The organism is Paraburkholderia sp. CI3 (assembly GCF_050436505.1).
Lineage (GTDB): Bacteria > Pseudomonadota > Gammaproteobacteria > Burkholderiales > Burkholderiaceae > Paraburkholderia > Paraburkholderia tuberum.
Map to the genome: position 1 here is coordinate 3,734,932 of NZ_JBNDMI010000004.1, position 57,039 is coordinate 3,791,970.

Annotated in this window: 53 protein-coding genes (1 of these 53 only partly in view); 38 read left to right on the forward strand and 15 right to left on the reverse strand. The window is 62.8% G+C overall.

What is annotated here, in order from left to right:
- Both OKW29_RS38630 and OKW29_RS38635 read right to left on the reverse strand, forming a co-directional pair.
- Nucleotides 1-599, reverse strand: the 5' end (the start) of a protein-coding gene (locus tag OKW29_RS38630; protein ID WP_429294588.1) for a hypothetical protein. It extends 835 nt beyond the left edge of the window; 599 of the gene's 1,434 nt are visible here — the first part of the coding sequence; it begins with the start codon at nt 597-599; its stop codon lies off the left edge, out of view.
- 83 nt (nt 600-682) lie between these two features.
- Nucleotides 683-1,306 (reverse strand): hypothetical protein, encoded by a 624-nt coding sequence (locus OKW29_RS38635; RefSeq protein WP_429294589.1) that lies wholly within the window; start codon nt 1,304-1,306, stop codon nt 683-685.
- Between the two features lie 349 nt (nt 1,307-1,655).
- Between OKW29_RS38635 and OKW29_RS38640 the strand changes: the two genes are divergently transcribed.
- Both OKW29_RS38640 and OKW29_RS38645 read left to right on the forward strand, forming a co-directional pair.
- Entirely contained in the window at nt 1,656-2,045 is a 390-nt protein-coding gene (locus tag OKW29_RS38640; protein WP_429294590.1) for a hypothetical protein, read from the forward strand.
- A gap of 322 nt (nt 2,046-2,367) precedes the next feature.
- Nucleotides 2,368-3,078: an FkbM family methyltransferase gene (locus OKW29_RS38645; protein ID WP_429294591.1), complete on the forward strand. Its 711-nt coding sequence runs from the start codon at nt 2,368-2,370 to the stop codon at nt 3,076-3,078.
- A gap of 397 nt (nt 3,079-3,475) precedes the next feature.
- Here the strand turns inward: OKW29_RS38645 and OKW29_RS38650 are convergent, their stop codons facing one another.
- Nucleotides 3,476-3,847 carry a type II toxin-antitoxin system VapC family toxin gene (locus tag OKW29_RS38650; protein WP_429294592.1) on the reverse strand — a complete coding sequence of 124 codons (372 nt, stop codon included), beginning with the start codon at nt 3,845-3,847 and terminating at the stop codon, nt 3,476-3,478.
- Entirely contained in the window at nt 3,844-4,041 is a 198-nt protein-coding gene (locus OKW29_RS38655) for a type II toxin-antitoxin system VapB family antitoxin (RefSeq protein WP_429294593.1), read from the reverse strand. The genes OKW29_RS38650 and OKW29_RS38655 overlap by 4 nt, the downstream gene beginning before the upstream one ends.
- 326 nt (nt 4,042-4,367) lie before the next feature.
- Here OKW29_RS38655 and OKW29_RS38660 point away from each other — a divergent pair, with 326 nt between their 5' ends.
- The 4 genes from OKW29_RS38660 to groL all read left to right on the forward strand — a co-directional run bounded on the left by OKW29_RS38660 (nt 4,368) and on the right by groL (nt 8,015).
- The gene (locus OKW29_RS38660) at nt 4,368-4,649 is read left to right on the forward strand and encodes a hypothetical protein (RefSeq protein ID WP_187627382.1); all 282 of its coding nucleotides are present in this window, start codon (nt 4,368-4,370) and stop codon (nt 4,647-4,649) included.
- Nucleotides 4,650-4,687: 38 nt separating this feature from the next.
- On the forward strand, nt 4,688-5,092 hold the full coding sequence (locus OKW29_RS38665) for a DUF2471 domain-containing protein (RefSeq protein ID WP_429294594.1): 405 nt from the start codon (nt 4,688-4,690) through the stop codon (nt 5,090-5,092).
- Nucleotides 5,093-6,030: 938 nt separating this feature from the next.
- A complete protein-coding gene (gene groES, locus OKW29_RS38670; RefSeq protein WP_008923887.1) occupies nt 6,031-6,321 on the forward strand; it encodes a co-chaperone GroES in 291 nt (96 codons plus the stop codon).
- A gap of 53 nt (nt 6,322-6,374) precedes the next feature.
- Nucleotides 6,375-8,015 (forward strand): chaperonin GroEL, encoded by a 1,641-nt coding sequence (gene groL, locus OKW29_RS38675; protein ID WP_429294595.1) that lies wholly within the window; start codon nt 6,375-6,377, stop codon nt 8,013-8,015.
- Nucleotides 8,016-8,219: 204 nt separating this feature from the next.
- Here the strand turns inward: groL and cysC are convergent, their stop codons facing one another.
- Both cysC and OKW29_RS38685 read right to left on the reverse strand, forming a co-directional pair.
- Nucleotides 8,220-8,858, reverse strand: a complete 639-nt coding sequence (gene cysC, locus OKW29_RS38680; RefSeq protein ID WP_429294596.1) for an adenylyl-sulfate kinase — start codon at nt 8,856-8,858, stop codon at nt 8,220-8,222.
- Between the two features lie 26 nt (nt 8,859-8,884).
- On the reverse strand, nt 8,885-9,904 hold the full coding sequence (locus tag OKW29_RS38685) for a chondroitin 4-O-sulfotransferase (RefSeq protein WP_429294597.1): 1,020 nt from the start codon (nt 9,902-9,904) through the stop codon (nt 8,885-8,887).
- Here OKW29_RS38685 and OKW29_RS38690 point away from each other — a divergent pair.
- Nucleotides 9,893-10,093, forward strand: a complete 201-nt coding sequence (locus OKW29_RS38690; RefSeq protein WP_429294598.1) for a hypothetical protein — start codon at nt 9,893-9,895, stop codon at nt 10,091-10,093. The genes OKW29_RS38685 and OKW29_RS38690 overlap by 12 nt on opposite strands.
- 308 nt (nt 10,094-10,401) lie before the next feature.
- Here the strand turns inward: OKW29_RS38690 and OKW29_RS38695 are convergent, their stop codons facing one another.
- Nucleotides 10,402-11,265, reverse strand: coding sequence for a hydroxymethylpyrimidine/phosphomethylpyrimidine kinase (locus tag OKW29_RS38695; protein WP_429294599.1), 864 nt, complete (start codon nt 11,263-11,265; stop codon nt 10,402-10,404).
- 383 nt (nt 11,266-11,648) lie between these two features.
- Between OKW29_RS38695 and OKW29_RS38700 the strand changes: the two genes are divergently transcribed.
- The 8 genes from OKW29_RS38700 to OKW29_RS38735 all read left to right on the forward strand — a co-directional run bounded on the left by OKW29_RS38700 (nt 11,649) and on the right by OKW29_RS38735 (nt 18,795).
- Nucleotides 11,649-11,819: a rubredoxin gene (locus OKW29_RS38700; RefSeq protein ID WP_006047743.1), complete on the forward strand. Its 171-nt coding sequence runs from the start codon at nt 11,649-11,651 to the stop codon at nt 11,817-11,819.
- A gap of 374 nt (nt 11,820-12,193) precedes the next feature.
- Nucleotides 12,194-13,600, forward strand: coding sequence for a hypothetical protein (locus tag OKW29_RS38705; RefSeq protein WP_429294600.1), 1,407 nt, complete (start codon nt 12,194-12,196; stop codon nt 13,598-13,600).
- A 308-nt stretch (nt 13,601-13,908) separates the two neighbouring features.
- Nucleotides 13,909-14,487, forward strand: a complete 579-nt coding sequence (locus OKW29_RS38710; protein WP_090803272.1) for a YqgE/AlgH family protein — start codon at nt 13,909-13,911, stop codon at nt 14,485-14,487.
- A 10-nt stretch (nt 14,488-14,497) separates the two neighbouring features.
- The gene (gene ruvX / locus OKW29_RS38715) at nt 14,498-14,938 is read left to right on the forward strand and encodes a Holliday junction resolvase RuvX (RefSeq protein WP_184038467.1); all 441 of its coding nucleotides are present in this window, start codon (nt 14,498-14,500) and stop codon (nt 14,936-14,938) included.
- Nucleotides 14,925-15,464: a bifunctional pyr operon transcriptional regulator/uracil phosphoribosyltransferase PyrR gene (gene pyrR, locus OKW29_RS38720; protein WP_429294601.1), complete on the forward strand. Its 540-nt coding sequence runs from the start codon at nt 14,925-14,927 to the stop codon at nt 15,462-15,464. Before ruvX ends, pyrR begins: the two co-directional genes overlap by 14 nt.
- Nucleotides 15,465-15,532: 68 nt before the next feature.
- Nucleotides 15,533-16,558 carry an aspartate carbamoyltransferase catalytic subunit gene (locus tag OKW29_RS38725; protein ID WP_429294602.1) on the forward strand — a complete coding sequence of 342 codons (1,026 nt, stop codon included), beginning with the start codon at nt 15,533-15,535 and terminating at the stop codon, nt 16,556-16,558.
- A gap of 60 nt (nt 16,559-16,618) precedes the next feature.
- Nucleotides 16,619-17,899 (forward strand): dihydroorotase, encoded by a 1,281-nt coding sequence (locus tag OKW29_RS38730; RefSeq protein ID WP_429294603.1) that lies wholly within the window; start codon nt 16,619-16,621, stop codon nt 17,897-17,899.
- A 38-nt stretch (nt 17,900-17,937) separates the two neighbouring features.
- Nucleotides 17,938-18,795 carry a lysophospholipid acyltransferase family protein gene (locus OKW29_RS38735; protein WP_187615921.1) on the forward strand — a complete coding sequence of 286 codons (858 nt, stop codon included), beginning with the start codon at nt 17,938-17,940 and terminating at the stop codon, nt 18,793-18,795.
- Nucleotides 18,796-18,831: 36 nt separating this feature from the next.
- On the opposite strand, the gene OKW29_RS38740 is transcribed toward OKW29_RS38735, so the two are convergent.
- Nucleotides 18,832-19,704 carry a symmetrical bis(5'-nucleosyl)-tetraphosphatase gene (locus OKW29_RS38740; RefSeq protein WP_429294604.1) on the reverse strand — a complete coding sequence of 291 codons (873 nt, stop codon included), beginning with the start codon at nt 19,702-19,704 and terminating at the stop codon, nt 18,832-18,834.
- 229 nt (nt 19,705-19,933) lie between these two features.
- On the opposite strand from OKW29_RS38740, the gene OKW29_RS38745 reads away from it, so the two are divergent.
- The 19 genes from OKW29_RS38745 (at nt 19,934) to OKW29_RS38835 (ending at nt 41,858) form a co-directional block, all read left to right on the forward strand.
- Complete coding sequence (locus OKW29_RS38745) at nt 19,934-20,845, forward strand: GDP-mannose 4,6-dehydratase (protein WP_429294605.1); 912 nt, start codon at nt 19,934-19,936, stop codon at nt 20,843-20,845.
- A gap of 397 nt (nt 20,846-21,242) precedes the next feature.
- Entirely contained in the window at nt 21,243-22,304 is a 1,062-nt protein-coding gene (gene rfbB / locus OKW29_RS38750; protein WP_429294606.1) for a dTDP-glucose 4,6-dehydratase, read from the forward strand.
- Between the two features lie 10 nt (nt 22,305-22,314).
- The gene (rfbA, locus tag OKW29_RS38755; protein WP_184065112.1) at nt 22,315-23,208 is read left to right on the forward strand and encodes a glucose-1-phosphate thymidylyltransferase RfbA; all 894 of its coding nucleotides are present in this window, start codon (nt 22,315-22,317) and stop codon (nt 23,206-23,208) included.
- A complete protein-coding gene (gene rfbC / locus OKW29_RS38760) occupies nt 23,193-23,744 on the forward strand; it encodes a dTDP-4-dehydrorhamnose 3,5-epimerase (RefSeq protein ID WP_429294607.1) in 552 nt (183 codons plus the stop codon). Before rfbA ends, rfbC begins: the two co-directional genes overlap by 16 nt.
- Before the next feature lie 9 nt (nt 23,745-23,753).
- Nucleotides 23,754-24,680, forward strand: coding sequence for a dTDP-4-dehydrorhamnose reductase (gene rfbD / locus OKW29_RS38765; protein ID WP_429294608.1), 927 nt, complete (start codon nt 23,754-23,756; stop codon nt 24,678-24,680).
- A 287-nt stretch (nt 24,681-24,967) separates the two neighbouring features.
- Entirely contained in the window at nt 24,968-26,383 is a 1,416-nt protein-coding gene (locus OKW29_RS38770; protein ID WP_429294609.1) for a mannose-1-phosphate guanylyltransferase/mannose-6-phosphate isomerase, read from the forward strand.
- 1 nt (nt 26,384) lies between these two features.
- Nucleotides 26,385-27,203 (forward strand): ABC transporter permease, encoded by an 819-nt coding sequence (locus OKW29_RS38775; RefSeq protein ID WP_184065123.1) that lies wholly within the window; start codon nt 26,385-26,387, stop codon nt 27,201-27,203.
- Between the two features lie 4 nt (nt 27,204-27,207).
- Nucleotides 27,208-27,984 carry an ABC transporter ATP-binding protein gene (locus OKW29_RS38780; protein WP_429294610.1) on the forward strand — a complete coding sequence of 259 codons (777 nt, stop codon included), beginning with the start codon at nt 27,208-27,210 and terminating at the stop codon, nt 27,982-27,984.
- A 191-nt stretch (nt 27,985-28,175) separates the two neighbouring features.
- Nucleotides 28,176-29,558 (forward strand): phenylacetate--CoA ligase family protein, encoded by a 1,383-nt coding sequence (locus OKW29_RS38785; protein ID WP_184045401.1) that lies wholly within the window; start codon nt 28,176-28,178, stop codon nt 29,556-29,558.
- Entirely contained in the window at nt 29,555-31,132 is a 1,578-nt protein-coding gene (locus tag OKW29_RS38790) for a polysaccharide deacetylase (protein WP_429294611.1), read from the forward strand. The genes OKW29_RS38785 and OKW29_RS38790 overlap by 4 nt, the downstream gene beginning before the upstream one ends.
- Nucleotides 31,129-32,250: a non-hydrolyzing UDP-N-acetylglucosamine 2-epimerase gene (gene wecB, locus OKW29_RS38795; protein WP_184038499.1), complete on the forward strand. Its 1,122-nt coding sequence runs from the start codon at nt 31,129-31,131 to the stop codon at nt 32,248-32,250. Before OKW29_RS38790 ends, wecB begins: the two co-directional genes overlap by 4 nt.
- Nucleotides 32,243-33,496 carry a glycosyltransferase gene (locus OKW29_RS38800; protein WP_429294612.1) on the forward strand — a complete coding sequence of 418 codons (1,254 nt, stop codon included), beginning with the start codon at nt 32,243-32,245 and terminating at the stop codon, nt 33,494-33,496. The genes wecB and OKW29_RS38800 overlap by 8 nt, the downstream gene beginning before the upstream one ends.
- Complete coding sequence (locus tag OKW29_RS38805; protein WP_429294613.1) at nt 33,493-34,626, forward strand: glycosyltransferase; 1,134 nt, start codon at nt 33,493-33,495, stop codon at nt 34,624-34,626. Before OKW29_RS38800 ends, OKW29_RS38805 begins: the two co-directional genes overlap by 4 nt.
- Nucleotides 34,627-34,993: 367 nt before the next feature.
- Nucleotides 34,994-36,418: a UbiA family prenyltransferase gene (locus tag OKW29_RS38810; protein WP_429294614.1), complete on the forward strand. Its 1,425-nt coding sequence runs from the start codon at nt 34,994-34,996 to the stop codon at nt 36,416-36,418.
- 2 nt (nt 36,419-36,420) lie between these two features.
- Complete coding sequence (locus OKW29_RS38815; RefSeq protein WP_429294615.1) at nt 36,421-37,737, forward strand: FAD-binding oxidoreductase; 1,317 nt, start codon at nt 36,421-36,423, stop codon at nt 37,735-37,737.
- The gene (locus OKW29_RS38820; protein ID WP_429294616.1) at nt 37,734-38,474 is read left to right on the forward strand and encodes an SDR family oxidoreductase; all 741 of its coding nucleotides are present in this window, start codon (nt 37,734-37,736) and stop codon (nt 38,472-38,474) included. The genes OKW29_RS38815 and OKW29_RS38820 overlap by 4 nt, the downstream gene beginning before the upstream one ends.
- Before the next feature lie 133 nt (nt 38,475-38,607).
- On the forward strand, nt 38,608-39,006 hold the full coding sequence (locus OKW29_RS38825; RefSeq protein WP_184065146.1) for a GtrA family protein: 399 nt from the start codon (nt 38,608-38,610) through the stop codon (nt 39,004-39,006).
- Between the two features lie 71 nt (nt 39,007-39,077).
- Complete coding sequence (locus OKW29_RS38830; protein WP_244144936.1) at nt 39,078-40,544, forward strand: hypothetical protein; 1,467 nt, start codon at nt 39,078-39,080, stop codon at nt 40,542-40,544.
- Nucleotides 40,545-40,730: 186 nt separating this feature from the next.
- A complete protein-coding gene (locus OKW29_RS38835; protein ID WP_429294617.1) occupies nt 40,731-41,858 on the forward strand; it encodes a hypothetical protein in 1,128 nt (375 codons plus the stop codon).
- Nucleotides 41,859-41,886: 28 nt separating this feature from the next.
- On the opposite strand, the gene OKW29_RS38840 is transcribed toward OKW29_RS38835, so the two are convergent.
- The 3 genes from OKW29_RS38840 to OKW29_RS38850 all read right to left on the reverse strand — a co-directional run bounded on the left by OKW29_RS38840 (nt 41,887) and on the right by OKW29_RS38850 (nt 45,197).
- Nucleotides 41,887-43,047: a methyltransferase domain-containing protein gene (locus OKW29_RS38840; RefSeq protein WP_429294618.1), complete on the reverse strand. Its 1,161-nt coding sequence runs from the start codon at nt 43,045-43,047 to the stop codon at nt 41,887-41,889.
- Nucleotides 43,048-43,124: 77 nt separating this feature from the next.
- Nucleotides 43,125-44,198 (reverse strand): zinc-dependent alcohol dehydrogenase, encoded by a 1,074-nt coding sequence (locus tag OKW29_RS38845; RefSeq protein ID WP_429294619.1) that lies wholly within the window; start codon nt 44,196-44,198, stop codon nt 43,125-43,127.
- Nucleotides 44,199-44,240: 42 nt separating this feature from the next.
- Nucleotides 44,241-45,197, reverse strand: a complete 957-nt coding sequence (locus OKW29_RS38850) for a class I SAM-dependent methyltransferase (RefSeq protein ID WP_429294620.1) — start codon at nt 45,195-45,197, stop codon at nt 44,241-44,243.
- A 514-nt stretch (nt 45,198-45,711) separates the two neighbouring features.
- Between OKW29_RS38850 and OKW29_RS38855 the strand changes: the two genes are divergently transcribed.
- From OKW29_RS38855 to OKW29_RS38870, 4 genes are read left to right on the forward strand one after another with little or no spacing between them, the layout of a single operon-like run.
- On the forward strand, nt 45,712-46,701 hold the full coding sequence (locus OKW29_RS38855; protein ID WP_184038540.1) for a glycosyltransferase family 4 protein: 990 nt from the start codon (nt 45,712-45,714) through the stop codon (nt 46,699-46,701).
- A 49-nt stretch (nt 46,702-46,750) separates the two neighbouring features.
- The gene (locus OKW29_RS38860) at nt 46,751-47,752 is read left to right on the forward strand and encodes a glycosyltransferase (RefSeq protein ID WP_260330647.1); all 1,002 of its coding nucleotides are present in this window, start codon (nt 46,751-46,753) and stop codon (nt 47,750-47,752) included.
- Between the two features lie 14 nt (nt 47,753-47,766).
- Nucleotides 47,767-48,357 carry a histidine phosphatase family protein gene (locus OKW29_RS38865; protein ID WP_429294621.1) on the forward strand — a complete coding sequence of 197 codons (591 nt, stop codon included), beginning with the start codon at nt 47,767-47,769 and terminating at the stop codon, nt 48,355-48,357.
- A complete protein-coding gene (locus OKW29_RS38870) occupies nt 48,354-49,259 on the forward strand; it encodes a hypothetical protein (RefSeq protein WP_187615944.1) in 906 nt (301 codons plus the stop codon). Before OKW29_RS38865 ends, OKW29_RS38870 begins: the two co-directional genes overlap by 4 nt.
- A 65-nt stretch (nt 49,260-49,324) precedes the next feature.
- On the opposite strand, the gene OKW29_RS38875 is transcribed toward OKW29_RS38870, so the two are convergent.
- From OKW29_RS38875 to OKW29_RS38890, 4 genes are read right to left on the reverse strand one after another with little or no spacing between them, the layout of a single operon-like run.
- Nucleotides 49,325-50,443 carry a glycosyltransferase gene (locus OKW29_RS38875; RefSeq protein ID WP_429294622.1) on the reverse strand — a complete coding sequence of 373 codons (1,119 nt, stop codon included), beginning with the start codon at nt 50,441-50,443 and terminating at the stop codon, nt 49,325-49,327.
- Nucleotides 50,440-53,676, reverse strand: a complete 3,237-nt coding sequence (locus OKW29_RS38880) for a glycosyltransferase family 4 protein (protein WP_429294623.1) — start codon at nt 53,674-53,676, stop codon at nt 50,440-50,442. Before OKW29_RS38880 ends, OKW29_RS38875 begins: the two co-directional genes overlap by 4 nt.
- Nucleotides 53,669-55,876, reverse strand: a complete 2,208-nt coding sequence (locus tag OKW29_RS38885; RefSeq protein ID WP_429294624.1) for a glycosyltransferase — start codon at nt 55,874-55,876, stop codon at nt 53,669-53,671. Before OKW29_RS38885 ends, OKW29_RS38880 begins: the two co-directional genes overlap by 8 nt.
- Complete coding sequence (locus OKW29_RS38890) at nt 55,873-56,844, reverse strand: glycosyltransferase (RefSeq protein ID WP_429294625.1); 972 nt, start codon at nt 56,842-56,844, stop codon at nt 55,873-55,875. Before OKW29_RS38890 ends, OKW29_RS38885 begins: the two co-directional genes overlap by 4 nt.
- Nucleotides 56,845-57,039: the final 195 nt, after the last annotated feature.

Sequence of the window (57,039 nt, forward strand, 5' to 3'; positions counted from 1 at the left end):
GGCGCGACGGGGGCCGCGTGCACGTTCGCCGGTTGCTGCCGCGCGACGACAACGGGACGCGGCCGTTGCGCGACGATCGACGCCGGCTTCGGCGCCGCGGCAACCGCCGGCGCCGCATTCTGCGCAACGTTCTGTGCAGGGGCTTGCCCAGGGTTGTCCGGGCGCACCGTGCCGAAGACCGTGACCGGCGTGTCGACGCTCGCATCGTCGTCGTTGAGTAGAACGAAGCCGACGTACACGACGCCGAGCGTCGCGAGCGCGGCTGCGGCAAGCGCGAGCGGATGCCGCCGTCGACGCCCGCCCGGCTCGAACGTCGCTTCGTCGATCAGATCGTAGGGGCTCATCTTCGTTTGCGCGGAGCGTCGCGACGAACGGTCCGCGGGCAAGCTCGCGGCCGCTGGCAGCGGTTCGAGTTGCGTGCGCGATGCGCTCGGCGCCCGGGATCGCACGGAGCGCTCGCCGGGCTTGTCGTCCGTATCGAACGAATCGATCGGCAGCGCATGGCATGCGGGACACGGCGAAAAGCGGCCCGGCAGCGGCACGCCGCAGTATGCGCAGTGATGGAAAAACGGCTGGTCGGAGGTCGTGTCGCGCGGCATGGCCGTGTCGCTCCACTGGCGCCGAAGGGCGGCGCCATCAAAAAGAATGAATGCAACGACGCCCGCAAGCGGCGTCGGCCGGACTACTGGACGACGTAACCGCGCGCCTGCATGCACGCGCCGTAGGCGGCCCAATAGCGGGTCATCGGCGGCTCGGGCGCGGGCAGCGGCGGCAGCTTCACGTTCGACGCCGCGTTGGCCTGCAGCGAAGCGGCCGCCCCATCCGACGCGCCTGGTGCCGCGGTCGCACTGGGGCCCGTTGCCGCTGCCGATGCGTTCGGCGGTGCATTCGCCGCCGCGGTGGCTGGCGCGCCTGGCGCGCTGGCGCCGGCCGCGGCTTCGTTCACCGGTTTCGCCGACGATGCGCCGCCAGGCGCTTGCGCGCCAGCCAACGGCGCGCTCGCGGCTTCGGGCGCGCTCGCGCTCCACGGCAGCGGCGTGGCTGAGAAGGAACTAGGCGGAAGCGGCGGTTTCGACGGTACGCCGGTCGACGCACCTTTGGCCGCGGGCGGCTGACGCGGCGGAATCTGCGACTCGTGGGCCATGTTGACCCCGGTCACGCGGTTTGCCTCGGCGTAGCACATCGCGTTGTCGATGCTGCGCTCGTAAGGGCTCTGACTTCGGATCGGATAGGTGACAGGCCGCCACGCGAACGCGGCAGTGCTCGTCACCAACAGCGTCAGTACGGTATATGTTCTAAATGCCATCGCAGTCACTCCCGCAGCGATGTCTCGCCTTTTTGTGTTTGATTTCGTGTCGTGCTTTCGTTCTGTGCTCGTTGCGCGTCGTGTTCGAGCTCGTTCTCATGCCTGGCGCTCGTGCTTCTGTCGCGGCCTGCCGATAGGCCGTGGCGTTGCGGTGCTTGCGCCACGGCTCCCCGGAGCGGGCACGTCGCGAATGCCGCTTTAACGAGCGTAGCACCGCGGTTTGGCCACGCGATGCATCGGATAGCGCGCGAAAACGCCATCGTGCAGTGCAATCAGGACACAATCGGCGAGGCGGCGTTGAAGATCGGGACAATCCCTGGTCGCCACGAAGGATCGTCAGGAGTCGAAGATGAAAAACCTATCGTATCGCTATCGGCCGCTTTGCGCAGCGTTCTGTCTGTCGGTGCTGTCGCTCGCCGCGCCGCTCGCGAGCGGTGCGAGCGACGCCGACATGAGCGCGGAGACGGCGGGCGAGCGCGCAAGCTTCGCGCAGGCGTTTTGCGACGTGTCGCCCGAGCGGATCGGCGCCTATAAGGAGCGGCTCCGAAAGGTCCTGACCGGTGCGACCGATTTCGATCAGCACTGGGACACGGGCTGGCACCGCGCCGACATCACCAATAGCCAGATGAACGCACTGCGCGAGCGAGATCCGAAGGAATTCGCGGCGCGCATCAAGGTCAATTGCGAACGGCTCAAGTGGATGGCGGGTAATGCGTTGCACCGGCCTGCGCAGAAGTGAAGTGAAACGAGCGCGCTGTTGGGCGACCGAAACTGGCGGATCGTGGCCTCATGCAGAAGGCTTCGCCGGTCTGAATCTCGCGCGGTTGTATTCCGCGACATGCGAAGCGACTGGAACCGGAAGCTTTTTGCATCACTCGACGGTTTCGGCCAAAAATACACATTATTATGACTTTCGCCTAATGTTCGGCTAACCGTCGAGTAGTCTGCAGATGTAACTCTCAATGGCTAACGTAATGCCGGACCGACCTTCTGCTCGGCAAGCTTCCAGATCAAACGCTGTTTGACCTTTTGCCGTTATCGTTTCGAAGTGAGGAGCGATTATGTTGAACCCGAGGACGTTCGGACACTTCCTTTGGCTCGTCCGCAAGACGTGGATAACACGCGGGCCGCGTTTGTACTACTCGCAGTTTGGAGAGGACGCGGTGTTGCGCGAGATAATCAGTCCCCGGTGCAATAAGGGTGTTTATGTCGACGTTGGTGCATACCACCCTGTCAAGTTCTCGAACACACATGCGCTTTACAAGCGTGGTTGGCGCGGCATCAACATAGACATGGATCCAGTGAAAATTGAAACGTTTTCTCTTGCGCGGTCTGGTGATGTCAATGTATGTGCGGCCGTCTCGAACGAGAAACAGCTCAAGGAAGTCTATAATTTTTCAAATTATGGGTTGACTTCGACCATAGATCCCGTAGTGGCTGCGGCCGAAGTCCAGAAGCCTATCTCTGTCCGGACCGTTGAAACCACCACATTGAACGACGTTCTCGCGCACACCCCGTACGCCGGTCAGGAAATCGATCTGCTTTCCATCGACGTGGAAGGTCACGATTACGAAGTCTTGCGATCGATTGATATCAGCACGTATAAACCAAAGATCATTATTGTGGAGTCTACACTGACTTCGATAAGGGAAGTAATAGATTCCGCCATATTTCGCTATCTGGAGGAGCGCAATTACCGACTGGTCAGTTGGACATATTTGTCGCTGATCTTCAGAGTGGAAAGATCTCAAATCTTTCGAACTCAGTTATAGCGCTACGGCTCTGCAAGTATCGTCCTTGCAGCTGCTATCAATTTCACAATCCCACTATCAACGGCCGCTGCAACGGTCCAGATATACCTGGACCGACTGGTGCCTCAGCCGTGAAGCACATTCACGAGTCCCCTCGACTTGCCTGAAGGCTGACTATCGTAACGGCCCGCGCTTATGGGGGATTTCCCTGGGTTTGACGTTTCGAGCGGGCGCTCCGCTCCCAAGTCGCTGCCTCGTCATGGCTCAACTTTGAACTTTCTGGAGCGCATCCGGAACTATAACGGCCAACGGCTGATACCCTTCATGTTTTTCCGTTGAGTCAAACGGCCTGCGTTGCCGCCGAACCGATCCTGTCGCTCTAATGTGCCGGTCTCCCACACAAGTCCTTTTCCGTTATCTAATGCGCGAGCACCGCACCCAAGTCGAGTTCATCGGCAACTTTCTTCAATCGCTTGTCGCGCGTCCAGATGGTGACGCCGGGTTGCAGGCGCGCCGACGCCAACAGTGACGTGTCGACATATCCGATGCCACGATTGAACAAACTCTCGCATTGGATCAGATAAAACGTCTCCTCGGGCGTTGCAACCGACGCACGCGGCAGATCGAGCAACGCGCCAAGCACGACGTCACGGTCACGCAGACTACCCAGCGAAATCTCGCCAATCACATAGGGATGAGCCAACACACGCTCCTCGGCAAGCAGGCCGATCAACATAGGATCAGCAGCGTTGATGTGGTCGATCCAGACTGACGTGTCGACAAGAATCATTCGGCGTCCTGCCGGCGTCGCGACACTCCCTTGATGCCCGGTTGGCTGCCGCCAAGATTTGCGAGCCGTTTGGCGGCTTCACGCTGGATCAAGGCCCTGAGCGCTTCGCGCACAAGCGCCGTTTTTTCCTCCACACCCGTATAGGCTTGGGCCTTGGCGATCAAATCGTCATCGAGCGCAATGGTCGTACGCATGGGTACCTCCATAAATGTACGCATCAATTATAGCATCTTTTGATGCCTATAACCGTGTCTTTTGTTTGTCGTAACAAGTCCGTTTTGACGCGACGTTCCGATACAGTTTGTACACAAGAACAGCGAACCGGCCTGTCGGAGGCGACGCAACGTCTCGTTGACCGCCGTAACGAGCTTCGCATGCCTCTGCATGCTCGACGATCGGTGTGCATCGACCTTGATCGCCATCTTCTCTTTCCGACGTGTCCAACATCCTGCGAATTGACTTGCATCTCCGTCAAATACTGTATAGATTAACAGTACTGTTTTTATATACAGGATCGGTCATGAACCAACTCATCCGCATCTTGAACAACGGTGACCGCGAAATGCTTGAGTGGCTGCGCAAGCATGTCGGAGACGTGCGTGTGGCTGCTGCTGCGCGACATCTGGGAGGCAACGGCAAACCCTACCTGTCCGCTGTGTGCCGCTATCTCGGCGTACGTCCACCAACGCTTCATCAACATAGCCGGCCTGTTGAAGACTGTACGGTCGGTGATAGCTATCTGGCCCAGATCCGTCAGTTGTTGGCACAGCGAAACCAAGCGTTGTTGAAGCGTCAACTTTGATGCTGCGAGTTGTCGCGCGTCCTCCGGGAAATAGCAGCATGATTAACGATTCTGCTCTTGATATGGATATCCAAGACATCAATCCTGTCGCCCTCGAACGCGCACTCCGCAGCGCGTCGCTTGACCTCCAGCAGATCATTGCAACGGTCGCAGGCCGTTACCTCGACAATGGTCGTCACCGATACTCAAATGGCGCGCGATTGCCGACGTGGCGCACGCTGCTGACAATCGACGAGCAGGTCTTTGAGAATCGGGGCTTCCAAGCGAGGCACAACGAGACTGTACGCTCGACGTTTGTCCGGTTTGAGGACAGTCGTTTGTCCGGGATGGATCTTGACGAACCTGTCGACTGGCGACGTGACGACGACAACTTGCCAGCCGTTTACCTGCTCGTGCGCGCACTGGTACAGGCCGCCGCTACCGATGTGGCCACTCAGGACTAATGTGCCGATATGAGTCGTCTTCCAATAGTTCGAGTCGCTGAGCGCGCCGGCCGGGCAAAGATGGACATTGGCTCGTGCCGTCGAGCCGTTGTTCGCAGATCCGGTCTTCAACAACCAAAGACATACACTAAGATTGCTTGAGTATGTGAATGTCATTGACGAGCGCACTCTTAAACGAGAATCGCCGAAATAGCGGACTGGCCGCCAGACATAGCCGTTGTGACTGATGGGATAAGCTGCACAATGATGTCAACGACATGTTGATGCATTGCAGTTAACGGAGGGGTGTGACATACAGGACCGGGTTGCAGGCTGTATTGCCAAAGACGCGATCGTTCATCGCCCTTGAAGCGACCACACATTTCGCTAGTCAACGAAACTCTCAATTGGTGTTCTAGACAGGTTGTGACCACCATTCACTACTTCGCAACCTCCAGTTCTGGCGGCTTCCCACGGCGGCGTTCCTTTTTGGAGCGTTTGGATCGATGGTGTCCTTCGTTGCTGTAGACCTACGACCTCGTTCCTGAACTACATTCGAGCGATTTATGTTAGCGACAGGATGATAGGGATTTCCCTGGGATTGGGAACACCGCGGTCACGTGCGCCCAAGTAGCGGTTGGAAAGGTTGCAGTGGCCGGCTCCCAAGCACGCGCCTCAGCAAGTGATGATCCGAACGCAAGCTCTTGTTTTTGTTATGAATAATCTGCGGTGGTCGCGTTCCGCTGCGGCAGCGAGTTCAAACTTAAGTGAACAAAGTTCAATGTTGAGTGAATCTCGACAGTGAGTGAACTTCGACCGCGTTCCCCGCTTCTTGAATTTGTCACTGCCCGTCCATATAATTAGCACTCGCTGCACGAGAGTGCTAACAACATCTCCGGTTGGCTCGGCCAGCCGGGTTTTTCTCAGCGTTCTTCAGTCTCAATCAGAGAGGAGTATGTATGAACCTTCGTCCTTTGCATGATCGCGTGATCGTCAAACGTCTGGATCAGGAAACCAAGACCGCGTCGGGCATCGTGATCCCCGAAGCCGCAGCGGAAAAGCCGGATCAAGGTGAAATCCTCGCAGTCGGCCCGGGCAAGCGCGACGACAAGGGCGCAGCCATTGCGCTCGACGTGAAGGTCGGCGACCGCGTCCTGTTCGGCAAGTACGCAGGCCAGACCGTCAAGGTCGACGGCAACGAACTGCTCGTGATGCGCGAAGAAGACATCATGGCCGTGGTGCAGAAGTAAGCGCAAGGTCGCTACTTCACCGGTTATATCCAAAGTATTCAAGGAGTTAGAAGATGGCAGCTAAAGACGTCGTATTCGGTGATTCCGCCCGTGCCAAGATGGTCGAAGGCGTGAATATTCTCGCCAACGCCGTGAAGGTCACGCTGGGTCCGAAGGGCCGCAACGTGGTTCTCGAGCGCAGCTTCGGCGGCCCGACGGTCACCAAGGACGGTGTGTCGGTCGCGAAAGAGATCGAACTGAAAGACAAGCTCCAGAACATGGGCGCGCAAATGGTCAAGGAAGTCGCTTCCAAGACCAGCGACAACGCAGGCGACGGCACGACGACCGCTACGGTTCTCGCGCAATCGATCGTCCGCGAAGGCATGAAGTACGTCGCATCGGGCATGAACCCGATGGACCTGAAGCGCGGTATCGACAAGGCTGTTGCAGCCGCAATCGAAGAACTGCGCAAGATCAGCAAGCCGTGCACGACCAACAAGGAAATCGCCCAGGTTGGCGCGATCTCGGCGAACAGCGATTCGTCGATCGGCGAGCGCATCGCTGAAGCAATGGACAAGGTCGGCAAGGAAGGCGTGATCACCGTCGAAGACGGCAAGTCGCTGCAAGACGAGCTGGACGTCGTCGAAGGTATGCAATTCGACCGCGGCTACCTGTCGCCGTATTTCATCAACAACCCGGACAAGCAAGTCGCCGTGCTCGAGAACCCGTTCGTGCTGCTGCACGACAAGAAGGTGTCGAACATCCGTGACCTGCTGCCGGTGCTCGAGCAAGTCGCGAAGGCTGGCCGTCCGCTGCTGATCATCGCTGAAGACGTCGAAGGCGAAGCGCTCGCAACGCTGGTCGTCAACAACATCCGCGGCATCCTGAAGACCGTTGCCGTCAAGGCTCCGGGCTTCGGCGATCGTCGTAAGGCGATGCTGGAAGACATCGCGATCCTGACCGGCGGTCAGGTCATCGCTGAAGAAACCGGCCTCACGCTCGAGAAGGCAACGCTGGCTGAACTGGGCCAGGCGAAGCGCATCGAAGTGGGCAAGGAAAACACCACGATCATCGACGGCGCTGGCGAAGCAGCGAACATCGAAGCTCGCGTCAAGCAAGTGCGCACGCAGATCGAAGAAGCGACCTCGGACTACGACCGTGAAAAGCTGCAAGAGCGCGTCGCCAAGCTGGCAGGCGGTGTTGCAGTGATCAAGGTCGGTGCTGCGACCGAAGTCGAAATGAAGGAAAAGAAGGCACGTGTCGAAGACGCACTGCACGCAACGCGCGCGGCTGTGGAAGAAGGCATCGTGGCGGGTGGCGGCGTCGCGCTGATCCGTGCACGTACGGCAATCGCTGGCCTGAAGGGCACTAACGCCGATCAGGACGCAGGTATCAAGATCGTTCTGCGCGCCATGGAAGAGCCGCTGCGCCAGATCGTCGCCAACGGTGGCGAAGAAGCGAGTGTCGTCGTGGCAGCGGTTGCTGCTGGCAAGGGCAACTACGGCTACAACGCAGCGACCGGCGAGTACGTCGACCTGGTCGACGCAGGTGTCGTGGACCCGACGAAGGTGACGCGCACGGCGCTGCAAAACGCAGCTTCGGTTGCTGGCCTGCTGCTGACGACCGACGCAGCTGTCTGCGAACTGCCGAAGGAAGATGCTCCGATGTCTGGCGGCATGCCCGGCGGCATGGGCGGCATGGGCATGGACATGTAATTCCGCTCGGGCCTCGTGGTCCGGCCGCGTGGTTGAACTGCCGCGCGTCTGGATCACGGCCGAGGCCCGGCTGGAAGTCCATGTGGGGAGTGCGCCGCGAGGCGTTTCCCCAAACGAAAAAACCCGCTTATGCGGGTTTTTTTCGTTTGGGGCCGGCGTTGATGTGCTTGCTGGCGAGCGCTTCCGGACGCCCTTTTGTCCGGATCAGGCGCCCGCGGCGTGAGCCGAGCGATGAGAGGACCTTCCGAGGCACTTTTCGCGCAGGTAGTGGAAGATCTGCGCGACGCTTTGCGCGGGGCTCAGCGTTCCCGTGTCGACGTGCAGGTCGGGATCGATCGGCGCTTCATAGGGCGCAGATACGCCGGTGAACGAGCTGATCTCGCCAGACCTCGCTTTCGCGTAAAGACCTTTGGGATCGCGGCTCGCGCACGTGGCGAGCGAGGCGGACACATAGGTTTCGACGAACTTGTCGGCTCCGATGATCGCGCGCGCCATTGCCCGATCTTCGCGTAGCGGCGAAATCAGCGCGGAAATCACGATCAGACCCGCGTCATTCATCAAGTGGGCGACGTGCGCGACCCGGCGGATGTTTTCGCGCCGGTCGTCGGGCTCGAATCCAAGGTCGCTCGCCAGACCGTGGCGGATGTTGTCGCCGTCGAGCACATAGCAGGCGTGACCGAGCGCGATCAGCTGCTCCTCGAGCGCGAACGCGAGCGTCGATTTGCCGGCGCCGGACAGGCCGGTCAGCCAGATCGTGGCGGGCATCTGATCGAACATGCGTATGCGGTCCTGCACCGCGATCTTGCCGTGGAAGCGTTGCACGAACTGGGGCGGCTCTTTCATGGATAGGTTCTCTTGGCTCTTCTGGCTCATTCGCAGTGCCAGCCTTGCCGCCACGTGCCGGCGTTGTGCAGGCTTTCGGTGGAATTGGCAATGGTAACGCGAAAGCCTTCCGGAATATCGTTCGGCAGTGGAATCGAAAATCCGCTGTATGCGCTCGGATAGCCGGCGCTCACCACATCGGGCCGCGGCTCGCCGCTGCAGCCGGTCGCGACGATCTGCGTGCCGACCCGCACCTCGAGCGGTACCTGCCGCTGCGGCTCGCTCAGGTTGACGGCCCAGCCGCACACTACGCCGTCGCGCACCGTGTCGACAAAACCGTCGAACAGGTCGACCGGCGGACGCTGCCGGCTTCGCGCGAACTCCAGATAGGTGTCGATCGGCGCGAGATCGAAGCGGCGGATCACCTCATGCACGCGCGACAGGAATGAGCCATCGATGCCGAAAACCGTCGCGCTATAGACGTGCGGATTCTCGAGCTGATTTATTTCGGACTGAATCACGCGGACCAATTCGAGCGCATTCGAAAAGACGCTGCCCGTTTCATTCGCATAGGCTTCGACGATTCGATTCGCGTCGCGGAACAGTTCGTAATCGAGGCTATTGTCGTCGATGAACTTTTGTCTGGCTGCTTCGCTGATGTGAGCTTTGCCTTTCGGCGCACCATTGGTGCGATTCGCTTCGAAACAGAACGGTAATTTCATCCCTGTCGCACCGCACAGCCGCAATAAGAATTCGCTCATGTCCTCGCAGACGCCGACGGTACCGATCTGTTCGCGCAAATGGATTTGCGCGACGGCGAGGCTCGCTTCGTTGACCGCCGGCTCGCCGCTCAGCATCTGCACGAACAGGTTCCTGCCGCCGAGCGATTCGCTGACCCACTCGTCGAGCGACAGTACGCCTTGCAGCGCCAGAGCCTCGGTCGCCGACACGCTGACGCCGCGCGTGATCTGGCCGTTCTTGCCGTTCGCCGCATACCAGTAGTGCGAGATCTGGCGCGCGAGCGGCTCGCGCAGGATCGTGCAGTAGTTGACCGGATGTTTGATCATCCGATGAATGCCATACGGGAGATGACCGCCGCCTACCTGCGTCTCGAGCAGCTTCGCGCGACAGTTTCCCCAGCCATCCTGATCCCAGACAAAGCTAATGAATTGGTCATTACCTTTATTCAAATCAAAAAACGAAATAACGGTCGAACCGCCGCATTTCGGTGGATGGATGAAAAAGGTGGGAAATGACATGTGGGGACATATGACTGATCGTGATGCGTAAAGTCTAGACAAAAGATGTCATTGGCGTTGTAACGTTTAATTACGCGGTATAACGTGTGGTTGCATCGCCGACAGCAAGATTCATGCGGCTATGCACAATAAATTGACTAAGATGCCCACGAGACGAACTGGGCGCGGCAGTAGCCATAGCTACGCGCTAATTACATTATTCAATTTGGATAAATCGAATGGAAAGTCGCACCAATCGCGAAAGTCGCATTAATGAAAAAACCGGCTGACAGCGGGTTTTTAGTCGATGCCGACAAATGGCGAGGTCAGTGCCGCGCTTCCCCCGGCGCCGCGCCCTTGCCTTGCGCGGGCGGCGTTTCGTCTTCATCGCTGCTGCGCGCCCAGAAGAAGCGATCGGGCATGTACGCCCCCATGCCGGGCCGGAACGCATTGCGCACTGCCTGATACAGATACTCCTGGCTTTCGCGCACCGCTTCCGCGGGCTCCTGGCCGTTGGCGAGAAGCGCGGCGATCGCCGCGCCGAGCGTATCGGTCAGGCCCGTCAACCGATGCGGCGCGCGGTCCCACATGTCCTGACGCAACTGGCCGTCCTCGCTGAAGAGTGTGTTGACGAGCCGATGCGTGCCGGTTTCGGTCGACAGAATGTACTCGCAGCCCTGCGACAGCAGGTGCGAGATCGCCGCGTCGAGGCTCGGCGCCTCCGCGTCGCCGTCGGGCTGCGCGAGCGCGAGCAGCGTCGCCGAGTCGGCGACTAGCAGCGTGGTTTGCGGCGCGAGCAGATCGGCGATCGCTTCGCGCAGTTCGTCGGCGGCGAGCACGTGCTCGTCGTCGAGCGTGAAGTCCGGGGCGAGGATCAGCGGGACGTCGTCGTAGTCGGCGACAACTTCCGCGATCGCGCTGACCACTTCGGCGCGCGTGCACGCGCCGACCTTGAATGCGGCGATCGGCATGTCCTCGAGCAGCATGCGCGCCTGCGTCGCGACGATGTCCGGGTCGAGCCCGGTGACTTCGTCGCAGTTCGCCGAGTCGCGCACGGTATAGCCCGTGAGCACGGAAACGCCGTGGCAGCCCATGCTGGCAAGTGTCAACAGGTCCGCCTGCAGGCCGGAGCCGCCGGTGGGGTCGGAGAGACCGAAGGTGAGGACGATCGGAGGCGTGTCGCTGGGCATGAAAATGGATAAGGAAAGCAGGATTTCGGCGCGCAATGCGCAATTGGCTCAATTATGCGGCCTAAACCGTGGAGAGGGCGTTTTTTCGCGCGGCGGGGATCGCCAGAGGCTGGCTCGCGGCCCGCTGACGCGCGGCCGGCGGGGATCGCGTTGAGGTTGCCACGCTAGCGCCGCGAGCTTGCCGAGGGCGCCCCCTATCGCGCTGCCGGGTGTCCCCACCACCATGCGGCATGACGCCGCGAGCGTCGTGCGCACGGCGCGCGGGCGCACCGCCGAAGCCCGGTCCACGCTACGATTGCGAGTTTTCGATTGCTAGGCATGGGGGCGGCAACACGGTACCATCATGGCTCCCGCTTCCACGGACTCAACGACGCGACAAAAGAATGGAATATCAAAGCTGGATGTGCCTGATTTGCGGCTGGATTTACGACGAAGAGGCCGGCTTGCCCGACGAAGGCATTGCGCCGGGCACGCGCTGGGAAGACGTACCCATCAACTGGACGTGTCCGGAGTGCGGAGCGCGCAAGGAAGACTTCGAAATGGTCCAGATCTGAAGTTCGGCAAGCCGCCGGCGTCAGCCGGTCGGTCGTTCGCGTCGCTTGATCATTGTTCCGGCGTCGCGGTTTGATGGGCTCGTGCGACACGCCGGAAGCTTCGGCCCCCAAACCGGGTCCCGAGATTCGGTCCGAACCTGAACCCTGAGCTTCGATCCCGAAAAGTCAGCGGCGTCATCCGCCGCGCAATTGCTGCAATCGCTTGATGCGTCCGGCACGCCCGGCGCCTGTCTGAGCGCGCCGGCGCGGAACATCGCCGGTCGCGTCGTGTCGCAACGGTAGTCTGTCATTGTCCCGTCGCCGGTTCGCGCGGTTTCCGCTCACTCAACACGCGGCGCGAAGCGACGGCCCCGTCAGCTTCGTGTCGCCTGCCCATGACTCTTCGATCCGCAGCACCCGTTTCCATCGATGCACTGCCGAACCCGCGCGGCGGCGCGGTCCGCCCTGCGGAACTCGCGCTCGCCGAGGCGTCGCTCGCGTTCGAGCAGCGCGACGAGAGCGGTGCCGCGCTGCTGCGCGCGTCGCATGCATTGCGCACGGCGGGCTGGCTCAGCGCGCAGCGTTTCACCGACGCCCTCGTGCGGCTCTCGCCGCTCGCGAGCGGTGAGCCAGCCGAAGCGGAAAGCGCGCGGCCAGTGTTCGGCGCGGCGCTGCGCGACTTCCGCGCGGCGCTCGAGCGTCACAATCTGCGCGAGCTCAGTTGCTCGCCGACGCTGTTCAACCACTACCGCGAGCTGTGTGCGCAACTCATCGAACCCACGCCGGGCTCCGCCGTCGCGTTCGAAGACCTCGCGCTGTGCGCGCGGCCAGTGCCGCCGGCTTCGCTGCACGCGCAATCGGCCGATCAGCTTGCCCATCTGCGGGCGCGCTACGAGCGCGCGTTGCTACCGGTGCTGCGCTCGCAGGCCGACACAGGCAGCGCGGTGGCGCTTGCGGTCACGAACGCCGCGCTCGACGAGCTCGACGCCGTGTTCACCGAACTCGCCGGCCCCGATCCGTATGACTTCTGGCGGCTCGCGCGCGCCTGCGCGAAGGCGCTGCGCGCGCGCGGCCACGCAATCCGCGATATCGAGGCGCGGCGCTTCTACGCGCGCTGCAACCTGGCGCTCGCCGATCACGCGCGCGGCATCGAGCGCGCGCCGCGTTCGCTGGTGCGCGCGACGCTCGCGCTGCTGTGGCGCGACTACGCGCTGTTCGGCGCGGCCGCGCAAGACGCCGACCAGGTCGAGGTGCTGCACGACTATGGCTTGACCGTCGACTGGCACGTCGCCGGCACGCAGTCGTCGGAAGCGCTGTGGGAGGCGGGCGCGCTCGAGGCGCAGTCGCTGCCGCACACGCGCGATCTCGGCGTGCTGAGCGTCAACGCGAACGCGTACGAAGACTTCCTGCAGACCGCCGACGCGTCCATCGAGGCGCTGGCCGCCCATGCGCGCGCGGCCGATCAGCCGGAAAAAGCCGACCCGAGCGAAGCGCTGCAGGCGGGCGACGCCGCCTACCGGCTTGGCTCGGCCGCTTGCGCGCTCGGTCTCGGTCACGTGGCGCTGCTCGCCGACGCGCTCGGTCTCGCATGGCGGCGTCGTGCGCATGCGGGCGTCGCGACGCCGGCGGTGCGCGCGCACGTGATCGTCGGCGCGCCGCCGGCCGACACGCTCGAGCAGGCCGCCGAGGCCTTGCGTGCGTCGCTGCACAAGGTCGCCGCGGGCGTTGGGCCGGCCGGCGGCAGCTTCACGCAGGCGGCGCTCGCCGCGCTCACGCGTGCGATCGAGCAGGGCGGCGCGTGAAGCGCAAGCCGGGTCGAACCAAACGCGCGACGTGGCGCGCGAATTGCATCCGCAACGCTACGACCGACGCGCGCCGAACCCGCTTAGACCCATTGTGACAAGTCACAATCCCGCTACTTCGCGACGCGCGCCGAACGTGCCGTTCTACGCGGTGTTTCGGCGCCTGATCGCGGCATGGCGCAAGTCGCGCGCGTGATAGAGTGCAACTTGATCCGGCGTCGATGGCGCGTCGCATAGCGTGCAACCCAACGCGTTGCAATGCTCAAAGCAGCCCGCCATCGCGCATCGTCTTTGCTAAAATCCGAACTATGTCCAAGAGTACCGATCGCATCAATCTGACCAACCAGTTCCTGATCGCCATGCCGAACATGGCCGATCCGACGTTTTCAGGAACGGTGGTCTACCTTTGCGATCACAGTGAGCGCGGCGCGCTCGGCCTCGTGATCAACCGGCCGACCGATATCGACCTGCAGGCGCTCTTCAATCGCATCGATCTGAAGCTCGAGATCGAACCGCTTCTCCATGTCCCCGTGTATTTCGGCGGCCCGGTGCAGACCGAGCGCGGCTTCGTGCTGCACGATCCGAAAGGCGGCAGCGCATACACGTCGTCGATGTCGGTGCCGGGCGGGCTCGAAATGACCACGTCGAAAGACGTGCTCGAGGCCGTCGCGAGCGGCAACGGTCCGGAGCGTTTCCTGCTGACGCTCGGCCACGCCGGCTGGGGCGCGGGTCAGCTCGAAGACGAAATCTCCAAGAACGGCTGGCTCACGGTCGAGGCCGATCCGAAGATCGTTTTCGACGTGCCCGCCGAAGATCGTCTCGAAGCGGCGCTCGCGCTGCTCGGCGTGTCGTTGTCGATGCTGTCGGGCGAGGCCGGGCACGCATGAGGGGCCGCGCATGAATCTGCCGGCCGGACGTGAGGCGACGCTGCTTGCGTTCGACTACGGAGAGAAACGCATCGGCGTGGCAGTCGGCAATTCGCTGACGCGCCGCGCGCGGCCGCTCGTCGTCGTGCAGAACCGCAGCAGGGAGTACCGCTTCGAAGCGCTCGGCAAGCTGATCGCCGAATGGAAGCCCGATGCCCTGGTGGTCGGCCTGCCGATGCACCCCGACGGCACACCGCACGAGCGCACGCAACTCGCGAAGCGCTTCGGCAACCAGCTGAACGGCCGCTTCAATCTGCCGGTCACGTGGGTCGACGAGCGCTACTCGTCGGTCGAGGCCGAGGCGGAAATCCGCGCCGGCAATGCCCGCGCCGACATGCTCGACGCCGAAGCCGCGAGCATCATCCTCCAGCAATATCTAGACGGACTTTCCGACGATCATGAGTTCCATTGACGCCGAAGCGCTGTATCGCGCGTTGCTCGACCAGATTCGAGCGGCGTATGGCGACCAGCTCGCCGCCACGCAAGCCGGTGCCGACGCGGCGGTACTGGCGGGTATCCATAGCGGCGGCGCGTGGCTCGCCGAGCGGCTCGCGCGCGACCTGAAACTGCCGAGCTTCGGCGTGGTGAACGTCGCGCTGCATCGCGACGACTACGCGAAGAAAGGGCTGCACGCGCAAGCAAGCCCGACCTCGCTACCGTTCGCGGTCGATGGCCACCGCATCGTGCTGGTCGACGACGTGCTGTACACCGGCCGCACGATTCGCGCGGCGCTCAACGAGCTGTATGACTATGGCCGGCCGGCATCGGTCGAACTCGCGGTGCTCGCCGATCGGGGCGGACGCGAGTTGCCGGTGGCGGCGCGCTTCGTCGGTGGCGTGGTCGACGTACCCGCCGATGCGACGCTCGTGCTGGCCCGTGAAGACGACGGCGCGGGCGGCCAGCGGTTTTCTTTTCACACTGAAGCGCGCGTCGATTGAAACGCGCGTGAGCGGCGTGTCGACGCGACCTCGATCACGTTGAAGCCCGTATTTGAAGCAGGTACATCATGAACACCGCCACCCCGGCCCCGCAAGATTCCTCCGTTAGCGCATCCGAGCGCTTCCGCTACGGCTTCCTGAAGGGCAACCCGCAGCTCACGAAGAGCGGCGAGCTCAAACATCTGCTGTCGATCGAGGGGTTGCCGAAGGCCATCGTCAATCACATTCTCGAGACCGCCGACCAGTTCGTCAGCGTGACCGATCGCGAAGTGAAGAAGGTGCCGCTGTTGCGCGGCAAGTCGGTGTTCAACCTGTTCTTCGAAAACTCGACGCGCACGCGTACCACGTTCGAGATCGCGGCCACGCGGCTGTCGGCCGACGTGCTGAATCTGAACATCAACGCGTCGTCGACCAGCAAGGGCGAATCGCTGCTCGACACGATCAACAACCTGTCGGCGATGCACGCGGATCTGTTCGTCGTGCGTCATGCGTCGAGCGGCGCGCCGTTCCTGATCGCGCAGCACTGCGCGCCGCACGTGCACGTGATCAACGCCGGCGACGGCCGTCACGCGCACCCGACGCAGGGTCTGCTCGACATGTACACGATCCGCCACTACAAGAAGGACTTCACGAAGCTGCGCGTCGCGATCGTCGGCGACATCCTGCATTCGCGCGTCGCGCGCTCGGACATTCATGCGCTGACCACGCTCGGCGTGCCCGAAGTGCGCGCGATCGGTCCGCGCACGCTGCTGCCGGGCGGCCTCGAACAGATGGGCGTGCGCGTGTTCCACAACCTCGACGAAGGTCTCAAGGATGTCGACGTGATCATCATGCTGCGCCTGCAGAACGAACGCATGAGCGGCGCGCTGCTGCCGTCGTCGCAGGAGTACTTCAAGAGCTGGGGGCTCACGCCCGAGCGTCTCGCGCTCGCCGCCCCCGATGCGATCGTGATGCACCCCGGCCCGATGAACCGCGGCGTCGAGATCGACTCGCAGGTCGCGGACGGCCCGCAATCGGTGATCCTGAATCAGGTCACGTTCGGTATCGCGGTGCGCATGGCGGTGATGGGGATCGTCGCGGGCAATAACGACTAAGCAACGACTGATCGGGAAGCCGAACGATAGGCTGAACCACAGGTTTAACAAAGGCAGCGCATGAAGATTCATATTCAAGGCGGCACGCTGGTCGATCCGGCAGCGGGCACCGAACAGCAGCAGGATATCTTTATCGAGGCGGGCAAGATCGCTGCCTTGGGCAACGCGCCGGCCGGCTTCCAGGCGGAGCGCACGCTCGACGCACGCGGTCTGTCGATCGCGCCGGGTCTCGTTGACCTGTGCGCGCGTTTGCGCGAGCCGGGGTACGAGCACAAGGCGACGCTCGGCTCGGAAATGGCCGCGGCGCTCGCGGGCGGCGTGACGAGCCTCGTATGTCCGCCGGACACCGATCCGACGCTCGACGAACCGGGCCTCGTCGAAATGCTGAAGTTCCGCGCGCGCAATCAGAACAAGGCGCACGTGTATCCGCTCGGCGCGCTGACGGTCGGTCTCAAGGGGCAGGTCATCACCGAGATGGTCCAGCTGACCGAGGCGGGCTGCGTCGGCTTCTCGCAGGCCGACACGCCGATCGTCGATACCCAGGTGCTGATGCGCGCGCTGCAATACGCGAAGACCTATGATTTCACCGTGTGGCTGCGTCCCGTCGATGCGTATCTGGGCAAGGGCGGCGTCGCGGCGAGCGGCGCGCTGGCGTCGCGGCTCGGGCTGTCGGGTGTCCCGGTGGCGGCCGAAACGATCGCGCTGCATACAATCTTTGAACTCGTGCGCGTAACCGGCGCGCGCGTGCATGTGTCGCATGTGTCGTCGGCGGCGGGCGTGGCGCTCGTGCGCGCGGCGAAGGGCGAGGGCCTGCCGGTGTCGTGCGACGTCACCGTGAACCACGTGCATCTGATCGACCTCGACATCGGTTACTTTGACGCGCAGTTCCGGCTCGATCCGCCGCTGCGCCAGCAGCGCGATCGCGAAGCGATCCGCGCGGGCCTCGTCGACGGTACGATCGATGCGATCTGCTCCGCGCACACGCCGGTCGACGACGACGAAAAGCTGCTGCCGTTCGCCGAAGCGACGCCGGGCGCAACCGGCCTCGAACTGTTCCTGTCGCTGACGGTGAAGTGGGCCGACGAAGCGGGCGTGCCGCTCGCGACCGCGTTCAATCGCATCACCGCGGCGCCGGCGCAGGTGCTCGGCCTCGAAGCGGCTGGCCGCATCGCGCTCGGCGCGGTGGCCGATCTCTGCGTGTTCGACCGTCACGCTCACTGGCGCGTCGAGCCGCGTGCGCTGAAGAGCCAGGGGCACAACACGCCGTTCCTCGGCTACGAGCTGCCGGCACAGGTGCGCGCGACCGTCGTGTCCGGTCAGCTCGCCTACGAACAGCGCTGAGCGGTATCGTTTCGGTCCAGTCAAGGAAAGCTCCGGCCATGAAGCTCGCGTTACGCAAGGTCCGTCTCATCACGCATCTGCTGCACGGTATGTGGACCGTCGCGACGCGCTTTCCGAACGCGAGCGCCGAGCGGCGTCACGCGCTCAATCGCGCGTGGTCGCTGAAGATGCTGCGGCTGTGCGGCATGCGCCTCGTCGTGCATAACGACGCGGTGCGGCTCGATCGTGGCGTGCTCGTCGTCGCCAATCACATCTCGTGGATCGACATCTACGTAATCAACGCGTGGCGGCCGACGCCGTTCGTCTCGAAGGCGGAGATCCGGCAATGGCCGGTGGTCGGATGGCTCGCACAGCAGCTCGATACGGTGTTCATCCAGCGCGAGAAGCGCAGTGACGCGAAGCGCATCATGCACGAACTCGCCGCACGGCTCAGCGCGGGCGAACTGATGTGCGTGTTCCCCGAAGGCACGACGTCGAACGGGCTCGAGTTGCTGCCGTTTCACGCGAACATGTTCCAGGCCGCGGTGTCGGCCGGTGTGCCGGTGCAGCCGCTGTGCATCATGTACGAGGACGCGCAGGGCCGGCAGTCGACGGCACCCGCATATATCGACGACGTGTCGTTGTCCGACTCGCTCGACATGCTGTTGCGTGGCGGTCCGCTGACCGCCCACGTATATGTTGGCGCACCGCTCGCGCCGGACGCGGACCGGCGGGTGCTCGCGGCGCAGGCTCAGCAGGTGGTGGCGAACGCGTTGCGGGACATGCAGGCCGGCAACGCAGTGGCGGGGACGGTCGCGCAAGAGGGCGACGTCGTAGATGCTGCGTCGTCGAGCGACGCCGCTGAGACGGCGGAAACGCTGATCGAGCCCGTCGATCAGCCGCGCCGCTCGGTCTAAGCGGCGGCGCTGCCGGGCAGCGTCGCCGTCTTCTGGTTAGTTGCCCCCGCGCGGCACGCCGAGCGAATCGCAATCGACTTGCGTCAACGTCCGCTCAGCCGGGTTTTTCGCGAGCCGTACCGCCGACAGCTTCTGCCCCCACACGCAACCCGAGTCGAGGCCGATCAGGTTGTCGCGCAACATCAGGCCGAGCGCGGCCCAATGACCGAACACGACGGTCACATCGGCGGTCTGGCGCGACGGCACGTCGAACCACGGCATGCAGCCGCTCGGCGTGGATGCGAGCGTGCCGCTGCTGCTGAAATCCATCACGCCATCGGCGCTGCAAAAGCGCATGCGCGTCAACGCGCTGCACGTGACGCGCAGACGCTCGATACCCTTCAGGCCCGGCTTCCAGCGGTTCGGTTCATTGCCGTACAAGCCGGCAAGCGTCTCTTTCCAGTTCGGCGCACGCAGTGCGCGTTGCAACTCGTCGGCGAGTTCGAGCGTCAGCGTCGCATCCCATTGCGGCAGCACGCCCGCATGCACCATCAGCATGCCGTTGTCGAAATGCGCGAGCGGGCGGTGGCGTATCCACTCGAGCAGATCGGCGGCATCGGGCGCGGCGAGGATGTCTTCGATCGTGTCGCCTTTCTTCGACTTGCGAATCCCCGCCGACACCGACAGCAGATGCAGATCGTGATTGCCGAGCACCGGCACCGCGCGCTCGCCGAACGCGATCACGTCGCGCAAGGTGTCGAGCGAGTCGGGGCCGCGGTTGATCAGATCGCCGGCGAACCACAGCGGTGTGCCGTCCGGCGGCGCGGCTTTGGCCAGCAGTTGCCGAAACGGTGCGCGGCAGCCTTGCAGATCGCCGAAAGCAAGAGGGACGAGGGGAGCGGAGGTACTGGAAGCGTTGAGGGGTGTCATCGAGGAAATCAAGGCGATTCGATACGCGCGGTGCCGCACGACGCGTGCCACGCTGGGCAGAGCAGCAAGATAGCGTGACATAATAGCCCGTTTGGGGTTCGGGTATCGCGCGATCACGTTGCGGGACGCGGGTGGAACACCGCCGTAACACGGCACCGCGGCAACCACGCATGGACCGCGCGCGATTCCAATACAACAACAGGATGACTCTCTCGTGAACGAAGCCAGCATGTCGTCTTCCGCGGCGAAGCAATCATTTCGCACGCTCGTCACCGGTGCGAACGGTTTTACCGGCCGCTATCTGGTCGAGAAGCTGACCGGGCGCGGCCATACCGTGATCGAAGCGGTGTCCGGCCGCGACGAGCCCGACACGCCGACACGCGTCAAACTCGACATCACCTCACCGGAAGACTGCCGGCGCGTGCTCGAAACCGTGCGGCCCGATTTCATCGTGCATCTGGCCGCGATCAGCTTCGTGGGGCACAACGATCCGCTCGACTTTTATCGCGTCAACGTGATCGGCACGCAGAACCTGCTCGAAGCCTGTGTCGCGATTGGCCATGTGCCGCGCAAGCTGCTGATCGTAAGCAGCGCGAACGTGTACGGCAACGTCAGCAGCGCCGCGATCGACGAGAGCTTCCCGCTTATGCCGGTCAATCATTACGCGGCCAGCAAAGCGGCCATGGAAGCGCTGGTGCGCACATGGTTCGACCGCCTGCCGATCCTGATCGTGCGGCCGTTCAACTACACCGGCCGCGGCCAGGCGGTGAACTTCCTCGTGCCGAAGATCGTCAGCCACTTCGCGCGGCGCGCGGCATCGATCGAACTCGGCAATATCGACATCGCGCGCGACTTCTCTGACGTGCGTTATGTGGCGAGCGCGTACGAGGCGTTGCTCGACTCCAATGTCGCCGCCGAAATCGTCAACGTCTGCACCGGCACCCCGTATTCGTTGCGGGAAATCCTCACGACCGCGAGCGAACTCACCGGTCACGACATCGAGGTCCAGGTCAATCCCGCCTTTGTCCGCCAAACGGACGTCAAGATGCTTGCCGGTTCGCCCGCCAAATTGCACTCGCTGGTGCCGGCCGTCGAGTCGATCCCTTTCATCGATACGCTGCGCTGGATGCTCGCGGCCTGAGCGCGCTCGCGCGAGCAACCGCCTGACGGTCTGCACCGAAGGGCCGCGTTTGCGGCCTTTCATGACGCTTTCGCCGTTCTTCTTCTTCGTTTCCCACTCTTTCCGCGCCGCGCCGCACAGTATGTGGCGCACATCATTACAGGCGCCAAAATGCGCGTAATCGCACCGAAAAGCCCCTTTTCACAGACCAACGGCAACGAATTCTGTCAAGCTGTTTCAAGTTGTTAGGGTTCTGCTTTTTGCACTGGGCGGCTTTATAATTGGGGATTCATAAAATTGGCGTCTGAGTGTCCCCTCTCCGGGGAACGCGACGGACGACCAGAGAAACGGACACCACGCGGGGTGAACAGGTCGCAAGCTCTTCGCCGCCTGTCACTAACATCGACAAGGGAATTACATGATCCTGGTAACGGGCGGTGCCGGCTTTATCGGCGCTAATTTCGTGCTCGACTGGCTGAATGCGTCGGACGAAGCGGTGCTCAACGTAGACAAACTGACCTACGCCGGCAACCTGGGCACGCTGAAGTCGCTACAGGGCAATCCCAAACACATTTTCGCGCGCGTCGACATTTGCGATCGCGCCGCGCTCGATACGCTATTGGCCGAGCACAAGCCACGCGCCGTGCTGCATTTCGCGGCCGAGAGCCATGTGGATCGCTCGATCCACGGTCCGGCCGATTTCGTGCAAACCAACGTCGTCGGCACCTTCACGCTGCTCGAAGCGACGCGCAGCTACTGGAACACGCTGGGCGTTGCGCAGCGCGCCGCGTTCCGCTTCCTGCACGTGTCGACCGACGAAGTGTTCGGCTCGCTGTCGGCAACCGATCCGCAGTTCTCCGAAACTACGCCTTATGCGCCGAATAGCCCCTATTCGGCGACCAAGGCCGGTTCGGATCACCTCGTGCGCGCCTACCACCACACGTACGGCCTGCCGGTGCTGACCACCAACTGCTCGAACAACTACGGCCCGTACCAGTTCCCCGAAAAGCTTATTCCGCTGATGATCGCCAACGCGCTCGGCGGCAAGCCGCTGCCCGTGTATGGCGACGGGCAGAACGTGCGCGACTGGCTGTACGTCGGCGACCACTGCAGCGCGATCCGTGAAGTGCTCGCGCGCGGCACGCCGGGCGAGACGTACAACGTCGGCGGCTGGAACGAGAAGAAGAATCTCGAGGTCGTGCACACGCTGTGCGACCTGCTCGACCAGCAGCGCCCGAAGGCGGCCGGCTCGTATCGCGACCAGATTGCCTATGTGAAAGATCGTCCGGGTCACGACCGCCGTTACGCGATCGACGCTCGCAAGCTCGAGCGCGAACTCGGCTGGAAGCCGGCGGAAACGTTCGAGACGGGGCTCGCCAAAACGGTCCAGTGGTATCTCGACAACCAGCAATGGGTCGACGAAGTCGCTTCGGGCGAATACCGGAAGTGGGTCGAGACCAACTACGCGCAGCGCGCGTAAAGGCACGGCAATGGCGCGCAAAGGCATTATTCTCGCGGGCGGCTCGGGCACCCGCCTGTATCCGATCACGCACGTCGTCTCCAAGCAGCTGCTGCCGGTGTACGACAAGCCGATGATCTACTACCCGCTGTCCACGCTGATGGTGGCGGGTATTCGCGACGTGCTGATCATCTCCACGCCGCAGGACACGCCGCGCTTCGAGGCGATGCTCGGTGACGGCAGCCAGTGGGGCATGAACATCCAGTACGCGGTGCAGCCGTCGCCGGATGGACTCGCGCAGGCCTTCATCATCGGCCGCGAGTTCGTGAACAATGATCCGTCGGCGTTGATTCTCGGCGACAACATCTTCTACGGCCACGATCTCGCGAAGCAACTCGAACGCGCCGACGATCAGACCGACGGCGCCACCGTGTTCGCGTATCACGTGCAGGACCCGGAACGCTACGGCGTGGTCGAATTCGACAAGCAGTTCCGCGCGTTGTCGATCGAGGAAAAGCCCGCCAGGCCGCGTTCGAACTACGCGGTCACGGGTCTGTACTTCTACGACAAGCAGGTCTGCGACATCGCCGCGGACATCAAGCCGTCGCCGCGCGGCGAGCTCGAAATCACCGATGTGAACTCGCGCTACCTCGCGAACGCGGCGCTCAACGTCGAGATCATGGGCCGCGGTTATGCGTGGCTCGACACCGGCACGCACGATTCGTTGATCGAAGCCGCGACCTTCATCGCAACGCTGCAAAAGCGCCAGGGTCTGGTGGTCGCGTGTCCGGAAGAGATCGCGTACCGGCGTCAGTGGATCGACGGCGAGCAGTTGCTCGCGCTCGCCAAACCGCTCGCGAAAAATGCCTACGGGCAATACCTGCAAAACATTCTCACGGATCACGTCGCATGGCCATCCAGGTAACTGCAACCGCGCTGCCCGAAGTCAAGATCATCGAGCCGAAGGTGTTCGGCGATCCGCGCGGCTTCTTTTTCGAAAGCTTCAATGCGCTCGAATTCGCCGAGAAGGTCGAGCCGGGCGTCGAGTTCGTGCAGGACAATCATTCGCGTTCGGCGAGAGGCGTGCTGCGCGGTCTGCACTATCAGATCCAGCATGCGCAGGGCAAGCTCGTGCGCGTGGTCGAGGGCGAGGTGTTCGACGTCGCCGTCGACATCCGCAAGAGCTCGCCGAACTTCGGCAAGTGGGTCGGCGTGACGCTGTCGGTCGAGAACCATCGGCAGCTGTGGGTGCCGCCCGGTTTCGCGCACGGCTTCGTCGTGCTGTCGGAGTCCGCGCAGTTCCTCTACAAGACCACGGATTATTGGTTCCCCGAGCACGAGCGCAGCATCGTGTGGAACGATCCGGCGATCGGGATCGAATGGCCGGTCGACTTCGAGCCGCTGCTCGCGGCCAAGGATGCGGCGGGCAAGCGTCTCGCCGACGCCGAAGTCTACGCATAAGGGGATCGCATGAGCGCACACGACGCGAAACGGACGATTCTCGTCACCGGCGTAAATGGCCAGGTCGGCTATGAACTCGCGCGCACGCTGCAAGGGCTCGGCAACGTGGTCGCGGTCGACCGCTCGCGGCTCGATCTGTCGAACCTCGATCAGATTCGCGCGGTGGTGCGCGACCTGCGTCCCGCGCTGATCGTCAATCCGGCCGCTTATACGGCGGTGGACAAGGCCGAAGAAGAACGCGACCTGGCAATGCGCATCAACGGCGAAGCACCGGGCGTGCTCGCCGAGGAAGCGAAAAAGCTCGGCGCCGCGCTGATCCACTATTCGACCGACTACGTGTTCAACGGCACGAAAGAAGGCGCGTACGTCGAAGACGATCCAACCGATCCGCAGAACGTCTACGGCCGCAGCAAGCTCGCGGGCGAGCAGGCAATCGCGGCGAGCGGCGTGAATCACCTCGTCTTGCGCACGAGCTGGGTGTACGGCACGCGCGGCAAGAACTTTCTGCTGACGATGTTGCGGCTCGGCGCCGATCGGCCGGAGCTGAAGGTGGTGGCCGACCAGTTCGGCGCGCCCACCTGGTGCAACACGATCGCGACGCTGACCGCGCATCTGTGCGCGCAGTCCTTCGCCGCCGAAGACGGCGCGAAGTGGTGGGACGAGCGTTCGGGCATCTATCACCTGTGCGCGGGCGACTCGACGTCGTGGCACGGTTTCGCGTCGGCGATCTTTGAACTCGCGGATTTGCCGAACAGGCCGAACACGCTGCCGATTCCGGCCGCGGATTACCCGACGCCCGCGAAGCGCCCAGCCAATTCCAGAATGTCGAACGACAAGCTGGCGCGCGTGTTCGGGCTCGCCGGGCCGCATTGGCGCGACGCGTTGAAGCTGTGTCTGACGGACGGTTTTCCAAAGTCGCCGGCGGCGCGCACCTGAGTCGCGGTTTCGACGCAGGGCTCGCGAGCGCCGGTGCGGCGAAGGAAACACTCGCATCGGACGTCCTGCCGCGCACGCCGCTCGCCATGATGCCGTCGTGGTCCGGGATCGATCGAAACGATTGTTGCCTGACAATGGTGAAAGGGGTGCGGCGGTAGAATGTCGCTCGACGCGAGGGCGTTCCAGGCGCGGATTTAACGTTCTATGCGCAGTAGATTGCAAACGTGTGCGTCAACCGCGCGCAAGCCAGTATGGCCACGTAAAAAATACGGTATCGAGAGGGAGCTGTGAGTTTGTTACCGATCATTCTGTGCGGCGGAGCGGGATCGCGGCTCTGGCCGGTCTCGCGGGAATCGCACCCGAAGCCGTTCATCCGTCTCGCGGACGGCGAAAGCCTGCTGCAGAAAGCGTTCCTGCGCGCGGTCGCGTTGCCCGGCGTGAAGGAAGTGCTCACGGTAACCAACCGTGAGCTGTTCTTCAAGACCGAAGACGATTTCCGCGAGGTGAACGGCAAGAACGTCGCGACCTCGTTCATTCTCGAACCGTTCGGCCGCAACACGGCCGCGGCGGTTGCCACGGCGGCCTTGCACACGGCGAAGGCGCATGGCGCAGACACCGTGATGCTGGTGCTCGCCGCGGATCACCTGATCGCGGATCAAACCGCATTCGCCGCGGCGGTCGCGCGTGCGCAGACGCTTGCGCAGGCCGGCAACGTGGTCACCTTCGGCATGCATCCGGATACGCCCGAAACCGGCTACGGCTATATCGAAGCCGATGGCGAGCGGGTCGTGCGCTTCGTCGAGAAGCCGTCACTGGAGAAGGCCCGCGAGTATCTGGCGTCGGGCAAGTTCGTGTGGAACTCGGGCATGTTCTGCTTCACCGCGGGCACGATCCTGAAGGAAATGCGCGAGCATTGTCCCGACATTCTCGATGCCGCGGCCGAATGCATGGACAAGTCGCCGTCCGCCGAAGGCAAGAGCGGCGCGCAGGTGCGTCTCGAGCCGGGCTGCTTCGGCGCGGTGCCGGAGCTGTCGTTCGACTACGCGGTAATGGAGAAGTGCGAGCACGCGGCGGTCGTGTGCTGCAACCTCGGCTGGACCGACGTCGGCTCGTGGACCGCGCTGTCCGACCTGTCGCCGGCCGATGCGAGCGGCAACCGCGTCGAAGGCGAGGCGCTGCTCATCGACGTGAAGGACTCGTATCTGCGTAGCGACGGGCGCCTGATCGGCGCGGTCGGCGTCGACAACCTGATCGTGATCGACACGCCCGATGCGCTGCTCGTCGCGCACCGGGATCGCGCGCAGGACGTGAAGCAGATTTTCGCGGAGCTGAAGTCGCGCGGCCATGAGACGTACAAGGTGCATCGCACCGTGCATCGGCCGTGGGGCACGTACTCGGTGCTCGAAGAGGGGCCGCGCTTCAAGATCAAGCGCATCGAGGTGAAGCCGGGCGCGAGCCTGAGCCTGCAGATGCATCATCACCGCAACGAGCATTGGGTCGTGGTGAGCGGCATGGCGAAGGTCGTCAACGGCGAAAAAGAGTTCTTCGTGTCGACCAACGAGTCGACCTATATCCCGGCGGGTCACAAACATCGCCTCGAAAATCCGGGCGTCGTCGAGCTCGTGATGATCGAAGTGCAAAGCGGCGAATATCTGGGCGAAGACGATATCGTTCGCTTCGAAGACATTTACGGACGTACTTGAGATGGATATCAGTTTTACCAACGACTCGGAAGACCTGACACGTCACAACGAGCGGGACGACCTGCTGGTCGGCATGAAAGCGGTGCGGGTCTGGGGCACGCTCGGCTGGCACGACATCCGGCAGCGTTATCGCCGCTCGGTGCTCGGGCCGTTCTGGTTCACGCTCAGCACGGTCATCATGGTGGTCGTGCTCGGCGCGTTGTACTCGACGCTGCTGCACCAGGAACTCTCCGACTATCTACCGTATCTGGCGGTGGGTCTCGTCGTGTGGGCGTATCTGGCGTCGGTCGCCAACGAGGGCTGCATGGCCTTCATCGGCTCGGCATATCTGATCAAGCAGATCAGGCTGCCGCTGACGGTCCACGTATGCCGCATCGCGTGGCGCAACTTCGTGATCCTGCTGCATAGCCTGCCGGTCGTCGTCGTGCTGCTGCTCGTGTTCGGTCACTGGCCGGGCTGGGAAATCGTGCTGGTGCCGTTCGCGCTCGTGATCCTGCTGCTGCACGGCGTGTGGCTCGGCGTCACGCTCGGCGTGCTGTGCGCACGCTTTCGCGACATTCCGCCGATCGTCACGAACCTGATCCAGGTCGTATTCTTCTTCACGCCGGTCATGTGGTCGCCGGAAATCCTGAAGGACCGCGCGTGGGTCGCCGAATACAACCCGCTCTATCACCTGATCGAAACGGTGCGCGCGCCGCTCACCGGCCGCCCGACCCACTGGGAGTCGTGGGCGTGGTCGATTGGTCTCCTGATCGTCGGCTTTGCGTTCGCGCAGATCCTGATGAAGCGTTTCCGTAATCGCGTTCCTTACTGGCTTTGATATTGTGAGTTCTTCATCGATTGTCGCTCGTAACATCTCCGTCGAATTTCCGATTTACGAGAACTCGCATCGCTCGCTGAAAAAGGCGGTGCTCAATTTGACGACGGGCGGCCGGATCGGCCAGGACGCGGGTCGCCATGCGATCGTCCGCGCGATCGACGACCTGAGCTTCACCTTCAGCGAAGGCGAGCGCATCGGCCTGATCGGCCACAACGGCTCGGGCAAGACGACGCTGTTGCGCACGCTGTCGGGCGTCTATGCGCCGGTGCGCGGCGAGCTGAAGGTGCGGGGCAAGATCGCGTCGCTGCTCGACGTGTCGATGGGCCTCGACCCCGACGCGACCGGCTTCGAAAACATCTATCTGCGCGGCATTCTCGACGGGCTGAAGCCCGCGCGCATCCGCAGCAAGATCGACGAGATCGCCGACTTCAGCGAACTGGGCGATTACCTGAATCTGCCGGTGCGCACCTATTCGAGCGGGATGATGCTGCGCCTCGCGTTCGCGATCTCGACGAGCGTCGAAGCCGATATCCTGATCATGGACGAATGGCTGAGCGTCGGCGACGCCGAGTTCAGCGTGAAGGCGGCCGAGCGTCTGGAAGGTCTCGTCGGCAAGGCGGCGCTGCTGGTCGTGGCGTCGCACGATCCGTCGCTGGTCGCGCGCGTGTGCAGCCGCAAGATCTCGATGGAGCACGGCAAGATGGTCGCCGACGAACCCGTGCTGCCGTCGGAAAAATCCGACGAGCCGCTCATTAGCCACACCGCGCAGTTGCCGCACTGAGCACGCCGACGCGCGACCGGCGCGGCGCATGCTGCGCCTGCCGCACGTGCGCCGACGCGCGAGCTGCGAGCGCGACGGCGGCAGGCAAATCCATCGGCTCATCGGCTAAACCGCGCCCCCGGCGCAAGCCAGTCCCGCAGTTCAGCAACACCCTCGTGGCCAATCCCGAGGCGTAACAAGGTTCGAATTTGATGCGAGCTAATCACCCATTTTTGCGCTACTCCGAATCCCTGCTGGTGCGTCAGCCGTTTCGCACGCTGAAGGGTTTCGCGGGCGGCTATATCGCGTATCCGATTGCGGAGAACGCCGAAAAGCGCAACGTGCGCCCGAAAATCCGCGAGCTGCGCGAGCACTATTCGCTGCCGATGCCGCATCGCCGCCGCATCGCGCTCGAACGGCTCGTCGCCACGCTCGAATTCGCCGGCGCGAAGGTGCCTTACTATCGCGACCTGTTCCAGGCGAAGCAGTTCGATCCCGCCAAGGTCAGGAACGACCCGCGCTACCTCGAAGAACTGCCGTATCTGACCAAGGACATCATCCGCGAGCAGGGTCCGCGTCTCCTGTCGGGACCGCTCGAGGCTGGCAAGCACCACGCGTGCAAGACCGGCGGCTCGACCGGCCTCTCCACGACGATTTACTACGACCAGGAAGGCGCCGATTATTCGTCGGCGGTCACCAACTATTGCCGCGAGCGGATCGGCAAGCTGCGCCATCGCTCGGAGTTGCACTTCGCGTGCCGTTTTCCGGATCAGGTCGTGCCCGAGTGGCCGTCGCGCGAAGACTTCAAATGCTTCGCAATGAATCGCAGCAATGTCTTCTTCGACCGCATCGACGATCACGGCCTCGAGGAAATGTGGCGCACGCTGAAGCGCCGCCGCCCGTATCTCGCGCACTCGCATCCGTCGACGATGTACGCGCTCGCCTGCTATGTCGAGCGCAAGTACGGCGGCGGCAACGCGTTCCAGGTGTTCGAGTCGAGCGGCGAGCTGCTCGAGCCGCATGCGCGCGAGATGATCGCGAAGGCGTTGCGCTGCCGCGTGATCGACCGCTACGGCCTCGCCGAGCTCGGTGTGATGGCCTATGAGCTCGACGGTCACGAAGGCGGCTTCCAGATCCTCGAATCGGAAGGCTGGCCGGAAAGCCGCGTCGCGCCGGACAACCCCGACGGCGCGCACGAGCTCGTGTTCACCGGATTCCGCAACCGGCTGATGCCGTTGATCCGCTACACGACCGGCGACCTCGCGCGCGTGCAGGAGACGGAGAAGGGCTTCTTCCTGACCGACGTGGTCGGCCGGATTCACGACGTCGTGCCGATCAACGGCGTCGCGCATCCGACGCACCACATCCAGGACATGCTCGATCACCGCGTCGGCGGCATCCAGGAATTCCAGATCGACCTGCGCACGACGCCGCCCACTTTGCGCATCGTGCTCGAACCGCACGCGAACGCGGAGGACACCACCGCGAAGCTGCGCCACTTCTGGCAGGACGCGTTCACGATCGCCTACGTCGGCCACGACGATTTCGTGCGTGTGGGCAGTCGCGCCAAATTCCGTCACGTGGTGAGCGCATGATCGGCGTCGCGTTTCCCGACGCCCGCGCCGACGCCGGCCAATACGTGCTGGCGGCGCTGCGGCGCTCGGTCAGCGCGACCCAGGCGCAGGCGATCGCGCGCAACATGCTGCACGAGATCGCGCCCGACGTCATGGTCGCGGTCGACGCGCCCGATGCGTGGAGCGCCGACCTGATCGCGTTCGTGCAGGCGCGGCCGCGCAAGCTGATCGTGTTCGGCCATATGCCGATCGCGCTCGCGGACTATCTGCGTTATCGGCCCGCGGCGTTGCCCGCCGACCTCTCGCAAGCGAGCCGCAGTGCAACGGCGCCTTTGGGCGAGTCGCGCGAAAGCGCGGCGGCGGTGCGCTACGGCGCGCTCGCGCAGACACTCGGCGGCGCGCCATGGCATCGCCCGTTCGAGCGCTTCGATTTCACCGACGAATGGAACAACCTCGGCTACGGCGCGATTCGCGCCGACGGCTCGATCTGGGCGCTCGCGCAGGCGCCCGAAGTTCCGGCCGAAGCGGAGCTGGCCGCGGTCGTCGTGAACGGCGAGCGACAGTTCGCGTACGCCGCGCTGTGGGATGCGGGCGCATCGGCCGTGCTGTGGTTCAACCGGCCGGTCGGCCCGTGCGATTCGTTCGAATGGCGCCTCGTCGAGCAGTTTCTGTCGGGCTACCGGGCCGATGCGCTGCCGTGTCAGCCCGTGCTCAGCGAACTCCCGTGGGGTTACGACGCGGCGATCACGTCGCGGCTCGATTGCGACGAGGACGTCGAATCGGCGCGCCCGTTGTGGCACGCGTACCGGCGTCTCGGCGTGCCGTTCACGCTCGCCGTGCATACGCAGAACCTGCAACGCGGCGGCCAGCACGACATCCTGCGCGAACTGCTTGCCGACCGGCAGCAGGGCGCGGTGCTGTCGCACACGGCGACGCACTCGCCGAACTGGGGCGGCAGCTACGACACCGCGATCGCGGAAGGCGTGCAATCGGCCGAACTGCTCGAACGCGCGACTGGCGTGCCGGTGCGCTACGCGGTGTCGCCGTTTCACCAGTCGCCGCCGTACGCGATGCGCGGCCTGATCGACGCGGGCTACGCGGGCTGCATCGGCGGCATCATCCGCAACGATCCGGAGTTTCTGAGCGCACGCGGCGGCGCGTTGGCCGGCTTGCCGGCGGGCTTCGTCGGTCACAGCCAACAGTGCATGCTGCACGGCGACTGCATGCTGAAAGAGGGTGATCCGCTCGCAATCTTCAAGCAGGCCTTCGACACCGCGTACGCGACCAACACGCTGTTCGGCTATCTCGACCATCCGTTCTCCGAGCGCTACGCGTACGGCTGGACCGACGAGGCGGCGCGCATCGACGCGCACGAGCAGTTGATCGCCTACATGCGCGGCAAGGCCCAACGGCCGCTGTTCCTGCACGAGGAAGCCGCGCTCGATTTCCTGCGCTTGCGCTCGCTCGCGCAGATCGTCGAACACGACGGCGTCTTTCGCGTCGTCACGCCCTTCGCCGACACGACGCCGCTCGCGCTCGGCGTCGAGTTCCGGGGCGCTCACACCAAGGTCGAGGCGGGGAAAGCACTGCAATGAAAGTCATGGTGGTGATGGGCACGCGGCCCGAGGTCATCAAGCTCGCACCGCTCGTGCGAGCGCTGCGCAGCGAGTTCGACACGATCGTCTGCGCGAGCGGGCAGCACAGGGACATGGCCGCGCAGGCGCTCGAATTCTTCGGCATCGAACCGGACATCACGCTCGAAACGATGCACCCGGGTCAATCGCTGAACGCGCTCGCGTCGCGCCTGATCGCCGCGCTCGATCGCGCGCTCGACGAAACACGTCCCGATTGGGTGATCGTGCAGGGCGACACGACGACCGCGTTCTGCGCGGGCTTCGCGGCGTTCCAGCGCGGCATCCGCGTCGGTCACGTCGAGGCGGGGCTGCGCACCGGCGATCTGGCGAGTCCGTTTCCCGAGGAAGCGAACCGCAGCCTGCTCGGCCGCATCGCGACGCTGCATTTCGCGCCGACCTCGCGCGCGCGCGACAGCCTGCTCAGCGAAGGCGTCGCGCCAGAGAAGATCGTCGTGACCGGCAACACGGTCGTCGATGCGATCGGCGAAGTGCGCGCGAGCTGGAGCGTCACGCCGCCGGCGAGTCCGCTGCCCGCATGGCATGGCGCGCAGCAGCAGCACGTGCTCGTCACGTGCCATCGGCGCGAGAATTTCGGCGACGTGCTGCAGGACATCTGCCGCGTGCTGCGCGACCTGTGTCAGCGCTATAGCGATTACCGCTGGGTGTTCCCCGTGCATCTGAATCCGGCCGTGCGCGAGCCCGTGCATCGCGAGCTCGATGGCATCCCGAACCTCGCGCTGATCGAGCCGGTCGACTATCCGACGAGCCTTTATCTGATCAGCGGCAGCGCCGTCGTGGTCAGCGATTCGGGCGGCATTCAGGAAGAAGCGCCAACCTTCGGCGTGCCGGTCGTCGTGATGCGCAATCACACCGAGCGCCGCGAAGGCGTCGACGCCGGCTTCGCGACGCTCGCGGGCCAGAGCGCGGCGAGCATCGAAAGCGCGGTGATCGGCTGGCTCGACGATCCCGCGCGGCGCGCGGCGCTGCGCGATCGCGCGAATCCGTACGGCGACGGACTGGCCTCACGACGCATCGTCGACAGCCTGCGCGGCCGACCGGTCGAGGTGTTCGTTGGCTGACGGCAAGAACCCCGTGCTTGCCCCGCAAGACTGCGTGCTGTTTTCGACCGCCGACTGGGACGAGCCGTACTGGACCAACAAGCAGCACACGGCGAGCATCCTCGCCGCGCGCGGCTGGCGGATTCTGTATGTGGAAAGCGTTGGCTTCCGCTCGCCGAAAGTGGCCAGCGGCCGCGACTGGTCGCGCCTGTGGCGACGTCTGTGGCGCGGCGTGCAGTCGCTCGTGCTCGGCCCGCCGCCCCGCGCCGACAACATCTGGGTGCTGTCGCCGCTGATGGTGCCGGCCGGGCATCATCTGCCGTTCGTGCGCTCGCTGAATCAGGCGATGCTGCGTTTTTCGGTGAACCGCTTCGCGAGGTCGCATCGCTACGTCAAGCCGGTCGTGTGGACGTACCACCCGTACATGCTCGATGCGATCGCGACGCTGCCGCGCGGGACCCTGGTCTACCACTGCGTCGACGATATTGCGGCGATTCCGGGCGTCGACGTCGACGCGTTCCGCAATGCCCAGCAGGACCTGCTCGGGCGCTGCGAGGCGGTATTCACGACTGCGCAGTCGCTGAAGGACGTGTGCCTGCCGTTTAACCCCAATACGCATTTCTTCGGCAACGTCGTCGATGAAGCGCACTTCGGCGCGGCGCGCGCGGACGGCCCACTGCCCGCCGAGCTCGCCGCGATCGACGAGCCGCGGCTCGTGTATCACGGCGTGCTGTCGGACTTCAAGGTCGATCTGCCGTTGCTGCTGCAAACCGCGCAGGCGCGGCCGCAGTGGCAATGGGTGATCATCGGCGAGGAGCGCGAAGGGCAGCGCAGCGACCTGCTCGCGCAGCTCAAGCGTCTGCCGAACGTGCATCTGCTCGGCTACCGGCCGTATCGCGTGCTGCCGCAGTATTTGCGCGGCATGCGGGTCGGCGTGTTGCCGACGCTGATCAACGAATACACGCACTCGATGTTTCCGATGAAGTTCTACGAATATCTCGCGGCCGGTCTGCCGGTCGTATCGACGCCGCTCGATTTCGCGAAGGAACCGCGCGCGGGGCTCGAAGTGGGCAGCGATGCCGACGCGTTCATCGCGGCGATCGAGAAGCAGCTTGCACGCGGCAAGCTGAGCGTGGAGGAAGCCCGCGCGGCGGTTGGCGAGAACACGTGGGAAGCGCGGCTGGACAAGATACTGGCGATCACCTTCCACTTCCCGCAGGCGGGCGGCGGCAGCGCGCGGCCACACGGCGCTGAGGTGCGCACGTGAGGGTCGTTCATGTGTACCGCACGTACTTCCCGGACCCGCCCGGCGGCCTGCAGGAAGCGATCCGCCAGATTGCGCTAGCGACGCGCGAGCGCGGCGTCGAACCGCGCATTCTGACGCTGTCGCCGAGCCCGACGCCGACCGTCGTCGAACGCCCGGAAGGGCAGGTGATCCGCGAGAAATCGTGGGCGGCGCCGGCATCGTGCGATCTCGGTGGGCCCTGCTCGGTGATCAGGTATCGCGAGCTGGCCGACTGGGCCGACGTCGTGCATTTCCACTTTCCGTGGCCGTTCGCCGACGTATTGCATCTGCTCGGACGCACCAGCAAACCGACGGTGATGACTTACCACTCTGACATCGTGCGGCAGAAGCTGCTCGGCGCCGTCTATGGGCCGCTGATGCGGCGCACGCTGCGCAGCATGTCCGCGGTGGTCGCGACGTCGGCGGCCTATGCGCGGACCAGTGAGACGCTTGCCGCGTGCGTGTCGAAGGAGCGTTTGAAGACGATTCCGCTCGGCATCATCGACTATCGCGACGAGCCGCAGCCGCTCGACGCGCGGCGCAAGCTCGAGAGCCGGCTCGGCCTGGCGCCGGGCGAGCCGTATTTTCTGGCGCTCGGCGTGTTGCGCTACTACAAGGGACTGCATACGCTCGTCGAGGCCGCCCGGCATGTGCAGGCGAAATTCGTCATCGCTGGCTCGGGGCCGGAGCGCGAGCGGCTCGCCGCATTGGCGCGGCAGCATGGCGCGACCAACGTCGTGTTTGCCGGGCAGGTCACGCATGAGGAAAAGGTTGCGCTGCTCGAGGGCTGTCGCGCGATGGTGCTGCCCTCGCATTTGCGCTCCGAAGCGTTCGGGATGGTGCTGGTCGAAGCCGCGATGTTCGGCAAACCGATGGTGTGCTGTGAGGTGGGGTCGGGGACCTCGTTCGTCAACGAGGATGGGGTGACGGGGTTTGTCGTGCCGCCCGAGGCGCCGGAGCCGCTGGTCGCCGCGATTAACCGGCTTGCGCTGGATAAAGCGCTCGCGCGCAGCATGGGGGCGGCGGCGCGGGAACGGTATGAGCGGCTATTTTCTGGGCCAGCGTTGGGAAGCGCATATACATCGCTGTATGAACACGTATTGTCTTCCTGAGTCGTTATTTTCTTTCTCTCTATATCGCCGAAAAGCTTGCGAAAGTGTTTAATTCACCTTGGTTTGCGCAAATTCGGCCTATATGCGAGATGTTGGTATTATCTGCGCGGTCGAGTCCGGTACACTGATTATTCTGCTTCGTTACAAATATTGCGGGCTCATGGTTGTTAAATCAGTTGGCAATAAGTTGACAAATAAATTGGAAGCGGGTTGTAGGGGAGGGCGCGAGATGGTAGCGTGATGCCGCTTTACGCGGTCCGGATTCTGATCCTCGTGGTTCGACTTGACCCGCTACCGCGCCAGAACGAATTTCTACGGCATCGCATGTGCCTTCCACACTTTTTTCTGCCCTGCGGCGGTTCATTGAATGAGCAGCAAACCACTCGTCGTCGATCTTGATGGAACTCTCATTCGCTCGGACGTCCTGATTGAATGCGGATTTGCTTTCACCCGATCCGCTCCCCATCGGTTCTACGAGCCGCTTCTGTGGCTCCTGCGCGGGGGCAAAGCCGGCCTCAAAGCCCGCTTGGCCGAAGCGACCGATATCGACGTCACCGTCCTACCCTACGACGCCACGGTCATCGAGTGGCTGAAGGAAGAACGGGCCGCCGGGCGGTCGCTCGTGCTGGCGACCGCTAGCCATGAACGCTACGCGAAGGCGATTGCCGATCATCTTGGGCTATTCGACAAAACCTTCGCCACGCATAGCGACATCAATCTGTCCGCGCATCGCAAGCGCGACAGGCTCGTGGCCGAGTTCGGCGAGAAAGGCTTCGACTACGCGGGCAATTCGCACGACGATGTCGCAGTCTGGGCCGCGGCCGAGCGTGCTTATGTGATCAATCCGTCGAGTGGCGTAGAGCGCGCGGCCCGCAAGCAGGGCAACGTCGAGCGCGTCATCGACCAACGCTCCGCGTGGCCGGGAACGTGGGCGAAGTCGTTGCGACTGCATCAGTGGCTGAAGAATCTGCTGATTTTCGTTCCGCTGCTCGCGGCGCATCAACTGTCGGACGCCGCGCTGGTCATTGCCGCGCTCCTCGCTTTTTTTGCCTTCGGTGTCTGTGCGTCGAGCGTCTACCTGCTGAACGATCTGCTCGATCTCGAGGACGACCGGCATCATCCGACCAAGCGCAAACGCCCGCTTGCTTCGGGCGCGTTGCCGCTGGTTTGGGGCGCGGCGCTCTGTCCCGTTCTGCTGGTCGTGGGCGGCGCGATCGCGTGGTTCTGCCTGCCTCATAAGTTCGCGCTGGTTTTGCTTGGATATTACGTACTCTCGCTGGCCTATTCGTTCTATCTGAAGCGGCGAGTCATGATGGACGTGGTAGTGCTGGCCTTGCTCTATACGACACGGATCATCGCCGGAAGCGCCGCGATCGATGCGCGGCTCACGTTCTGGCTGCTCGCGTTTTCGATGTTCATTTTTCTCAGCCTCGCGCTCGTCAAGCGGTATGCGGAACTGCACGCGTTGAAGGAGCGCGGCCTCGTGAAGTCACGCGGCCGCGGCTATGTCGCGAGCGATCTGCCGTTGATTTCGTCACTAGGCGCGGCCTCGGGCTATCTGTCCGTGCTGGTTCTCGCGCTTTATATTCAGGACGGCAATACGGCGAGCCTCTATCGGCATCCACAGTACATCTGGGTGGCCTGTCCTCTGCTGCTTTACTGGGTGAGCCGCACGTGGATCATCGCGCATCGCGGCTCCATGCATGACGACCCGATCATATTCGCGGCAAAAGACCGGAGCAGCTGGCTGATCATGGCCCTATGCGGTGCCGTGTTCTGGATGGCGATCTAGCCATGTCGAAAGTCCAGTCCTGGGGGCGCTATCCGTACGCGCTGCAAGAGGCCCATCCGATCGCCTGGCGTGATACGGCCGCGGCGATATGGCGAAGTGTCGGCGGCACGCAGCGCACGACCCTTGCCTTCGGCAATGGGCGCAGTTACGGCGACAGTTGCCTCGCGTCGTCGGGGCACGTGGTCCAGACGCTGCCGCTCGACCGGATGATTCTGGCCGACTGGCAAAACGGCGTATTGCGCGCTGAACCAGGCATGACGCTCGAGCAGATTCTCGACGTGGCGATTCCGCGTGGATGGATGTTGCCCGTGACGCCGGGGACGAAGTACGCGACGTTGGGCGGCGCGATCGCCAACGACGTGCACGGCAAGAATCACCATGTACGCGGCACGTTTGGCCGGCATGTGCGGCGTTTCTGCTTGCTGCGAAGCGACGGCACGCAGTTCGAATGTACGCCGGACCTCCACCCCGAGTACTTCACCGCGACGATCGGCGGCCTTGGTATGACGGGGCTGATCGCGTGGGCTGAAATCCAGCTGATGCCGATCAGGTCGAGCATGCTCGACGTGACCAGTATCCGCTTTGCCAACCTCGACGAGTTCTTCGCGCTGTCCGAACGGCTCGACGAACTGCATGAGTACAGCGTGGCGTGGGTGGACTGTCAGAGCCGCGATGCCGCGTTGGGCAGAGGCATTTTCATGGTCGGCGATCACGCCTCCGAGGGGGGGCTCGACCTCGAACGCCGCAAGACGCGTACGGTGCCGTTCACGTCGCCGATCCCCGTTTTCAACCGCCTGACCCTGCGCGCCTTCAACGAGTTGTACTACAGGCGGCAACGCGCGGACGCGGTTCGCTCGACGGTCAGTTACGACTCGTACTTCTATCCGCTCGACAGCCTGCTTGAATGGAATCGCATCTATGGCCGCTCGGGCTTCCAGCAGTATCAATGCGTGATCCCGGCAGCCGTTGCGCGCGAGGCAACGCGGGCCATTCTCGACGCGATTGCCCGCAGCGGCACGGGGTCGATACTTGCCGTGCTGAAGCGCTGCGGCGCCATCAAATCGCCGGGCTTGCTGTCTTTTCCGCTCGAAGGCACCTCGCTCGCGCTCGACTTCCCGCAGCGCGAGGAATCGAATCGCAAGCTTTTCGACCGGCTGGATGCGATCGTGCGCGAGAGCGGCGGCCGTTTGTATCCCGCCAAGGACGCGCATATGTCGGGCGAAGATTTTCGCGCTGCCTATCCGCAGTGGGAACAGGTCGAAGCGCTGCGTGATCCGGCTTTGCTGTCACGCTTTTGGGAACGAACCACTCGAGTATGAAAAACATCGTTATCGTAGGCGCCACTTCGGCGATCGCCATTGCCTGTGCACGGCAATGGGCTAAACAGGGCGCGCGGTTCTTTCTCGTCGCGCGCAACATGGAGCGCCTCCAGCAGGTTGCCGACGACCTCAAGGCACGTGGTGCGCAAGACGTGCTGTGTCAGCAGTTGGACATCGATCAGCTCGGTGAACATGCCGCCATGATGCAGCGTTGTTCGGCCGAGTTCGGCGCGCTCGACATCGTGCTGGTGGCGCCGGGTACGCTGCCTGACCAGCAGGACTGTCAGAACGATGCCGACGTCGCGGTCCGCGAGTTCAATACCAATGCCGTATCGATCATCGCGTTGCTGACGCGTTTTGCCACTGTGATCGAGCAGCAGCGGCGCGGCACGATCGCGGTCATTTCGTCGGTGGCCGGCGATCGCGGTCGCCAGTCGAACTATCTGTACGGCAGTGCAAAAGCAGCGCTCTCCGCGTTTTGCGAGGGCCTGAGGGCGCGCCTGTTCAAGGCGGGCGCGCATGTGCTGACGATCAAGCCTGGCTTTGTCGCGACGCCAATGACAGCGGGTCTTCCCTTGCCGGGACCGCTTGTTGCTACCGCGGAGAAGGTAGCGGGCGATATCGTGCGCGCGGTGGAAAAGGGTAGGGATGTCATTTATACCCCGTGGTTCTGGTGGGGCATCATGCTGATCATTCGCTCTATTCCTGGCCGCGTGTTCAAGCGGCTCTCGTTGTGATGCATTGTATGCATCGCGACGGGTCTGCCGTGCTCGACGGCAACCGTCGCCGCCCGGCGAGCGCATGGCGCGGCGAATGTTCGTTCGACCTTCCTGACCTGGTGTGCCTTTCGTGAACTCCTCGGCAACTCCCATGAGCGCGTCGCGCCTCGTGATTTTTTACGCGATATTCGCGGCAGTTTCGATCGCCGCGAATATCGGTCTGCAGAAGCTCTCGCTGATCACCTATTCGGGAGCGTTCAGCGTGCCGCTGTCGGTGGTCATCGGAACGGGTGGCGGGCTGGTGGTGAAGTTCTTACTCGACAAGCTCTGGATCTTTCGATACCAGCATCGCGATCTGTCGCACGGCATACAGAGTTTTCTGCTGTACACGGTGATGGGGCTCGCAACTACGGCGATTTTCTGGGGCTTCGAATTCGGCGCGGACGCGATCTATCATTCCGAGCCTGCCCGCTTTACGGGCGGCGTGATTGGCCTCGTGATTGGTTACATAGTCAAATATCGGCTCGACAAGAAGTTCGTTTTTGCCTGATTCGGGCAATGCATTGATTTTTGTAGTTGCGCTGCCGCACGCGCGTAATCAGAAAATATTGACCAATGAACATGCAACGATTTAGACAGTACCTTTCGGAGAACGCGCTTCTACTGGTGGTCACCATTGCCGTGGGTGGTTATCTCGCGTGGCAGACGCGCAACTTTCAGCTCGATGATTCGCTGATCTATCTGCGATATTTGCGCAATCTGTTTGACGGGCAAGGGCTCACCTACAACGCGGGCGATCGCTTCAACGGGCTCACCTCGCCGTTGTATTCCTACTTGCTGATCGTGGCGAACGTCGTGGCCGGTAATTTGCAATATACGACGATCTTTTTGTCGTTCGTGTTCCTGTGCGCGGCCGCGATCACCGGAGCGCATCTGCTGGCGAGCGGAAAATACGAACAGACGCTGTGCGCGCTGATCGTTGTTTCCTTCAATTATTTTTACGACACCTTTGGGATGGAGACTTCGCTGTTTCTGTTCCTCTCCGCGCTCGCGTTGGTACTCTACCGCAGGGAGCAATTTTTCGGTCTGGGTGTGGTGCTGGGCCTGCTGTTCATCACGCGCAGTGAAGGTGTATTCCTTGGCCTCGTCGTGGTCGTCGATTACTTCATCAGGAACAGAAAACTGCCTCATGTTAAGTATTTCGTCGCGCCGGTCATTCTGCTCGCGGCCAATTTCATATTTAACTACTACTACTACGGCGCGTTTCTTCCGGCCACCGGCAATGCGAAGCTCGGACAGGGCAAGTCGGGGTACTGGGGCGAGGGACTGATTTTTCTCCACGTGCAGTACATGAAGGACGCTTTCTTCGGGGGTGACTTCCGGCTGCTCGCGTTCATGCTGCCGATCGGTCTCGTCGGTGTGCTGTCGAGTCTCGGCAAGAGGATCGCGTGGCTCGTCATTCTCTATCTCGTGCTGCTGGGTTCGTTTTATGTGTTTCTGCATATTCCGAATTACCACTGGTACTACGCACCATTCTTCTTCTTCGGCTTATTGTTCGTTGGTGTCGGCGCGTGGAGAGTGCTCAGCTTCACGTACGAGCGGTCCCGGGAGAGTTCTGTTTTCCTCTCGCTGTTCCTTGCGTTTTTTCTCGTCACGAGCGGCTTCGTTTACCACAGCTTTGGTATCTCGAACGTGCAGCGCGGCTCGATGGACGCATACAAGAATATTGGTGAATGGATAAAAACCAACACACCTGCCAAGGCGGTCGTTGCAAGCGTCGAGATCGGAACCGTGGGCTGGTACTCCGACCGGTACATCATCGACATTCTCGGTCTGACCAATCGCTATAACGCGGACTACATCGCTCGCAAGGATCTTTACTCGTGGCTCACGAAGTACAGCCCGGATTACATTCTCGTGCATGAGCCGCTCTGGACTTTCGAGGCAAGCGCGAATTGCCTGCTCGCGAGCCAGGCCTATGCTCCTGTGGACACATTCAATTTCGCTGGTTACCGCCTGCTACGGCGCAGTGACGCCGCGGGGACGCAGCAGCAGATTCAAACATGCGCGAAAGGGCCGCGGACCTGATGAGCCCTGCAACACTCGTTGCGAATTCATGCCTGCCGGCTTGAGGCAATAACAGCCGACTCGATGTTCGAGTCGGCTGTGGGCTTCTGCTCATCTTTTTGTCCAAAAAAATACTGAATTACGGGTATGCAGCGAGAAAAACCCCGCCTCTTCCCATTGCTCATGTTTTTATGCGCGTTGCTGCTCATGTGGTATCGGGCGCCTCAGCGCATCGAGCACGGCTTTCTGTGGGCCGAAGACGCCACGATCTTTATCGCGCAAGCGCACGAACTGGGTATCCGGTCATTCGTCCAGGGCTATTCCGGCTATTGGCATGTCGTTCCGCGTCTGGTCGCGTGGCTGCAGATGAAAACGACGCCAATCGATGAGGCGCCGTACTTTTTCGTGTGGGCGTGTGCGTTGATCACGGCCGGGTCGAGCGCCTACATGGCTCACGCGTTTCGAATCTTCTCGCGTCCCATCGCCGCACTTCTCGCACTCGGACCTCTGCTGGTCCCGCAGACGGGCGAGACGCTGCTGAACGTTACGAATATTCAATGGATACTGCTTCCGGCGCTCATCGTTCTGCTATGGGAAAACCTGTTCAATCCGCCGACATCCTGGTATAGCGCTCGGGCCTTGGCGGCTGCGGTCATTGCGTTGACAGGCCCCTTTGGCATCATCACGTTCGGCCCGACCGTGCTGGCTTGTATCTACGCGCGGCGTCGTGGGAAGTTTTCATATCGTCAGACTGGATTTCTGGCCGTCTATACCGCGGGCGTAGCGGGGCAGGTTTATGCGGTCGCAACGAACGCCTCGCCGCCGCTCGACTTCGGCCCGGCGCCGTATGTGTGGCGTTATGGCTCCCGGATGATCCGCGAGCTGTTTTGCAGTCTGCTGCCGTCCCCGGATAGCATTCCGCTAATCGCCGGCTTGATCCTGGCGATCGTCTTGGTGTTCGTCGTGGCGAGATCGCGAGCGGTTCTTGCTTGTCTGCTGCTCGCGCCGATGGCGGGCATCATCTGGTTGCTCGGCGCCGCGAGATCGAATCCGTACTCGGTACACATGGAGTGGTGCGGCTTCGGTGCCCGGTACATCTATCCTGCCTTGCTGTTCTTTTTCTGGGCCGCGCTGCTGTCGATCGCAACGTCGAGTTCGAAGCTGTCGCGGGTATTAGCGGGGGGATTCGCCGTCGTTATCCTGCTGGCCAGCGCTACGAGATTTCCCGCGTCGGAATGGCCAATGTGGAACATTACGGCGAACGACAAGGGGCATACGCTAAAGGTCGCGCCGAACTGGGCGGTACAGATTCCTGCTAGCCCGCCCGGCCATTAGGTCATCGAGCGTTTCTCCGTCTCGATCGTTACCTCGCTTCAATGGCGACCGGAGCAGGGGCAGCCTGAGCCTCGGGGGTCGGCCGCAAGGCCCGCCCCTCCCGCCACCCATATTGAAGGTAATGCTGACCCGCGTTCACGCCCGCCGCCGCCACGTCCGTATTGACGGCGAGATATTCCTGCTCGTTGAAACCCGGCGGCAATTCGACCGCTACGTCCGGGTCCAGTTCGCTGGGCTGTCCGCTCACGCGCGGCGTGCTCTTGCGGGCGTTCGGTCCGGCGCATAGCTCCTTGAGTTTGCGATGCGTGCGCCAGAACGGCACGGCCGGCGTCGCGTCGCTGGCCTCGCGCTCCATTCGCCGCCAGCTGTCGGCAATATATTCGCGATCGCGCGAGCGCCTCATCACGACAGAAAACTCGATATCGTTGTGCAGCGTGTCGTTGAAATCTTCACAAGCGAAATCGATCAGCTCCATTTCGCAAAGATCGGCGATCAGTTTTGCAAACGAGCGCGGCGTGAAAACCCAGCAGTGAACGTCGTGATAGGTGCCGTTTTCGAACGCGTCGCGTGCGAGATGTAGCGCGCCTTGCCATGTGTGATGCCGCTTGACCGAGTGCGGGTCGATCCGCCTTTGCCACGCTTCGTGGGCCGAGACATCCGTGGCGGACAGGCAATGATCGAGCAGCGAGTAGGGCTGCGGTACCCGCGCACGGGCGATATAGCTGGCCAGTACTTCGGGCAGGCGGCTTTCGCGGCGGAAATAGTCGAAGGTGAAGCGCCGGTCGGGAACCACGAGACGCACTTCGCCGGTCGGTTTGAGGACCGCGCCCAGCTCTCTGAGCCACGTCACCGGATCGGGAACATGCTCGACGACATGAGAGGCCACCACGTAGTCGACATAGCGACCCTTGATAGCTTCGTGCAGCGTATTGCGCCCCCATACCGCATCGACATCGACAATCTCATTGACGTCGAGATTAGGATCGTCCTTGTACTTCTCTCGCAGGTGCGGCGTGTCCGTATGGTCGACGTAAATGATCTCGCCGCCGTCGCTGCGTCGCACGAGCGGCCAGCAAAGCGGGCCTATTTCCACGCCGACGCTTTCCTTGACGTTCAGGCCTTTCAGCAAACGGCAACGCCGCTTATCTCGAATTTCATCGATGCTGAGAGCATTGTCTTCCTTCGCCATGTTGCCTCCTCGTATTGGACGGCACAGCTTCCAGTTATGACCGATGTTCACTGCATTGCGCGAGACCGCTTACACCATCAGGTATGCATCTGCACCTTGATGGAGTCCGAATTTTTGTCGCTGGCCAGACGGAAGGCCTCGTCGACGTCGTCGAGGCTCAGGTCGTGCGTGATCATGGCGCGCAACGTATCGCCCTTGCGCGCCAGCAGATCGATCGCGAGCGCGAAGTCGTGCTGACCGTCGATATAGCCGTAGCAGTTCGGCAGATGAATCGTCAGTTCCTTGATGTGCGGTTTGATGATTTCGATGTTCCTGAAGCCGTGATCGAAGGCACCGAGCACGCACACGTGGCCGAGCGGGCGCACGAACTGACAGGCGAAGTCGAACGTGTCGGCCGTTCCGCCGACCGCTTCGATCGAGTAGTGCGCGCCCAATCCGCCGGTTGCCTGTTCGACCATGGCGAGCGCTTCGGCGCGATCGTCCGGCAGGATCGCGGTGGCGCCCATCGCCAGCGCCGCGCGCGCCTGAGCCGCGTGTCTTGCGACCACGTAGACATTTTCACTGCCAGCGTCCAGCGCCGCGGCGAGTGCCGCGAGGCCGATCGTGCCCGCGCCGATCACGACGCCGACCGAGCCGCGCGCAATCGGCATCTTGCGGCACCCGTGGATGCCGACCGCCACCGGCTCGACGATGGCGCCGAGCTGATCGTCGACGGCATCGGGCAGCGGGAACACGCCCGATTCCTTGGTGCGCACGTATTCGGCAAAGCCGCCGCCGAACGGGAATTCGCGCGCGCGGCAGTGAATCGGCGTGCCGAGCTTGCAGTACTCGCATTTGCCGCACGCGGTGCCCATCACCATGTCGATCGTCACGCGCTGGCCGACGCGCACGCTCGTCACGCCCTCGCCGACCTCGACCACGGCGCCGCTCAGTTCGTGGCCGTTCGGAAAGCTTTGATGAACGTCGACGTTCCGGTAAGCGTGCAGATCGCTGCCGCAGATACCGACGCTCGCCACCTTGACGATCACGGTGCCGGGCAGCAACTCAGGTACCGGGATGCGGCCGACCTTCATCGCGCGCACCCCGTCTTGCAAGCCGGCTCGCATGGACGCGCCTTCGGTGCGATGCTCGAGCGCGTTCGTCGAAGTCATCTATCAATCTCCGCAAAATGTGAGACGTTTGCGCCGCGGCGCCTAACGTGTCTTTCGAATCCAGAAGCTCGCGCCGGGATTGCGCATGAAGAGCGGCATCCGCGCGTTCATCAGGTCCGCATGGAAGTGTCCCATGAACGTATTCATCAGGACAACGTCGAACGCGCTGTTGTACTGGAGGAAGGCGCGCAGCAGATAGGCTTCGTTCCACGCGCGGCCTTCGTAGATCCACTGCGGCGGGTATTCGAGCGGCAGGAACACGTCGTGAAAGTGTATGTGCACGCCGGGCGCGAGGATCGGCAGTATCTCGAAGACGATGCGGTTCACGTCGCTGCCGATCTTGCTCACGTGCGACGAATCGACGAACAGTATGTCGTTCGCTTCGAGTTCCGCGAATACGGACAGGTCGACGTCCTGCGCGAGCGACTTGACGATCTTCGAGGTGACCTTGTCTTTCTCGGTCAGCAACGACAGCAAGCGTTCATTGTTCGGTTCGACGAAGGTGCACTGGATCTGGCCGTCGAAGAACAGGTCGTTGGTATCGAGCGAAACGGCGGACGAAAAACCCGAGCCGATCTCAACGATGCGGCGCGGCCGCAGGTGGCGAATCATGCAGTACAGCGACGTCGCGTCGCCATACGAGAACATCACGTTCTCGAAGTAGAAGCGCAGGCCGTCTTTCTTGTGCGGCTCGAACGGCATTTCGCCGTAGTACTTGTCGGCGAACTCGCCGACGAGCCGCACCTGCGCCTCTTCGTTGAACTCGATGCCGGGCAGCGTGCGCGAGACGTTACCGAACAGCCGTGCTTCGTCCTGTTTGATGTCGGCGATCGACGGGATCGGCGAATAGTAGTGGCCTGGAGGCACGTCGCCGAGATTCGAAAAGTGCGGAATATTGACCTGAAGCGCGTCGCGATACTTGTCCCGTTCAGCGATCAGTTCTGCAATCTCGGGATGCTGCGCGGCAAGTGAATCGAGAAGCTCGGGCGATGCCGACATCTTGTTTCTCCGCTTGAAAGAATTTGCGAAAAGCCATGACAGAACAGCGAATTCATACCGATATGCCGACTGACTGGCGAGCCGGCCCTCCCGGCCGGCCAGTCTATCGTACCCCCAGTATTCTGCACATCCAACATTTCGTGATGTTCCGACATGAGTCCGCATTTACCGTTACTTACAAATTATTCGTCATAGTAATCGGCACAGCCGCGACGCCACGGGTCATGTGCCGTCCGTTTTCCGTGGATACCGCGCGTGAGTCGCGAGTGCGCGGCAGAAGAGGGCGGGGCGGCCATCGTTTCGTAAGCCACGTAAGCCGACGAAAGCATGCAGCAGGGTGCTCTGCGCGTCGCCCGTGGGCGATCGTTTGCGTCACGATTTGGCGTAAAATCGAGCCCCTGCCGATAATAGTCCGCGCCTGTTTCGCGGGTCGCGCGAACGCGTGAATTCCGCACCGTCCGGCGGACGGCAGCAGCGCCCACGATACGGGACGATTCGGGACGGAGCCCGCAATATGCATTTTAAAATTCTCCTGACCACTCACAGTACCGCGTTCATGACGAGCGGTGGTGGTGAGTCGGAACTCGTGCAGGTCGCCGAACTGCTCAACGATTCGGACGTACAGGCCGACATTTACGGCATTCGCAGCCGGCCGCTACGCTTTTACGACGCGGTGATGCACTTCTCCGTCCATGCGGACGGCGAAGCGATCGTTCGCGAAACGGTGAATCAGGGCAAGAAGCTGTTCCTGTGGCCGAACGTCTGGTGGTTGAGCGCGCCCGACCCGGCGGAAATCAGCCGCATCGAGGCGTTCGTGCAGCGTGCCGAGCGGCTACTGTTCAAGTCCTCCGCCGAACTCGCGCACTTCAACAGGTACATCCCGGTCGATCCAGGTAAATGCGTGGTGGTGGGCTCCGGCATATCCGACCGGTTCCTGCTGCCGGCCGACAAGGATTTGCTCCCCACGGTCTGCGACGTCTCGGACTACGTGCTGTGCCTCGGCTTGATCGAGCCGATCAAGAATCAGCTCGAACTGATCCGCGCACTGAACCAGCTCGACATGAACGGCCTGATGGTCGGCGGTTTCAGGGACGAGGAGTATTACCGGCAGTGCGTTCGCGAAGCGCGTCGCGGCATTCATTTCCTGCCGTTCATCCAGCCCTGCAGCGCGCTGTTGCGCTCCGCGCTCGCCAGCGCGATGGTAGTGGCGGAGCCGAGCCTCGATCCGCCCGGGCGCTCGTGCCTCGAAGGCGCGTTCGTGAAGCAGCCCCTCGTCATGGTTGATGGGGATTGGCAGCGCGAGCACTTCGACGACAATGTCTGGTACGCGGCTTCCACCCGCGCGCCGGACATCGTTCCCGCCATTCAGGCTGCCCTGACCGACCCGGACAGGGACGAAAAGATTGAAAGTAACTACGAACGCGTCTATGCACGGCACTCGTCGAGCACGGTAGCAGCAGACCTAATCAGACACCTGATCGATGCCGGCCTCACAAATTACTAAGATTCCCCGACTGCTCGTCGTTCAGCGGCGCTCCATGACCGATGGGCGAATGAATTCGCGCACCATCGGCGCGCGCTTCGCGCCTTTGCTTTCGTACATGCAGCGCCATCGGTTGATCGAGTGGGAGCAGATCTCGGAGGCGGACGTTGGCGTCAGCCATCTGCATCGCTTCGACGTCGTGCTGTTCAACAAGCACGTGTCGAATCTGTCGCTGAAGATCATGCGGATGGCCAACGAACTCGGTCTTCATACGATTTACGATCTCGACGACTGGCTGCTCGATCTGCCGTCGTGGAGCGTGCTCGAAATGAACGAGGACGTGCTCTACAACGTGCTCGCGATGATTCGCGAAGCGAGCGCGGCCACGGCGTCGAACTCGCTGTTGCAGGAGCGCATGCGCAAAGTGCGGCGCTCGGACGACGTGCTGATCATCCCGAACGGGTTCGACGATCAGGCGTTCGACCTGTCGCCGGAACTGTGGACCGAAACCCAGCCGCCGAAGATCGTCTTCTCCAATCTCGACGGCATCAAGCTCGTGAGCTTTCGCAAGGAGTTTTTCGGCACCTTGCGCAGTTTTCTCGCGCGCCACGAAAACGTGTCGATCGACTTCTGGGGCGATCCGTTTCCGGAGCTCAACACGATTGCCCGCATGACGCATCGCGGCAGCCGCGGCAACCTCGAATACAAGAAGGCCATTCGCGACGAAGGCTACACGTTCGCGATCGTGCCGCTCGGCGCCGAAGAGGATCCGGAGACGCTGTTTTTCAACTCGTGCAAGTCGCCGATCAAATACGCGGACTACGGCAGCCTCGGCATCCCGAGCATCTATTCGGATTGCCCGACCTACCGCGAGAACGTCAAACATCGTGAGACGGGATACATTGCGTCGAACACGGCCGAGAGCTGGGCACGAGCGCTGGAGGACATGCTGGGTGACCCGCAGCTTCGCCAGTCGATCCGCCGCAATGCCTACGCCGACGTGTTCGACCGTTTCAGCGTGCGACGCATTTCGTCGATGTTCCTGAAGGCCTTGCCCGACCCCAAGCCTTAAAGCAGCTAACACCTATGGATCTTCTTCTGATTCGCCACGGCCAATCGCACGCCAACGTGGCTGGCCTGTTGAACTCGACCGAACAGGACGAGTTGACCGAGCATGGCCTGCAGCAGGCCGCGAAGCTACGCACGCTGATGGAAAGTCACGGTTTCGCGCCCGACCGCGTTTTTTCGAGTCCTTGGCGGCGCGCGTTGCAGACCACTGAAGTGCTGTTCAAGGACAACTGCGACTGGACCGTCGACGCGCGTCTCGGCGAAACCAATGCGGGGCGGTTCGCGACCTGGAAGGCCGAAGATTTTCGTGTGGCGTTTCCCGACTGGGGCAAACATCTGTCGGACCGTTACGAGGGCGGCGAGTCGCATCTCGAACTGGCCGCGCGTTCGGTGAACTGGCTCGAGGAGGAGGTGCTGCGGCACGCTGAGCAGCCTGGCCTGATCGCCGCCGTGTGTCACGCGGGACCGATCTCGGTGATCTCGCAATACCTGCTGAACGTGCCGTTGTCCCGCTTTCCCAACGTGCTGGTGCCGAATGCATCGCTCACGCTGTTCCGGCGCGACGTGCATACCGGAAACTATTATCTGCAGATCGCAGGGCTGTCATGAGTGCATCGATCAAGATCTTCGAGCCGCTTTACGCGCCGGGACAGGTCCTGTCCGAACAGGCTTTTCATCCGCTCGAACTGCGCGATAACGCGCACGCCGCGTGGCGCGAGTTTTATATTCTCGTCGACATGTACCGCAAGGGCATGCATCGGCAGCAGCAGATCACCGGTCTTTTTTCGCCGAAGTTCGCGCTGAAGGCGCGCATGGACGGCAGCCGGTTTCTGGAGTTCGTGCAGGCCAATGCCGACGCCGACGTCTGGATGATCAATCCGTTTCCGCAACTCGCGTATTTCTCGTACACCGCGTGGATGCAGGGCGAGCATGCGCATCCGGGACTCGTCGAGCGCAGCCAGCAACTGCTCGACGCCTGCGGCATCGCGTGGAATCTGCGTGAGGCGCCCCGTCAGTCGCCGCACACGCTGTGCTATTGCAATTTCTGGGTCGGTTCGCAGTCGTTCTGGGAAAGCTACGTCGGCAAGGTGCTTGAGCCGATTGCCACGTTTCTCGAAACGCAGAGCGGCACCGAGGCCGCGCGCGGGGTGCTGGAGCCCACGATCCACTCGGACGACGCACCGTTCCTGCCATTCGTTGCCGAGCGTCTGTTCAGCACGTATCTGTCGCTGCATCCCGAACTGAAGGTGGCGGCCTATCCGATCGAAGGCGATCGGGTGCTGGACTATTGCGTCAGCGATTTCGAAAAAGACATCGTGCGCTACATGCAAAAACCGATCGACGCGGCGGATCGCGCGCCGGTCTTTCCGCCCGAGCAGATTGCATTGATGGACTTGCTGTGCACGCTATCGCAGAAGTACGTGCGCGCGCATTTCTCGTTCACGCCGCATCCGCATACGGGGCAACCGATCGACTTCGACAGGACCGGCAAGCCGCCAGCGAACGAGTGAGGCGGCGCGCTCGGGTTGGATCGCGCCGATGGGCGCCGGGATGGGTTGGTGAGCGGCGGCGCTGACTATCTATCTCTTTTCAGCGAAACGGCCGCCGTACCCGCGCGCGCATGCGTTGACGCGGCCGCCATGCCGACCCCGGCGCCGACGAAGATCTTGCGCCATACCTCGTCGCTGGCACGTTGCAGCACACCGTCGGCGTGTTTGACGAAGGCCGTGTCGATCGGACTGCGGCCGTGGGTCTGACCGAGGCGCTGCGTGATTACGGGTATCCAGGCGGCGAGTTCGGCATGGGCGTCGAACACGCAGTCGGGCGGACAAATCTCCTGAGCGGCCGTGCCGCCACGCACGAATACGGGCTTGCCGTAATGCATCGCTTCGAGCACCGGCACGCAGAAGCCCTCGTGGCGGCTCATCGCGAGCAACGCGTGGGTGGATTCGTAGCACTCGAACAGATCGGCGTCGTCGAGCATGCCCTTGAAGTCGACCTGCTCGAGCACGCCGAGACGCCGCGCGTGATTGATCAGAAATTTCAGGTAATCGTAGTTCGGTGTGCTGCCGACGATGCTCAGCGTCGCGCCGAAATCACGCTGCTTCAGCAGCGACAGAATCTCGATGCCGTCCTCGATGCGTTTATGCGGCACCACCCGGCCCACCATCAGCAGGTTCGGCTCAGGGCGCTTGCGGCCCTTGCGTGGTCCTTCGCGCCGGAACACGTACATGTCGGGAAAGATCGGCGGCACGACCTTGATGGCGTCCGCCGCGACGATGCCGGCGAGGCTCGCCGCCGTGCTGCGCGAATTCGCGACGACGGTGTCGAAGTGCGCGAGCAGCGGCAGTTGCGCGAGTGCCTTCTCGCACAACTGTGCGGTGCGCGGTTCGAGCGCGCGCAGCAACTGCGGGTCCGTCACGCCGTGGATGTAGCAGATCTTCCTGCAATCGAGCGCGAGTATCCGCTCGAGGTATGGATCGTAGATCGAGTAACTCAGCAGAACCACATCGTCGCGAGTGACCTCTTCGAATAATGCGTCAAGCGGGCGCACTCCATTCGTTCCCTCCTCGAAACCGCTTGCATACAGCTCGGCCCTCATGCCGAGACGTTCAGCCATGCGTACGAAACCGATGCAGTGGTTACCCACCGCATCGCCCGAGAAAATGTCCGGAGCACATACCCGCAGCGTCATATCGTCTTCGCCTCCGCAATGTCGTTCAACCGTCGCGCATACGCGCGTGCGACTGCCTCAACTGAGTAGTCGCGCTCGATGCGCGCCTTCCCCGCCAGTGCGATGCGCTCACGGAGTGGCGCATCGTCGATCATGCGTTTGAGCTGTTCCGCCGCGATCGATACCTCCGGATCGCACCAGTACTGACCTTCGGCGAACAGGTAGTCGCCGGGGCGCAGCGGCACGAGTTCGCCATCCACGAGGAACGCGGTGTCGGGTTCGCAAAAGTCGACGTTGCCCGAGAAGTTCGTGACCACGACCGGCTGCCCCAACGCCATCGCCTCCGCGATCACGCGGCCGAAGCCTTCGCTACGGTGCAGCGAAATGTAGGCGTCGCAGCAGGCCATGAAGTCGGTCGAATCCTGGCGGCTCAGGCGCTCGGACACGATGTGAATGCGGCTATCGCCCGCGACAAGGTCGAGCACGGCGCGCCACACCGGGTCGTCGTCGCGCACGTTCATCGCCTTGATGACGAGCCCCACGCCCGGCGAGCTGTCGCCGAACGCCTGCTTGAACGCCTGCACGCCGGCGAGCGGATTCTTGCGGCTCAGCCACGAGTTGCCGTCGAACATCAGGTAGAACAGGAACTCGTTGGCCGGCAGGCCAAAGCGCTCGCGCTTCGGCTCGAGCGGCGCGGGGACCTCGACCGCCATCGGCATCTGGTAGACCGGCGTGTTGCCGAGCCGGCTGTAGACGCTCTGCACGAAGCGGCTCTGCGCCCAGATTTCGTCGACCATCTGATGCACGTTGCCGAACGCGTTCGGCCAGTGGGGCAGTTCCCATGGCCATGCGCCGATCTTGTGCGTGGGCGCGTCGATCAGGCTGCGGCCGCCTTCCAGCGCGAGCCGCACCATTTCGGGCGCCGGCAGGCAGATCAGGCTGATGTTGTACTTGAGCTCGTCGCTGATCAGATGATCGACCGAGTGTTCGAGGCGCGCGGGTCCCGCCATCGGCGCATTGAGCAGCGTGACCGGCGTCGACGACAGTTGCAGTACGCGGGCGGCCATGCGCGCGTCTTCGCCGAGGCCGAGCACGCCTTGCGGGAAGCCGATGATGTTGACGCCGAAGTCGTAGCCGATGCCTTCGACGCGCGCGTGATAGCGCGCGGGCTCGTGCGCGTCGTCATCGGCTTCGTCGTCGGCGCTGTCGGTCCAGCGCACCTTCAGCGAGCCGACCAGCGGATATTCGGTCGACGCCCATTCGTTCCACCAGCGCACGAGCTGGTCGCGGCCATCCGCGGTGTTCAGGTCGTACACTTCGCGCAGATCCGGGCGGTCATTCGCGATCATCGTCAGGAAGCGCGGCAGCAAGGTGTCGTCCGCCGGCTGCTCGTCGTCGATTCTCGCGAGCTCTTCGGCCAGATGAGTCGGCGTCCATTTGATCGCGTAGTACTCGTCGTGCCCGTGCTTGTCCCACCACGAGATGAAGCCGAGCCGTTCGCTGAAGCTGTTCAGGTTGAACGATGCCTGCAGGTCGGGCCGCTCGTTCCAGATCAGCAGCAGAAAGCGCGGCAGCAGCGGCAGCGCGCCTTGCTCGCCGGCTTGCGCGCCGAACAGGCTGTCGGGCAACGGCGGGATGGCCCAGTGAAGCGCCGGATACTGGTGCTGCCCGTGTTCGATCCACCACGACAGGCACTTCAGACGCCCGGTGAAGGTGTCGAGCGAGCAGAGCTCCTGCAGATCCTGGCGCTCGTCATGCAACAGCCGCAGGAAGCGCGGCACCGGCAGCCAGTCGGCGTGCGTGCCCCATTCGGGCTCGAACATCAATGCGGGTGTGGTGGGCGGCACCCATTCGCCCTCGCGTTCTTCGGCGAGATGCGTCGGCGACCATTCGATCGCGTAGTACTCGCTGTGCCCGTGCTTTTCCCACCACGAAATGAACGCGAGCCGCTCGCGGAAGCTGCTCAGGTTGAACGACGCCTGCAGGTCGGGCCGCTCGTTCCAGATCAGCGGCAGAAAGCGGGGCAGCAGCGGCAGCGCGCCTTGCTCGCCGGCTTCCATCCTGAACAGGGTGTCGGGCAACGGCGGGATGCCCCAGTGAATCGCCGGATACTGGTGCTGCCCGTGCTCGATCCACCACGACAGGCACTTCAGGCGCCCGGTGAAGCTGTCGAGCGAGCAGAGCTCCTGCAGGTCCCGGCGCTCACCGTGCAGCAGCCGCAGGAAGCGCGGCACCGGTAGCCAGTCGGCGTGCGAGCCAAATTCGGGCTCGAACATCACGGCGGAGGGCGTGGGCGGCACCCATTTGATCGCGTGGTACTGATGCTGGCCGTGTTCGATCCACCACGACAGACAGTTGAGCCGCCCGCGGAAGGACTGCAGCGTGAAGGTCGCCTGCAGGTCCGGCCGGTCCTTGTAGATCTCGCACAGGAAGCGCGGCACGTAAGGGCCACCGTCCGCGGGAAGCGCTTCGGGCTCGAGCATGAAGCCGCCGATCGGCGGCTGCGACCACTTGATGCGCGGATACTCGCGCTGGCCGTGGTCTTCCCACCAGCTGAGCGCGTTGAGCCGCGAGGTGAAGCTGTTCAGATTGAACGCGCTGCGCAGATCGGGCCGCTCGGTCGTGATCAGCGCGAGGAAGCGCGGAAACGGCATCGCGCTGGAGTCGGGCGCCTCGATCGGTTCCAGCAGCCCGGGCCACGCGATCGGCGGACGCCACGTCACGCGCGGGCAGGTGACCTGACCGTACTGCTCCCACCAGTCGAGGCAGTTCAGATAGCCGGTCAGCGTGTTCAGGTTGAATGCCTGGGACAGATCGCCGCGATTGCGCACGACCGTCGTCATCAGCTTCGGCAATTGCAGGCCGGCTTCTTCGAGCACGGTGACGGGCTCGTGCAGCGTCTCGCTCAGATGCTTCGCATCGAGCACGCTCGGTTTGGTCGAGCCGAGCCAGTACGTGACGGCGTCCGGATGCCGCTCGATCAGCGTGTCGTTGTCGAGCTGACGCAGATATTCGAGGTCTTCCTGTCGCAGCACCCAGTTGAAGTCCGGATACGTTTCGCGCGCCGACATTTCCCACCAGAAATACAGCGTGACGCGGTCATCCAGCACTTTGGAATTGAAGCGCGCGAGATCGGCTCTGAACTTCATCAGAAAGTAGATCGCGCTCGGCAGGCAGAACAGTTCCCCCGGCGACGGATGGCGGTACTCCGCCAGCCATCCGGTCTTGTTTTTTTGGGGTCCCAGATTAATCAAGATTTGCAATCCTTGAAGGCCAAGCAAAGGAAAAATCGTCGGCAGTCAGTGTCAGATTGGGTGAATAGCAGGGATCGTTCATCAACAGATGCTCCCAGCGCTGTCTGACCAACTCAGATTCCTGGTTGAAGCGGCTGATTTTTTCCGGTGTGTCTTCGGCGCCGCGGGTTGCCGATTCGTGATGATAAAGCTCCGCGTAGGGCGTCCACACATTGCGGTAGCCCGCTTGCCGCACACGCAGGCAAAAATCGATGTCGTTGTAAGCGACGTGTAACTGTTCGTCGAGGCCGCCGACTTCCTTGTAGATCGACTGGCGGATCAGCAGGCACGCGGCGGTCACCGCGCACATCACGTTGCGCAGGCGTGCGCGCGCGAAGTAGCCGGGGTGCGAATTGGGGAAGTGCTTGTGCGCATGGCTCCCAATCCCGCCGACGCCGAGCACCACGCCGCCATGCTGGATCGTGTCGTCCGGATACAGCAGTTTTGCGCCGACCGCGCCGACCTTCGCCTGCAGCGCGACCGACACCATTTCCTCGAGCCAGTCGGCGTTGATCACTTCGATGTCGTTGTTCATCAGACAGACGAAGTCCGCCGTGCTCGCGAGCGCGACGCGGTTGTTCAGCGCCGAGTAGTTGAACGGCGAATCGTCGCGCACGACCTTGATGCGCTCGTCCTCTTGCAGACGCGCGAACAGGTCGTGCGTTTCCTGCTTGAGCGAGCCGTTGTCGATGATCGTGATGCGGAAGTTCGGGTAGCTCGATTTCTGCCGCACCGATTCCACGCATTGCTCGACGAGTCCGGCGGAATCGCGCGTCGGAATGATGATCTCCACCGACGGCAGCACCTCGGGCAAGTCGTACACGACCTTGTTGAAGGCGTCCGTGCCCGGCGCGTGCTCGGTGTGGGCGTTGATGCCGTTGCGCGCGAGGTGTTCGTCGAGCGCGCGCATCGCCGCGATATGCGCGTACGGCTTGGCTTCATGGCCGGCCGCCGTGCTCTCGGGGATCATGCGCCAGTGGTACAGCGCGCGCGGCACGTGATACACCGTGTGATGACCCGCGCGGTCGATCACGCGCAGCGCGAGGTCGTAGTCCTGCGAGCCTTCGAAGCCGGTTCTGAAGCCGCCGACCTCCTTCATGACCGAAGTCTTGTAGACGCCGAAATGCGAGATCATGTTCTGGCTCAGGAACAGATCGTAGTTGAAGTCGCATTTGAAGTACGGGTCCGAGCGGACCCCGTCGATCGAGATCTTGTCTTCGTCGCTGTAGATCACCGTCGCGTCCGGATGCGCGTTGATCAGCTCGGCGACGCAGTAGAGCGCGAGCGGATGCAATTCGTCGTCGTGGTCGAGCAGGCCGACGAATTCGCCGACGGCAAGCTCGAGCGCCGTGTTGCTGGAGCGGCTGATGTGGCCGTTCGTCGTGCGGTACGCGACCTTGATGCGCGGATCTTTGGCGGCGTAGCTGTCGAGCACCTGCTTGACCTCGGGGTTCGTCGAGCAGTCGTCGGCGATGCAGAATTCCCAATTCTCGTAGACCTGGTCGACGACCGAATCGATCGCCATGCGCAGCCACCTGGCCGGCGTGTTGTAGGTCGGCATCACGATGCTGATCAGCGGTTGCAGCGCCCACGCCTTCGAGCGCGCGCGCAGTTCCGGGTAATGCGACGCGGGCGGCTCGTGCCGCTCGATCCATTCCTGATACGTGTGACCCACGGTTGGCGCCGGCGCGGGCTGAGCGCCGCCGCTCCATGACGCCATCCGGCGCGCGCGTTCGAGCAGTTCCGTCGGGCAGTCGGCGTCGGCCACCAGTTCGACGTTGAAGCCGGTGATCGAAAACAGTCCCGCGCGCGCGATCGGATCGAGGCGCAACGGACCGACGAGCGGCGGAAACGCGACGACCTGATCCACCTTGCCGTCAGCGTCGACCACGAGGCCGATCGTCGCGTGCTCCGACATGCCCGCGCCCGCGTCGAAATAGATCATGCATGGCGAGGCCGGCATGTCTTCTTTCGCGAGCTCGAACGAAATACGCGCGGCGCGACCCGACAGCTCTTCCCATCCCGTCAGCTCGAACTGCGGATCGCCGTTCGTCGCGTTCCAGGCGAACCCGGAATTCGAGGACGCCTCGACGTTATTCAAGGGACGAAGTTCGAAGTTCTTCATGAGGTTCTTCACGAGGTTCGTCACGGGTTTTGTCATTTCGTCAGCAGGGAATCGTAGAGGTCTTTCAAGGGCGACAGGACGGCCTGCCAGGTCAGATCGCGCGTCGGAGCAGCGGCAGCGCCGCGCGGTTGCGCGAGCGCCGCGCGAATCGATCCGGTGATGCTGTCGACGTCGAACGGATCCAGGTAGGCAACGTGCTGCGCGAAATATTCTTGGGTAGAGCCAACTTTTGTCACCGCGATGCGGGCGCCGGCGGCATGCGCTTCGAGCGCGGCGAGCCCCGGCGTTTCGAGCGTGCTCGGCAGCACGAACGCTTCGCAGGCCGCGTAGGCGGAGCGCAGCAGCGGCGAATCGTGGGGCAGCGTGCCGGCGTAGACGACCTGCGCGCCACCCTCGTCGAAGCATGCCTTCGCATACTCGGGATCGCGCTGATGGCCGATCAGCACGAGCTTCAGGTCGGGGAACGACTTCATCGCCCGGATCAGCGCGAGCTGGTTCTTGCGCGGCTCGATGTTGCCGACGTTCAGGATGAAGCGGCCCTCGATGCCGGATTCACGGCGGAACGGCTCCGCCGCGACCGGCTCGTAAAAGCTCTGTTCGACGCCGTTCAACACGCTCGCGAACTTCTCGCGCGGCAGATCGAAGGTGCGAGCGAGCGTGTCGCATTCGATCTCGGAGTTCGCGACCACGCGGTCCGCGAGAGAAAACTGATGGTGGATCTCGCCGATCGGATAGAGATGCCTGGTTTCCTCCGTCACCCACAGACTCGACGACACGACGAGCGGCAAGCCGAGTTGCTTGACGAAGTTGCAGAAGTGCACCGAGCCACCGACGCACGAGAAGAAATGCACCACGTCGTGTTCTAGAAAACGGGGCTTCCACGGATCGAACAGCGTAACGTCGACGCCATGCGCGGGCAGATGCTTGTGATACGCAAGCAATTGGATTTCTCCGCCGCCGGGGGTATGGAAAGCCATCGGGTAGGTGGCGAACAGCACTTTCATAGGTGGGACTCTAGTCGCTCAAACAGTTCTTTTCTTCAGACCAGCACGTCGCGGCACGCCGCTGCGCGTAACGCGCGAACATGGCGGCGAGACCGGCAGGTTTCGGGGCATTCACGTGGATGCTCGCCGCGCGCTTGCGCGGCCTTCAGGCGCGGACTTGCCGGTGCGCGGGCCGGGGCCTGATCGCACGGCCAG

Coding starts and splice junctions, on each gene's coding strand:
- OKW29_RS38845 (WP_429294619.1), bottom strand. CDS start 44,198: ATGACTTCGACGAACGCGCTCGAGCATCGCACCGAAGGCGCGTCCATG.
- OKW29_RS38870 (WP_187615944.1), top strand. CDS start 48,354: ATGAGTGCATCGATCAAGATCTTCGAGCCGCTTTACGCGCCGGGACAG.
- OKW29_RS38785 (WP_184045401.1), top strand. CDS start 28,176: ATGCGAGCTAATCACCCATTTTTGCGCTACTCCGAATCCCTGCTGGTG.
- OKW29_RS38705 (WP_429294600.1), top strand. CDS start 12,194: ATGACTCTTCGATCCGCAGCACCCGTTTCCATCGATGCACTGCCGAAC.
- OKW29_RS38850 (WP_429294620.1), bottom strand. CDS start 45,197: ATGTCGGCATCGCCCGAGCTTCTCGATTCACTTGCCGCGCAGCATCCC.
- OKW29_RS38790 (WP_429294611.1), top strand. CDS start 29,555: ATGATCGGCGTCGCGTTTCCCGACGCCCGCGCCGACGCCGGCCAATAC.
- OKW29_RS38835 (WP_429294617.1), top strand. CDS start 40,731: ATGTGGTATCGGGCGCCTCAGCGCATCGAGCACGGCTTTCTGTGGGCC.
- OKW29_RS38840 (WP_429294618.1), bottom strand. CDS start 43,047: ATGGCGAAGGAAGACAATGCTCTCAGCATCGATGAAATTCGAGATAAG.
- OKW29_RS38710 (WP_090803272.1), top strand. CDS start 13,909: ATGTCCAAGAGTACCGATCGCATCAATCTGACCAACCAGTTCCTGATC.
- OKW29_RS38730 (WP_429294603.1), top strand. CDS start 16,619: ATGAAGATTCATATTCAAGGCGGCACGCTGGTCGATCCGGCAGCGGGC.
- OKW29_RS38745 (WP_429294605.1), top strand. CDS start 19,934: ATGTCGTCTTCCGCGGCGAAGCAATCATTTCGCACGCTCGTCACCGGT.
- OKW29_RS38735 (WP_187615921.1), top strand. CDS start 17,938: ATGAAGCTCGCGTTACGCAAGGTCCGTCTCATCACGCATCTGCTGCAC.
- OKW29_RS38865 (WP_429294621.1), top strand. CDS start 47,767: ATGGATCTTCTTCTGATTCGCCACGGCCAATCGCACGCCAACGTGGCT.
- OKW29_RS38810 (WP_429294614.1), top strand. CDS start 34,994: ATGAGCAGCAAACCACTCGTCGTCGATCTTGATGGAACTCTCATTCGC.
- OKW29_RS38695 (WP_429294599.1), bottom strand. CDS start 11,265: ATGCCCAGCGACACGCCTCCGATCGTCCTCACCTTCGGTCTCTCCGAC.
- OKW29_RS38890 (WP_429294625.1), bottom strand. CDS start 56,844: ATGAAAGTGCTGTTCGCCACCTACCCGATGGCTTTCCATACCCCCGGC.
- OKW29_RS38885 (WP_429294624.1), bottom strand. CDS start 55,876: ATGACAAAACCCGTGACGAACCTCGTGAAGAACCTCATGAAGAACTTC.
- OKW29_RS38660 (WP_187627382.1), top strand. CDS start 4,368: ATGAACCAACTCATCCGCATCTTGAACAACGGTGACCGCGAAATGCTT.
- OKW29_RS38740 (WP_429294604.1), bottom strand. CDS start 19,704: ATGACACCCCTCAACGCTTCCAGTACCTCCGCTCCCCTCGTCCCTCTT.
- cysC (WP_429294596.1), bottom strand. CDS start 8,858: ATGAAAGAGCCGCCCCAGTTCGTGCAACGCTTCCACGGCAAGATCGCG.
- OKW29_RS38820 (WP_429294616.1), top strand. CDS start 37,734: ATGAAAAACATCGTTATCGTAGGCGCCACTTCGGCGATCGCCATTGCC.
- OKW29_RS38650 (WP_429294592.1), bottom strand. CDS start 3,847: ATGATTCTTGTCGACACGTCAGTCTGGATCGACCACATCAACGCTGCT.
- pyrR (WP_429294601.1), top strand. CDS start 14,925: ATGAGTTCCATTGACGCCGAAGCGCTGTATCGCGCGTTGCTCGACCAG.
- OKW29_RS38700 (WP_006047743.1), top strand. CDS start 11,649: ATGGAATATCAAAGCTGGATGTGCCTGATTTGCGGCTGGATTTACGAC.
- OKW29_RS38665 (WP_429294594.1), top strand. CDS start 4,688: ATGATTAACGATTCTGCTCTTGATATGGATATCCAAGACATCAATCCT.
- OKW29_RS38775 (WP_184065123.1), top strand. CDS start 26,385: ATGGATATCAGTTTTACCAACGACTCGGAAGACCTGACACGTCACAAC.
- OKW29_RS38855 (WP_184038540.1), top strand. CDS start 45,712: ATGCATTTTAAAATTCTCCTGACCACTCACAGTACCGCGTTCATGACG.
- OKW29_RS38725 (WP_429294602.1), top strand. CDS start 15,533: ATGAACACCGCCACCCCGGCCCCGCAAGATTCCTCCGTTAGCGCATCC.
- rfbD (WP_429294608.1), top strand. CDS start 23,754: ATGAGCGCACACGACGCGAAACGGACGATTCTCGTCACCGGCGTAAAT.
- OKW29_RS38825 (WP_184065146.1), top strand. CDS start 38,608: ATGAGCGCGTCGCGCCTCGTGATTTTTTACGCGATATTCGCGGCAGTT.
- OKW29_RS38875 (WP_429294622.1), bottom strand. CDS start 50,443: ATGACGCTGCGGGTATGTGCTCCGGACATTTTCTCGGGCGATGCGGTG.
- OKW29_RS38640 (WP_429294590.1), top strand. CDS start 1,656: ATGAAAAACCTATCGTATCGCTATCGGCCGCTTTGCGCAGCGTTCTGT.
- wecB (WP_184038499.1), top strand. CDS start 31,129: ATGAAAGTCATGGTGGTGATGGGCACGCGGCCCGAGGTCATCAAGCTC.
- OKW29_RS38860 (WP_260330647.1), top strand. CDS start 46,751: ATGAATTCGCGCACCATCGGCGCGCGCTTCGCGCCTTTGCTTTCGTAC.
- OKW29_RS38690 (WP_429294598.1), top strand. CDS start 9,893: ATGTTTGATCATCCGATGAATGCCATACGGGAGATGACCGCCGCCTAC.
- ruvX (WP_184038467.1), top strand. CDS start 14,498: ATGAATCTGCCGGCCGGACGTGAGGCGACGCTGCTTGCGTTCGACTAC.
- OKW29_RS38830 (WP_244144936.1), top strand. CDS start 39,078: ATGCAACGATTTAGACAGTACCTTTCGGAGAACGCGCTTCTACTGGTG.
- rfbC (WP_429294607.1), top strand. CDS start 23,193: ATGGCCATCCAGGTAACTGCAACCGCGCTGCCCGAAGTCAAGATCATC.
- OKW29_RS38685 (WP_429294597.1), bottom strand. CDS start 9,904: ATGATCAAACATCCGGTCAACTACTGCACGATCCTGCGCGAGCCGCTC.
- OKW29_RS38645 (WP_429294591.1), top strand. CDS start 2,368: ATGTTGAACCCGAGGACGTTCGGACACTTCCTTTGGCTCGTCCGCAAG.
- OKW29_RS38815 (WP_429294615.1), top strand. CDS start 36,421: ATGTCGAAAGTCCAGTCCTGGGGGCGCTATCCGTACGCGCTGCAAGAG.
- groES (WP_008923887.1), top strand. CDS start 6,031: ATGAACCTTCGTCCTTTGCATGATCGCGTGATCGTCAAACGTCTGGAT.
- OKW29_RS38635 (WP_429294589.1), bottom strand. CDS start 1,306: ATGGCATTTAGAACATATACCGTACTGACGCTGTTGGTGACGAGCACT.
- OKW29_RS38655 (WP_429294593.1), bottom strand. CDS start 4,041: ATGCGTACGACCATTGCGCTCGATGACGATTTGATCGCCAAGGCCCAA.
- rfbB (WP_429294606.1), top strand. CDS start 21,243: ATGATCCTGGTAACGGGCGGTGCCGGCTTTATCGGCGCTAATTTCGTG.
- groL (WP_429294595.1), top strand. CDS start 6,375: ATGGCAGCTAAAGACGTCGTATTCGGTGATTCCGCCCGTGCCAAGATG.
- rfbA (WP_184065112.1), top strand. CDS start 22,315: ATGGCGCGCAAAGGCATTATTCTCGCGGGCGGCTCGGGCACCCGCCTG.